The 55,814-nt window shown below is 72.7% G+C and carries 53 protein-coding genes (2 of these 53 running past the window's edge); 23 read left to right on the top strand and 30 right to left on the bottom strand.

Features of this window, described 5'->3' with window-relative positions:
- Nucleotides 1–1,232 carry the 5' portion of an ATP-binding protein gene (locus JQN84_RS13060; RefSeq protein ID WP_204958620.1) on the bottom strand. 250 nt of this gene lie to the left of the window's left edge, so the window shows 1,232 of its 1,482 coding nt (coding positions 1–1,232); its start codon is at nucleotides 1,230–1,232; the stop codon falls past the left edge of the window.
- Between the two features lie 106 nt (nucleotides 1,233–1,338).
- Here JQN84_RS13060 and JQN84_RS13055 point away from each other — a divergent pair, with 106 nt between their 5' ends.
- Nucleotides 1,339–1,560 (top strand): hypothetical protein, encoded by a 222-nt coding sequence (locus JQN84_RS13055; RefSeq protein WP_088642055.1) that lies wholly within the window; start codon nucleotides 1,339–1,341, stop codon nucleotides 1,558–1,560.
- Here JQN84_RS13055 and ccsB read toward each other — a convergent pair.
- From ccsB to hemL, 6 genes are read right to left on the bottom strand one after another with little or no spacing between them, the layout of a single operon-like run.
- Nucleotides 1,526–2,524 (bottom strand): c-type cytochrome biogenesis protein CcsB, encoded by a 999-nt coding sequence (gene ccsB / locus JQN84_RS13050; RefSeq protein WP_204958619.1) that lies wholly within the window; start codon nucleotides 2,522–2,524, stop codon nucleotides 1,526–1,528. The two genes, JQN84_RS13055 and ccsB, sit on opposite strands and share 35 nt — an antisense overlap.
- Nucleotides 2,524–4,146 (bottom strand): cytochrome c biogenesis protein ResB, encoded by a 1,623-nt coding sequence (gene resB / locus JQN84_RS13045; protein WP_204958618.1) that lies wholly within the window; start codon nucleotides 4,144–4,146, stop codon nucleotides 2,524–2,526. The genes ccsB and resB overlap by 1 nt, the downstream gene beginning before the upstream one ends.
- The gene (locus tag JQN84_RS13040) at nucleotides 4,146–5,054 is read right to left on the bottom strand and encodes a cytochrome c biogenesis CcdA family protein (RefSeq protein ID WP_204958617.1); all 909 of its coding nucleotides are present in this window, start codon (nucleotides 5,052–5,054) and stop codon (nucleotides 4,146–4,148) included. The genes resB and JQN84_RS13040 overlap by 1 nt, the downstream gene beginning before the upstream one ends.
- Nucleotides 5,054–5,629, bottom strand: coding sequence for a TlpA family protein disulfide reductase (locus JQN84_RS13035; protein ID WP_204958616.1), 576 nt, complete (start codon nucleotides 5,627–5,629; stop codon nucleotides 5,054–5,056). The genes JQN84_RS13040 and JQN84_RS13035 overlap by 1 nt, the downstream gene beginning before the upstream one ends.
- Nucleotide 5,630: 1 nt before the next feature.
- Entirely contained in the window at nucleotides 5,631–6,278 is a 648-nt protein-coding gene (locus JQN84_RS13030) for a histidine phosphatase family protein (RefSeq protein ID WP_204958615.1), read from the bottom strand.
- Nucleotides 6,279–6,284: 6 nt separating this feature from the next.
- The gene (gene hemL, locus JQN84_RS13025) at nucleotides 6,285–7,622 is read right to left on the bottom strand and encodes a glutamate-1-semialdehyde 2,1-aminomutase (protein ID WP_204925718.1); all 1,338 of its coding nucleotides are present in this window, start codon (nucleotides 7,620–7,622) and stop codon (nucleotides 6,285–6,287) included.
- 169 nt (nucleotides 7,623–7,791) lie between these two features.
- Between hemL and JQN84_RS13020 the strand changes: the two genes are divergently transcribed.
- Nucleotides 7,792–8,127: an STAS domain-containing protein gene (locus JQN84_RS13020; protein WP_088642049.1), complete on the top strand. Its 336-nt coding sequence runs from the start codon at nucleotides 7,792–7,794 to the stop codon at nucleotides 8,125–8,127.
- Between the two features lie 4 nt (nucleotides 8,128–8,131).
- Here the strand turns inward: JQN84_RS13020 and JQN84_RS13015 are convergent, their stop codons facing one another.
- Together JQN84_RS13015 and JQN84_RS13010 are read right to left on the bottom strand one after the other, a co-directional pair.
- The gene (locus tag JQN84_RS13015; RefSeq protein ID WP_204958614.1) at nucleotides 8,132–9,724 is read right to left on the bottom strand and encodes an ABC transporter permease; all 1,593 of its coding nucleotides are present in this window, start codon (nucleotides 9,722–9,724) and stop codon (nucleotides 8,132–8,134) included.
- A complete protein-coding gene (locus JQN84_RS13010; protein ID WP_204958613.1) occupies nucleotides 9,721–10,656 on the bottom strand; it encodes an ABC transporter ATP-binding protein in 936 nt (311 codons plus the stop codon). Before JQN84_RS13010 ends, JQN84_RS13015 begins: the two co-directional genes overlap by 4 nt.
- Before the next feature lie 95 nt (nucleotides 10,657–10,751).
- Here JQN84_RS13010 and JQN84_RS13005 point away from each other — a divergent pair, with 95 nt between their 5' ends.
- On the top strand, nucleotides 10,752–11,258 hold the full coding sequence (locus JQN84_RS13005) for a GbsR/MarR family transcriptional regulator (protein ID WP_204958612.1): 507 nt from the start codon (nucleotides 10,752–10,754) through the stop codon (nucleotides 11,256–11,258).
- 3 nt (nucleotides 11,259–11,261) lie between these two features.
- Here JQN84_RS13005 and JQN84_RS13000 read toward each other — a convergent pair whose 3' ends face one another.
- Together JQN84_RS13000 and JQN84_RS12995 are read right to left on the bottom strand one after the other, a co-directional pair.
- On the bottom strand, nucleotides 11,262–11,822 hold the full coding sequence (locus JQN84_RS13000; protein WP_204958611.1) for a response regulator: 561 nt from the start codon (nucleotides 11,820–11,822) through the stop codon (nucleotides 11,262–11,264).
- On the bottom strand, nucleotides 11,819–16,183 hold the full coding sequence (locus JQN84_RS12995) for a HAMP domain-containing protein (protein ID WP_204958610.1): 4,365 nt from the start codon (nucleotides 16,181–16,183) through the stop codon (nucleotides 11,819–11,821). The genes JQN84_RS13000 and JQN84_RS12995 overlap by 4 nt, the downstream gene beginning before the upstream one ends.
- Before the next feature lie 286 nt (nucleotides 16,184–16,469).
- On the opposite strand from JQN84_RS12995, the gene JQN84_RS12990 reads away from it, so the two are divergent.
- Complete coding sequence (locus JQN84_RS12990; RefSeq protein ID WP_204958609.1) at nucleotides 16,470–18,533, top strand: SpoIIE family protein phosphatase; 2,064 nt, start codon at nucleotides 16,470–16,472, stop codon at nucleotides 18,531–18,533.
- A gap of 66 nt (nucleotides 18,534–18,599) precedes the next feature.
- Here the strand turns inward: JQN84_RS12990 and JQN84_RS12985 are convergent, their stop codons facing one another.
- Nucleotides 18,600–20,036, bottom strand: a complete 1,437-nt coding sequence (locus JQN84_RS12985; RefSeq protein ID WP_239485280.1) for an FAD-binding oxidoreductase — start codon at nucleotides 20,034–20,036, stop codon at nucleotides 18,600–18,602.
- Between the two features lie 74 nt (nucleotides 20,037–20,110).
- On the opposite strand from JQN84_RS12985, the gene JQN84_RS12980 reads away from it, so the two are divergent.
- On the top strand, nucleotides 20,111–22,207 hold the full coding sequence (locus tag JQN84_RS12980) for a S9 family peptidase (protein WP_204958607.1): 2,097 nt from the start codon (nucleotides 20,111–20,113) through the stop codon (nucleotides 22,205–22,207).
- A 140-nt stretch (nucleotides 22,208–22,347) separates the two neighbouring features.
- Here the strand turns inward: JQN84_RS12980 and JQN84_RS12975 are convergent, their stop codons facing one another.
- Genes JQN84_RS12975 through JQN84_RS12960 form a run of 4 tightly spaced genes read right to left on the bottom strand, consistent with a single transcriptional unit; the run spans nucleotide 22,348 to nucleotide 25,720 of the window.
- Nucleotides 22,348–23,859, bottom strand: a complete 1,512-nt coding sequence (locus tag JQN84_RS12975) for an FtsX-like permease family protein (protein ID WP_204958606.1) — start codon at nucleotides 23,857–23,859, stop codon at nucleotides 22,348–22,350.
- Complete coding sequence (locus JQN84_RS12970; protein WP_204958605.1) at nucleotides 23,856–24,581, bottom strand: ABC transporter ATP-binding protein; 726 nt, start codon at nucleotides 24,579–24,581, stop codon at nucleotides 23,856–23,858. Before JQN84_RS12970 ends, JQN84_RS12975 begins: the two co-directional genes overlap by 4 nt.
- Nucleotides 24,578–25,114 (bottom strand): PadR family transcriptional regulator, encoded by a 537-nt coding sequence (locus JQN84_RS12965; RefSeq protein ID WP_204958604.1) that lies wholly within the window; start codon nucleotides 25,112–25,114, stop codon nucleotides 24,578–24,580. Before JQN84_RS12965 ends, JQN84_RS12970 begins: the two co-directional genes overlap by 4 nt.
- A 33-nt stretch (nucleotides 25,115–25,147) precedes the next feature.
- The gene (locus JQN84_RS12960) at nucleotides 25,148–25,720 is read right to left on the bottom strand and encodes a TIGR03086 family metal-binding protein (protein WP_204958603.1); all 573 of its coding nucleotides are present in this window, start codon (nucleotides 25,718–25,720) and stop codon (nucleotides 25,148–25,150) included.
- Between the two features lie 31 nt (nucleotides 25,721–25,751).
- Here JQN84_RS12960 and JQN84_RS12955 point away from each other — a divergent pair, with 31 nt between their 5' ends.
- Entirely contained in the window at nucleotides 25,752–26,555 is an 804-nt protein-coding gene (locus JQN84_RS12955) for a helix-turn-helix domain-containing protein (RefSeq protein WP_204958602.1), read from the top strand.
- Between the two features lie 604 nt (nucleotides 26,556–27,159).
- Here the strand turns inward: JQN84_RS12955 and JQN84_RS12950 are convergent.
- From JQN84_RS12950 to JQN84_RS12925, 6 genes are read right to left on the bottom strand one after another with little or no spacing between them, the layout of a single operon-like run.
- Nucleotides 27,160–28,698 carry a SpoIIE family protein phosphatase gene (locus JQN84_RS12950; RefSeq protein ID WP_204958601.1) on the bottom strand — a complete coding sequence of 513 codons (1,539 nt, stop codon included), beginning with the start codon at nucleotides 28,696–28,698 and terminating at the stop codon, nucleotides 27,160–27,162.
- A 1-nt stretch (nucleotide 28,699) separates the two neighbouring features.
- Nucleotides 28,700–30,025 carry an ATP-binding protein gene (locus JQN84_RS12945; protein ID WP_204958958.1) on the bottom strand — a complete coding sequence of 442 codons (1,326 nt, stop codon included), beginning with the start codon at nucleotides 30,023–30,025 and terminating at the stop codon, nucleotides 28,700–28,702.
- Between the two features lie 23 nt (nucleotides 30,026–30,048).
- Nucleotides 30,049–31,065, bottom strand: coding sequence for a SpoIIE family protein phosphatase (locus JQN84_RS12940; RefSeq protein WP_204958957.1), 1,017 nt, complete (start codon nucleotides 31,063–31,065; stop codon nucleotides 30,049–30,051).
- Nucleotides 31,062–31,478 (bottom strand): anti-sigma regulatory factor, encoded by a 417-nt coding sequence (locus JQN84_RS12935; RefSeq protein ID WP_204958600.1) that lies wholly within the window; start codon nucleotides 31,476–31,478, stop codon nucleotides 31,062–31,064. Before JQN84_RS12935 ends, JQN84_RS12940 begins: the two co-directional genes overlap by 4 nt.
- The gene (locus JQN84_RS12930; RefSeq protein WP_204958599.1) at nucleotides 31,475–31,894 is read right to left on the bottom strand and encodes an STAS domain-containing protein; all 420 of its coding nucleotides are present in this window, start codon (nucleotides 31,892–31,894) and stop codon (nucleotides 31,475–31,477) included. The genes JQN84_RS12935 and JQN84_RS12930 overlap by 4 nt, the downstream gene beginning before the upstream one ends.
- The gene (locus JQN84_RS12925) at nucleotides 31,894–32,754 is read right to left on the bottom strand and encodes an STAS domain-containing protein (RefSeq protein WP_204958598.1); all 861 of its coding nucleotides are present in this window, start codon (nucleotides 32,752–32,754) and stop codon (nucleotides 31,894–31,896) included. The genes JQN84_RS12930 and JQN84_RS12925 overlap by 1 nt, the downstream gene beginning before the upstream one ends.
- Before the next feature lie 158 nt (nucleotides 32,755–32,912).
- Here JQN84_RS12925 and JQN84_RS12920 point away from each other — a divergent pair, with 158 nt between their 5' ends.
- Nucleotides 32,913–33,269 (top strand): STAS domain-containing protein, encoded by a 357-nt coding sequence (locus tag JQN84_RS12920; protein WP_067310147.1) that lies wholly within the window; start codon nucleotides 32,913–32,915, stop codon nucleotides 33,267–33,269.
- 9 nt (nucleotides 33,270–33,278) lie between these two features.
- Here the strand turns inward: JQN84_RS12920 and JQN84_RS12915 are convergent, their stop codons facing one another.
- Entirely contained in the window at nucleotides 33,279–34,433 is a 1,155-nt protein-coding gene (locus JQN84_RS12915) for an MFS transporter (protein ID WP_239485408.1), read from the bottom strand.
- Nucleotides 34,434–34,590: 157 nt separating this feature from the next.
- Between JQN84_RS12915 and JQN84_RS12910 the strand changes: the two genes are divergently transcribed.
- The 4 genes from JQN84_RS12910 to JQN84_RS12895 all read left to right on the top strand — a co-directional run bounded on the left by JQN84_RS12910 (nucleotide 34,591) and on the right by JQN84_RS12895 (nucleotide 36,516).
- On the top strand, nucleotides 34,591–35,274 hold the full coding sequence (locus JQN84_RS12910; protein WP_204958596.1) for a FadR/GntR family transcriptional regulator: 684 nt from the start codon (nucleotides 34,591–34,593) through the stop codon (nucleotides 35,272–35,274).
- Nucleotides 35,275–35,313: 39 nt separating this feature from the next.
- Entirely contained in the window at nucleotides 35,314–35,784 is a 471-nt protein-coding gene (mscL, locus tag JQN84_RS12905) for a large conductance mechanosensitive channel protein MscL (RefSeq protein ID WP_204958595.1), read from the top strand.
- Between the two features lie 79 nt (nucleotides 35,785–35,863).
- Complete coding sequence (locus tag JQN84_RS12900; protein WP_204958594.1) at nucleotides 35,864–36,112, top strand: hypothetical protein; 249 nt, start codon at nucleotides 35,864–35,866, stop codon at nucleotides 36,110–36,112.
- Nucleotides 36,113–36,156: 44 nt separating this feature from the next.
- Nucleotides 36,157–36,516 (top strand): hypothetical protein, encoded by a 360-nt coding sequence (locus JQN84_RS12895; RefSeq protein ID WP_204958593.1) that lies wholly within the window; start codon nucleotides 36,157–36,159, stop codon nucleotides 36,514–36,516.
- A gap of 541 nt (nucleotides 36,517–37,057) precedes the next feature.
- Here JQN84_RS12895 and JQN84_RS12890 read toward each other — a convergent pair.
- Nucleotides 37,058–38,269 carry a benzoate/H(+) symporter BenE family transporter gene (locus JQN84_RS12890; RefSeq protein WP_204958592.1) on the bottom strand — a complete coding sequence of 404 codons (1,212 nt, stop codon included), beginning with the start codon at nucleotides 38,267–38,269 and terminating at the stop codon, nucleotides 37,058–37,060.
- Between the two features lie 70 nt (nucleotides 38,270–38,339).
- On the opposite strand from JQN84_RS12890, the gene JQN84_RS12885 reads away from it, so the two are divergent.
- Nucleotides 38,340–38,900, top strand: a complete 561-nt coding sequence (locus JQN84_RS12885; protein WP_204958591.1) for a helix-turn-helix domain-containing protein — start codon at nucleotides 38,340–38,342, stop codon at nucleotides 38,898–38,900.
- On the opposite strand, the gene JQN84_RS12880 is transcribed toward JQN84_RS12885, so the two are convergent.
- Complete coding sequence (locus JQN84_RS12880) at nucleotides 38,885–39,919, bottom strand: response regulator transcription factor (RefSeq protein ID WP_204958590.1); 1,035 nt, start codon at nucleotides 39,917–39,919, stop codon at nucleotides 38,885–38,887. The genes JQN84_RS12885 and JQN84_RS12880 overlap by 16 nt on opposite strands.
- A gap of 63 nt (nucleotides 39,920–39,982) precedes the next feature.
- Here JQN84_RS12880 and JQN84_RS12875 point away from each other — a divergent pair, with 63 nt between their 5' ends.
- The 3 genes from JQN84_RS12875 to JQN84_RS12865 all read left to right on the top strand — a co-directional run bounded on the left by JQN84_RS12875 (nucleotide 39,983) and on the right by JQN84_RS12865 (nucleotide 42,777).
- Nucleotides 39,983–40,702, top strand: coding sequence for a PP2C family protein-serine/threonine phosphatase (locus JQN84_RS12875; RefSeq protein WP_204958589.1), 720 nt, complete (start codon nucleotides 39,983–39,985; stop codon nucleotides 40,700–40,702).
- A 50-nt stretch (nucleotides 40,703–40,752) separates the two neighbouring features.
- On the top strand, nucleotides 40,753–41,961 hold the full coding sequence (locus JQN84_RS12870) for a GNAT family N-acetyltransferase (protein WP_204958588.1): 1,209 nt from the start codon (nucleotides 40,753–40,755) through the stop codon (nucleotides 41,959–41,961).
- 66 nt (nucleotides 41,962–42,027) lie between these two features.
- Nucleotides 42,028–42,777 carry a ZIP family metal transporter gene (locus tag JQN84_RS12865; protein ID WP_204958587.1) on the top strand — a complete coding sequence of 250 codons (750 nt, stop codon included), beginning with the start codon at nucleotides 42,028–42,030 and terminating at the stop codon, nucleotides 42,775–42,777.
- Nucleotides 42,778–42,817: 40 nt separating this feature from the next.
- On the opposite strand, the gene JQN84_RS12860 is transcribed toward JQN84_RS12865, so the two are convergent.
- Together JQN84_RS12860 and JQN84_RS12855 are read right to left on the bottom strand one after the other, a co-directional pair.
- Nucleotides 42,818–43,894 carry an NAD-dependent epimerase/dehydratase family protein gene (locus tag JQN84_RS12860; protein ID WP_204958586.1) on the bottom strand — a complete coding sequence of 359 codons (1,077 nt, stop codon included), beginning with the start codon at nucleotides 43,892–43,894 and terminating at the stop codon, nucleotides 42,818–42,820.
- A gap of 55 nt (nucleotides 43,895–43,949) precedes the next feature.
- Nucleotides 43,950–44,642: a hypothetical protein gene (locus JQN84_RS12855; protein WP_204958585.1), complete on the bottom strand. Its 693-nt coding sequence runs from the start codon at nucleotides 44,640–44,642 to the stop codon at nucleotides 43,950–43,952.
- A 381-nt stretch (nucleotides 44,643–45,023) separates the two neighbouring features.
- Between JQN84_RS12855 and JQN84_RS12850 the strand changes: the two genes are divergently transcribed.
- The 7 genes from JQN84_RS12850 (at nucleotide 45,024) to JQN84_RS12820 (ending at nucleotide 51,944) form a co-directional block, all read left to right on the top strand.
- Nucleotides 45,024–45,317, top strand: a complete 294-nt coding sequence (locus tag JQN84_RS12850; RefSeq protein ID WP_204958584.1) for a hypothetical protein — start codon at nucleotides 45,024–45,026, stop codon at nucleotides 45,315–45,317.
- Nucleotides 45,314–45,937 (top strand): RNA polymerase sigma factor, encoded by a 624-nt coding sequence (locus JQN84_RS12845; protein WP_204958583.1) that lies wholly within the window; start codon nucleotides 45,314–45,316, stop codon nucleotides 45,935–45,937. Before JQN84_RS12850 ends, JQN84_RS12845 begins: the two co-directional genes overlap by 4 nt.
- On the top strand, nucleotides 45,924–47,837 hold the full coding sequence (locus JQN84_RS12840) for an EAL domain-containing protein (RefSeq protein ID WP_204958582.1): 1,914 nt from the start codon (nucleotides 45,924–45,926) through the stop codon (nucleotides 47,835–47,837). The genes JQN84_RS12845 and JQN84_RS12840 overlap by 14 nt, the downstream gene beginning before the upstream one ends.
- A 336-nt stretch (nucleotides 47,838–48,173) precedes the next feature.
- Complete coding sequence (locus tag JQN84_RS12835) at nucleotides 48,174–50,582, top strand: sensor histidine kinase (RefSeq protein WP_307821190.1); 2,409 nt, start codon at nucleotides 48,174–48,176, stop codon at nucleotides 50,580–50,582.
- Nucleotides 50,579–51,010, top strand: a complete 432-nt coding sequence (locus JQN84_RS12830) for a roadblock/LC7 domain-containing protein (protein WP_204958581.1) — start codon at nucleotides 50,579–50,581, stop codon at nucleotides 51,008–51,010. Before JQN84_RS12835 ends, JQN84_RS12830 begins: the two co-directional genes overlap by 4 nt.
- Complete coding sequence (locus JQN84_RS12825) at nucleotides 51,007–51,372, top strand: DUF742 domain-containing protein (protein WP_088642016.1); 366 nt, start codon at nucleotides 51,007–51,009, stop codon at nucleotides 51,370–51,372. Before JQN84_RS12830 ends, JQN84_RS12825 begins: the two co-directional genes overlap by 4 nt.
- Before the next feature lie 17 nt (nucleotides 51,373–51,389).
- A complete protein-coding gene (locus JQN84_RS12820) occupies nucleotides 51,390–51,944 on the top strand; it encodes a GTP-binding protein (RefSeq protein WP_204958580.1) in 555 nt (184 codons plus the stop codon).
- A 59-nt stretch (nucleotides 51,945–52,003) separates the two neighbouring features.
- On the opposite strand, the gene JQN84_RS12815 is transcribed toward JQN84_RS12820, so the two are convergent.
- Both JQN84_RS12815 and JQN84_RS12810 read right to left on the bottom strand, forming a co-directional pair.
- Nucleotides 52,004–53,413, bottom strand: a complete 1,410-nt coding sequence (locus JQN84_RS12815) for a tryptophanase (RefSeq protein ID WP_307821188.1) — start codon at nucleotides 53,411–53,413, stop codon at nucleotides 52,004–52,006.
- A gap of 21 nt (nucleotides 53,414–53,434) precedes the next feature.
- Entirely contained in the window at nucleotides 53,435–54,574 is a 1,140-nt protein-coding gene (locus JQN84_RS12810; RefSeq protein WP_204958579.1) for a tryptophan dimethylallyltransferase family protein, read from the bottom strand.
- A 344-nt stretch (nucleotides 54,575–54,918) separates the two neighbouring features.
- On the opposite strand from JQN84_RS12810, the gene JQN84_RS12805 reads away from it, so the two are divergent.
- Nucleotides 54,919–55,584, top strand: coding sequence for a hypothetical protein (locus JQN84_RS12805; RefSeq protein WP_204958578.1), 666 nt, complete (start codon nucleotides 54,919–54,921; stop codon nucleotides 55,582–55,584).
- Here the strand turns inward: JQN84_RS12805 and JQN84_RS32085 are convergent.
- Nucleotides 55,574–55,814, bottom strand: partial view of a protein kinase gene (locus JQN84_RS32085; protein WP_204958577.1) — the final stretch only. 3,335 nt of this gene lie beyond the right edge of the window; the window shows 241 of its 3,576 coding nt (coding positions 3,336–3,576); the start codon falls outside the window, past its right edge — the gene reads right to left on this strand; the stop codon is at nucleotides 55,574–55,576. The two genes, JQN84_RS12805 and JQN84_RS32085, sit on opposite strands and share 11 nt — an antisense overlap.

Here is a 55,814-nt window from a genome sequence, read left to right as displayed (position 1 = left end):
GGCTCGCCGAGCGCCACCAGGTCGAGTTCGTGACTGGTCCGGCTCGCCGCGTCGGTGAGGGTGGCCGTACCGACCTCGGCCACCGGCCCACCCAGCACTTCCGGATCGGCGAACCCCACCGCCCACTGCCGGACGATCTCCTCGAACCTCGGGCCCAGGACGGCGCTCGCGTACCGGCGTTGCGAACGTCGCCAGACCTCCAGTCCACGCCGTTGCTCCAGGGCGGTCCATGCCGGCCGCATCACCGCCTGGTAGAAGGAGATCAACGGCTCGGTGATCCGGTAGTTGCTGCGGCTGGTGCGCAACAGATCCGGCTCCCGGAGCAACAGGCCGGCGTCCTCAAGGACGGTGAGTGGGTGCTGCAGGTCGGTGGCCTTGCGTCCGATGTAGCCCGCGATCCCGCCCCGGCTGGCATTCCCCTCCGCCACGGCGGCGAGCACGGAGTGGTACAACGCCGCGTCCCGCAGGTCGGGGTCCTCCGCGAGCAGATACCGCGCCTCCCGGAACAGAGGTCGCGCCGGATTCAGCACCGCACGGACCACCCACGGGTCGAAGTCCGCCGGACCGGAGGGCGCGTCATCCTGCACGTATTCGCGCCGGTAGGCGGGAGTACCACCGACGATGGCGAAGACCCGCACCGCCAGCAGCGGATCGTCGAGGCCCCAGAAGGCTGCCGCCGCCCGGTAGTCCAGGGGCCGGACCGGCAGCTCCAGCCCGGCCCGGCCGCGCAGCGGTGCCGACCCGGCGAGCAGGCCACCCATGAACGACAGGGCCGAGCCACACAGCAACAGGCGGGCGCGGGATTCGCTGCGCTCCGGCCGCCCCGGAGTCAGTGCGTGTTGGATGATCGACGGCAGATCCCGTGCCGCCCGCACCAGGTAGGGAAACTCGTCGATCACCACCGGCACCGGGCGGTCCCGGCCGAGGGCGAGCAGCGCGTCCACCGCCGCCGCCCAGTCCGGAAGCTGCACCGGGCCGGGGGCACCCACGAACGCGCCGAGCGCCTCCCCGAGCCGCCGGAGCGACTCGGTCGACGTCGCCTCCGTGGCACCGAAGTAGAAGCCGCCGCTGCTTCGGGCGAGTTCGTAGAGGAGCAACGTCTTGCCCTGACGGCGGCGTCCGCTCACCACGCCGAGCGTCGCGCCGGGGCGCTCGTCCGCCGCGAAGCGGGCAAGCTCCGTCCACTCGATGTCCCGGTCGAAGATCCCGGCAGGCTTGGCAAGCTCACGCATCACGGTCTCCGCACTTCTTATAACTACACTTCTTAGAAGTGTAGTTATACATTTTGCAGACGGAGGGGCGTCGACACAGCCCGCTTCTCCGGCGGAGGATGGGCGCATGGATGACGCGTACACGGTGGGTGATCCGGACGGCCTCTCCCCGCTCCAACGGGAGATCCGCGACGCGGTGGCCCGGGAGCTGCACGCCCAGCTCGCCCTGCGGGCCGAGCGCCTCGACCTGGCCGACGTGCCGGAGGTCGCCTACCAGGTGACCCTGGGCGTCGACCGGGTGCTCACCGGCCGGCTCACTCCACCCCGGCGTACGAGTGCAGGCCGGTGAAGAAGAAGTTCACCCCGAACAGGTTCATCAGCACGGTCAGGAAGCCCAGCACCGCGATCCAGGTCGCCACGTTGCGCCGGACGCTGGGCGTGGCGCGGGCGTGCAGGTAACCGGCATAGACCACCCAGGAGATGAACGCCCAGGTCTCCTTCGGGTCCCAGCCCCAGGCCCGGCCCCACGCCGCCTCGGCCCAGATCGCGCCCGCGATCACCGCGAACGTGAAGATCGGGAACGAGAAGGCGTGCAGCGCGAAGGTCAGCCGCTCCAGGTCGGCCGCTCCGGGCAGCCGCCGGGCCAGCGTGTACGGGAAGCTGCGCCGCCCCTGCTCGTAGCCGTTGCGCAGCAGGAACGACACGGCCGGCACCACGCCCAGCAGGAAGATGCCTGAGGAGAAGACGATCGTCGACACGTGGATGATGAACCAGTACGACTGGAGCGCCGGCATCAGCGGCACCACCGGGACGTAGAGCTTCAGCTCGGCGAACGCCAGCAGCAGCACCATGACCAGGGTGAGGAACAACCCGAGCCGGCGCAGTGACGGCCGCTTCCCGAGCACCACGAGCCAGGCGGCGGTCCCGATCCAGGTGACCGTCAGCACGAACTCGTACATGTTGCCCCAGGGCATCCGGTCGGCGGCGATCCCCCGGGTGACCAGCGCGCCGAGGTGCAGCGCGGCGGCGAGCACGGTCAGCCCGGCGGCGATCCGCCCGGCGAGCCGGGCCCGCCCCGCCGAACGGCTCGGCCGGACCGACGGCGGCGTGGTCCCGGGGGCGTCGGCCACCGGCCCGTCGACCTTGTCGACTCCCGCGCCACCCACGCCCGCGCCGACCAGTTCCCGCGCCGGGGTGACCCGGGCGGCGACGGCACGGACGTTGCCCAGGGCGTACTCGACGGCGTGGCTGATCATCGCGATCAGGTACACCAGGATCGCGAACGTCACCAACTGGTCGGAGACTGCGGACATCACTCGACTCCCTCTCGCGCCGGCCGGTCGGGCCGCCCGTCGTCGCGTACCGCCGCGACGAGAGACGCGAACTCCTCGGCGAACCCCGGATGATCGGTGCGCGGCAGCCCACCGGCCGACACCAAGCTACTACCGCCCGTCGGAGATCCACTGTCGGGGGGCGTCACCCGGAACCAGACCCGCCGCCGACGGCCGAACAGCGACCCCATCAGCCCGACCAGCAGCACCACGCAGGCACCCAGCATCAGCTCCTCGCCCGGGTCGTGCCGGACGGAGAGGGTGACGTACCGCTTGGTGCCGAGGAACTCCAGCTTGCTGCCGTCGTCCAGGGTCCACGTCTCGCCCGGGGCCAGCTTCCTGTCGCCCACCTGCTTGAGCTTGCCGTTGGTCACCTGGCGCTGGTCGAGCTGGTAGACCGAGCCGGGGATGCCGGCGTCCAGCCCCAGGTTGCCCCGGTAGGCGGCCAGCACCACGGCAGGGTTGCGTTCCTCGGGGAACCGCGACGACGCGAACGGCCCGGTGTCCGGGGCGGTCGGCAGATACAGCCCTTCGAAGGCGACCTGCTGGTTGGCATCCCGCCGGCCGGTCGCCGGGTCGACGTTGGCGTCCGGGAAGGCGGCCACCCCCTCGCTGGTGAGGTTGGCGTCGCCGCTGGTCAGGAACGGCACCGTGCTGGTCTGGCTACGGCCGTACCGGTCGGTGTACCTGAGGATCGGGGCGTAGCCGTGACCCAGCAGGTAGACGTTGGCGGAGCCCAGCCGTAGCGGCGAGTTGACCGAGAAGGTGGCGGTCCGCCGGTCCGAGCCGTCGGGGCGGTCGACGGTCACCGTGGCGCGGTAGCTCTCCGGCTGCCCGGACGGCAGGAACCGGGCGTCGAACCGGTCGAGGGTCAGGCAGAACGGCGGCAGGTCGGCGCTGTCGACGCGCGGGCCGAGCTTTGCCTCGGCGTACTGCTGGCGGGTGTTGCAGAACGCGTTGTCCGCGCCGGCCACCAGCAGCTTGTTGCCGTGCCAGCCGTACCACGAGCCGAGCGCGACCCCGAGCAGCACGGCGACCAGCGAGGTGTGGAACAGCAGGTTGCCGGTCTCCTTGAGGTAGCCCTTCTCGGCGGAGACCTCGTTGCCGCGCACCTGCACCCGCCACCGGCGGCGACGCAGCACCGCGGCGATGGCCTGCGGGTCGGCGGCGCCCGGCGACTCCAGCACGGTGTGCTGCGGCAGCCGCTCCATCCGCTTGGGCGCGGCCGGCGGCCGGGCCCGCAACGCCCGCACGTGCTCACGCATCCGGGGCAGGATGCAGCCCACCAGCGAGGTGAACAGCAACAGGTAGATGGCGGAGAACCAGACCGAGCCGAACACCTCGAACGCGCCGATCCGGTCCAGCTGCGGAGCCAGCTCCGGATGCTCGACGAAGTACCTGTCGACGTTCTCCGGGTTGACCCCGCGCTGCGGCAGTACCGAGCCGGGAATGGCCGCGACCGCGAGCAGGAACAGCAGGATCAACGCGGTACGCATGCTGGTGAGCTGCCGCCACGAGTTGCGCAGCAGGGCCAGCAGCGGATTCGGCCGGCGGCGGGGAGCCTCGGCGGGTGGGCTGGCCGGGCGGTCGTCGACGGTCGTCATCAGATGCTCACCTCGCCGGGGCCCACCGTCGTCTGCAACCAGATCACGAAGTTCTGCCAACCGCCGGTGACCAGCGCCAGACCGATCAGGATCAGCAGCACCCCGCCGATCCGGGTCACCCAGCGGCTGTTGCGCCGGACCGCGCGGAACACCCCGAGCAGCCGGTGGAAGCCCAACCCGAAGACCACGAACGGCAACCCCAACCCGAGGCAGTACGCCACCGCCAGCACCACGGCACGGTCGGTCTGCCCACCGGTGGCGGCCATCCCGAGCACCGCGCCCAGCGTCGGCCCGGTGCACGGCATCCAGCTCAGCGCGAACACCGCGCCGAGCACCGGCGCACCGAGCAGCCCGGCGGCGGGCAGCCGACGGATGCGCAGTTCCCGCTGCATCCCGGGGAGCACCCCCAGGTAGCTCAGCCCGAGCAGGACGATCAGCGCGCCGATGACGACCTGGAAGGTGCGCTCGTAGTCGAAGAAGATCCGGCCGAACCCGGCGAAGAGGATCGCGGTGGCGGTGAAGACGACGGTGAAGCCAGCGATGAACAGCAACGTCCCGGCCAGCACCCGGCCCTTGACCGCCGCCACCGGACGGGCCGCCGCCCGGGTCGCCACCGCCACCGTGCCGCCGGATGCCGAACCGCCGCCGCGTGCCGAGCCGCCCTCGGTGGCCGGGTCGCCACCGGGTGCCGGGCCGCCGCCCGGGGTGGGGTCCGCGTCGGGCGGGGTGGTCGGCCGGGCGCGGCCCTCCAGGTCGGTGCCGGCCAGGCCGGTCACGTACGACAGGTAGCCGGGCATCAGCGGCAGTACGCACGGGGACAGGAAGCTGACCAGCCCGGCGAGCGCCGCCGCGCCGATGGCCAGCAGCAGCGGGCCGGACTGGGCGAGTTCGCGGAACGTCTCGCCCATCAGCGGGAACCGGTCGACGCCGGCTCTTCGGCGGCGATCCGCTCGACGATCGGGCGCAGCCCGTCGGTGGTGACGGCGGCCCGGATCACGGTGGCGATCCGGCCCTGCCGGTCGAGCACGACGGTGGCCGGGATGGTGTTCGGCGGGATGTCCAGCGCCAGCGCCAGCCGACTGGCCGGGTCGAACAGGCTCGGATAGGTGACCCGACCCTCCTCGAAGGCGATCGCCTTGTCCCGGCTGTCCTGCACGTTGATGCCGAGGAAGGTCACCCCGGACGCCCTGGTGGCCTGGTAGGTGGCCTCCAGGTCGTCGGCCTCGGCCCGGCAGGGCGCGCACCAGGAACCCCAGAAGTTGACCACCACCACCTGCCCCCGGGCCTGGGAGGTGTCGTACCGGCCACCGGTGAGCAGGTCACCGGCGATCGTCGGGGCGGCGGAGCGTTGGTCGGGGGCGCACTCGACGATGCCGCCGTTGTTGGCGCACCGGCTCTCCTCGGTGCCGGAGGAGCAGCCGGCCAGCGCCGCCCCGGCGGTGACGGCGGCGAGCAGGACGGCCAGCGGCCTCCGGGAACGCATCTCAGGCCCCCTTGGCCGTCCGGGCTGTCGCGGACATCGCGATCAGGTGCGCAGCCGGCTCGGAGTACCCGATCCCGACCACCTTCGCCCCGTCGAAGTGGAAGGAGGTGAGGCTGGCCAGCCCGCACTGCCGGCGGCGCGGATCGTGCCAGAGCCGCTTGCGTTCGACGTAGCGGCGCAGCGTCCAGATGGGCAGTTGGTGGGAGACGATGACCGCCTCGCGCCCCTCGGCGGCCACCCGGGCGGCGTGCAGCCCGGCGAACATCCGCTCGGCGATGGCCCGGTACGCCTCACCCCAGCTCGGGGTCACCGGGTCGCGCAGCACCCACCAGTTGCGCGGGTCGCGGAACGAGCCGTCGCCGGGCGAGACCTTCTTGCCCTCGAACCAGTTGGCGCTCTCGATCAGCCGTTCGTCCACCCCGACCGGGAGCCCGAACTGGCCGGCGATCGGCTCGGCGGTCTGCTGGGCGCGTTCCAGCGGGCTGGCCACCACGTGCACGATCTCCCGTTCGGCGACGGCCTGGGCGGCGGCCTTGGCCATCTGCACGCCCAGTTCCGACAGCCGGAAGCCGGGCAGCCGGCCGTAGAGGATCTGGTCCGGGTTGTGCACCTCGCCGTGCCGCAGCACGTGGACGACGGTCTTGGTCATTGGTGTTTACCCCCCGCTGCCTGCCGCTGCCGCTGCTGTCGCCGCGCCGGGCAGGGCGGCGGCGATGTGCTCCAGGGCGGCGTCGTCGAGCGCCGCCGACACGAACCACGACTCGAACGCGCTCGGCGGCAGGTAGACGCCGGCGGCGAGCATCGCGTGGAAGAACGCCTTGAACGCGGGCACCTGCTGGGTGCGGGCGCTGTCGTAGTCGACCACGTCGGCGTCGGTGAAGAAGATCGAGAACATGCTGCCCGCGTACGACAGGCGGTGCGGGACCCCGGCGGCGGCCAGCGCGTCGGCGGCGAGCTTGCCCACGACGGCGGCCGTGTCGTCGAGCCGGCGGTAGAGCGCGTCGTCGGCGAGCCGCAGGGTGGCCAGGCCGGCGGCGCAGGCCAGCGGGTTACCGGAGAGCGTTCCGGCCTGGTAGACCGGGCCGGCCGGGGCGAGCCGGGACATGATCTCCGTGCGCCCGCCGAAGGCCGCGGCGGGCAGCCCGCCCCCCATCACCTTCCCGTACGTCCACAGGTCGGCATCCGACGGGTCGAGGCCGTGCCAGCCGGCGCGGGAGACCCGGAACCCGGTCATCACCTCGTCGACGATGAGCAGCGCGCCGTGCGCGTGGGCGATCGCGGCGAGCCGGGAGTTGAAGCCGTCGCGGGGGGCGACCACGCCCATGTTGCCGGCGGCGGCCTCGGTGATGACCGCCGCGATGTGCGGACCCTGCGCGGCGAACGCCGCCTCGACGGCGGTGAGGTCGTTGTAGGGCAGCACGATGGTGTCACCGGCCGCCGCGCCGGTGACCCCGGGCGAGTCGGGCAGGCCGAGGGTGGCGACGCCGGAGCCGGCGGCGGCGAGCAGCCCGTCGGAGTGACCGTGGTAGCAGCCGGCGAACTTGATGATCTTGGAGCGACCGGTGAAGCCGCGGGCCAGCCGGATCGCCGACATGGTCGCCTCGGTGCCCGAGTTGACCAGCCGGACCTGCTCGACCGGGGTGCGCTCGACGATCTCGGCGGCCAGCTCCACCTCACCCGGGGTGGGGGTGCCGAAGCTGGTGCCGAGGGTGGCCGCCTCCCGCACCGCCTCGACCACCTCGGGGTGGGCGTGGCCCAGGATCAGCGGCCCCCACGAGCAGACCAGGTCGACGTAGCGTCGCCCGTCGGCGTCGTACAGCCAGGGACCCTCCCCCCGGACCATGAAGCGCGGGGTGCCGCCGACGGCACGGAACGCGCGCACGGGGGAGTTGACCCCGCCCGGCACGATGGCGCGGGCGCGGTCGAACAGGGCCTCGGAGGCCGGCGCGTCGGCGGGATAACGGCCGGTGCCGGCGGAAAAGGTATCGGTCACGATGCGGCCCATTGTGTCAGCGCCGGCCGGAGAATCCGCAGCCACCCCGGGGCCGGGTTACCCGGCTCACCCCACCCGGAGCCGGTGGCGGCGCTGCCGCCCGCGCGGTGGTCGGCACGGCGGATCGTCTCACCGGGCCGGGTTGGCGGGATCGCGATAGGCTGACGGCGTGGATCGTGCCGAGCTGTCCATCACGGTACACCGGACGGGCGACGAAGTGGTGCTGCGCCTGGCCGGTGAGATCGACATGCTCACCGCCGCCCAGCTGTCGACGGTCGTGAACGAGGTGCTCGCCGATCCTCCGCCGCGCATCGTGCTCGACCTGGCCGGGGTGACCTTCTGCGACTCGCAGGGGCTGGGCACGCTGGTGGTGCTCAGCCGCAAGGCCAGCCACTCCCAGTGCCTGCTGATGCTGAGCAACGTGGGCGACTTCCTGCTCCGCGTCCTCGACATCACCGGCCTCCGTTCCGCCCTGATGATCCGTAACGAGACCCCCTCCGGCTGACCGGTCAGCCGACCGGGGTGTCGCGGCGGCGGAAGGCGACGACCCCGGCCGCGCAGAGCACCCCGGCCAGCCCGGTCAGGACCAGCAGCGGGGTCACGCTCCAGCCCGCCCGCAGCACCTGCGGGGTGTGCGTGAACGGCGACAGGTCCAGCAGCCACTGGCTCAGCTCCAGCACCGCGCCGAGCTGACCGAGCAGCACCACCACCGCGAGCACCGCCCAGGCCGCCGGGGCGAGCCGGGGCAGCAGCCCGGACAGCAGCACCGCCAGACCGGCCAGCACCCAGGCCGCCGGCACCTGCGCCAGGCCGACACCCAGCATCCGGGGCAGCTGGCCCGGCACGTCACCGATGCTCAGCCCGTAGGTCAGGCCGGCCGCCAGCCCCGCCAATGCCAGCACCAGCACCGGCCCGGCCAGGGCGAACACCAGGTGTGAGGCGAGCCAGGTCGACCGGTGCACCCCGGTAGCCAGCACCGGCTCGGCCCGCCCGGCGGCCTCCTCCGACCGCATCCGCAACGCCACCTGGACGCCGTAGCCGGCGGCGGCCAACCCGGCCACCCCCAACGACACCCCCAGGTACGCCTCGGCCAGCCCCGACGCGCCACCCAACCGGGCCATCACCTGCTCCAACGCGGCGTTGCCGGCGACCGACCGGCCGGCCGCCTCGGCGGCGCCACCGACCACCGACCCGAGCAGGAAGAACCCCACCGACCAGCCCAGCAGCGGCCCCCGGTGCAGCCGCCAGGCCAGCCCGAACGGCCCGGACAACCCCCGCCCGGCCCGCGCCGGGCCCGGTCGCGACGGCAGCACGCCGGCCCCAAGGTCCCGGCGCACCGACACCGGGTACGCCACCACCGCCAGCAGCACGGTCAACGCGACCGGCAGCGCCAGCACCCACCAGCGCTCCCCCGCGTACGCGCGGACGCGCGCGGCCCAGCCCAGCGGGGAGAGCCAGCTCGGCCACCCCTGGTCGGAGGTGTCGCCGACCAGCCGGAGCGCGAACGCCACCCCGAGCACCCCGGCGGCGATCCCGCGTGCCCCACCGGCGCTCTGGGCGAGTTGGGCGGCCACCCCGCCCACCGTGGCGAACACCGTCCCCACCAGCGCCACCGACAGCCCGTACGCCAGCGAGCCGGTCGCCGGCAGGCCGGTGGCGGCCAGCCCGGCGGCGGTGAGCAGGCCGAGCACCAGGCTGGCCGCGTACGTCACCAGCAGCGCGGCGGTGAGCCCGGCGTGCCGGCCGAGGACGGTCGCGCCGAGTAGTTCCCGCCGGCCGGCCTCCTCCTCGGTGCGGGTGTGCCGGATGACGGTGAGCAGGGCGGCCAGTGCGACGATCACCTGGAGGAAGCCGCCCCGCTGGGCGGTCAACGCGCCGACGCTGTCGCCGTAGACCGGGCCGAGCAGGGCCACCACCGACGGGTTGCTGGCGGTGCCGGTGACGTACGCAGCCCGCTCGGCGGCGGTGGGGAACAGCGCGAGGAAGCTGCCCGCGTACGACACCGGCAGGACGGCCAGCGGCAGCACCCACAGCGGCAGGACGATCCGGTCCCGGCGCAGGATCAGCCGGGCCAGGTGACCGGTGCCGGTGAGGGAGCTCATCGCCGTACCCCGGTCGGCTGGTCGCCGCCCGACGCGGCGGCGGGGGCCGGGGGCGTCTCGTAGTGGCGCAGGAACAGCTCCTCCAGCGTCGGCGGCTGGCTGACCAGGCTGCGGACGCCGATCTCGGTGAGCCGGCGCAGCGCGGTGTCCAGCGCGACGGTGTCGACGGCGAAGCGGACCCGGTCGCCGTCGACCCGCAGGTCGTGCACGCCGGGCAGGTCGGCCAGGCCGGCGACCGGGCCGGCCAGTTCGGCGTCGATCGCGGTGCGGTGCAGGTGGCGCAGCTCGGTCAGGGTGCCGGTCTCGACGTGGCGACCGTTGCGGATGATCGTCACCCGGTCGCAGAGCGCCTCCACCTCGGCGAGGATGTGGCTGGACAGCAGCACCGTGCGGCCGTCGCGCCGGGCCCGGTCGATCCAGTGCTGGAACACCTCCTCCATCAGCGGGTCCAGCCCGGAGGTGGGCTCGTCGAGGATGAGCAGTTCGACGTCGGAGGCGAGCGCGGCGACCAGGCCGACCTTCTGCCGGTTGCCCTTGGAGTAGGTGCGCCCCTTCTTGCGGGGGTCCAGCTCGAACGATTCCAGCAGCTCGGCGCGGCGCTTCGGGTCGAGCCCGCCGCGCATCCGCCCGAGCAGGTCGATCACCTCGCCGCCGGAGAGCTGCGGCCAGAGGGTGACGTCACCCGGCACGTACGCCAGGCGGCGGTGCAGCGTGACGGCGTCGCGCCACGGGTCGCCGTCGAGCAGTCGGACGGCCCCCGCGTCGGCCCGCAGCAGCCCGAGCAGGACCCGGATGGCTGTCGACTTGCCGGCACCGTTCGGGCCGAGGAAGCCGTGCACCTCGCCGGCCCGCACGGTCAGGTCGAGCCCGTCGAGGGCCCGGGTGCGGCCGAAGGTCTTCACCAGGCCGGTCACCGCTATCGGGGTTTCCACAATTCGGAAGCTACACTCGTTTCACAAAGTTGTGAAGACTCTGTTCGGTGCGGCACCATCGCCTGAACCGTCCCGAGCCCGAGGAGCAGCGTCCGATGCCTGACGACCGTCGACCCGGCCACGACGACGAGGTCCACCTCTTCGTCGAACGGATGGCGATGGCCTTCGCGGACGTCGGCTTCCCCCGGATGTCCGCCCGGGTCCTGTTCGCCGTGATGAGCGCCGACGGCCCGCTGACCGCCGCCCAGATCGGCGAACGGCTCGGCGTCAGCGCGGCAGCCGTCTCCGGCGCGGTACGCCACCTGACCCAGGTCAGCATGCTGGTCCGCGAACCGGTCCCGCGCTCGCGCCGGGACCACTACCGGCTGCCCGACAACCCCTGGTACGAGGGGACCATCACCAAGACCGGCCTCTACAAGAACTTCATCGACATCGCCGACGCGGGCGTCACGGCACTGGGCGGCACCGCCACCCCGGGCGGCGAACGGGTGGCCGAGATGCGGGACTTCTTCTATTTCATCCAGGAGGAACTGGACTCGCTCGGCGAACGCTGGCGGGCCCGCCGGGCCGCCACCGGCCACGCCGAGCCACCCGCCGCCTGACCGTCAGGCGGTGTTGCTGCCCCAGCGGGCCTGCTCCAGGACGTCCAGGGCGCGCTGCCGGGCCTCCGGATCGTCCTCGACCCGCAGCAGGGCGCTCGCCTCGTCCACCGCGTCGGTGAGCACCCGCCACTGGGCGTCGCGCTCCCGCACCACGTCGGACTGCGCCGCCAACTGCCGGGTCTTCACCCACAGCTCCACGAAGACCGACACCTTGGCCCGCAGCACCCATGGGTCGAACGGCTTGGTCAGGTAGTCCACCGCCCCGACCGCGTAGCCGCGCAGCGCCAACTGGGCGTCCCGGTCGGCGGCGGTGAGGAAGATGATCGGCACGTGCCGGGTCCGTTCCCGACGCTTGATGTGACTGGCCGTCTCGAAACCGTCCATGTCGGGCATCTGGGCGTCCAGCAGGATCACCGCGAAGTCGTCCACCAGCAGTTGCTTCAGCGCCGCCTCACCGCTCTCCACGGCCACCGACTGGACCGGGAGCCCCTGGAGGATCGCCTCCAGAGCCATCAGGTTCTCCCGGCGGTCGTCGACCAGCAGCGCCTTGGCCGTCTGCGTCACGAATTCTCCCTGTCTCGGCGGCCACTGATCCAGGACGCCATCCGCTCGATCAGCCCGTCCAGGTCCACCGGCTTGGTGATGTAGTCGCTACCCCCGGCGGCCAACGCCGACTCCCGGTCACCGGGCATCGCCTTCGCGGTGAGGAAGACGATCGGCAGGTCGGCGAAGCGGTGGTTGCGGCGGATCTGCCGGGTCGTCTCGTAACCGTCCTGGTCAGGCATCATGGCGTCCATCAGCACGATGTCCACCTCCGGATGCTCGGCCAGCACGCGAACCCCGTCCGCGCCGTTGTCCGAGTACAACACGGTCATCCCGTGCAGTTCCAACGCGCTGGTCAACGCGAACACGTTGCGTACGTCGTCGTCGACGATGAGTACGGTGGCGCCGTCCAACTGCCTGGTGGCCGGGGCCTCCGGCGCGGCCAGCAACTCCACCGGCGGCATCAGCAGCGACGACGGCAGGCCCGCCCGCTCCGGCGACGGCGTCTGCGGGGCCACCACCGCGTCCGGTGCCAGCACGTCCGGGACGAAGAGGGTGAACGTCGAACCCTGCCCCGGCGCGGAGGTCACCGTGATCGTGCCGCCGATCAACCGAGCCAGGTCCCGGCTGATCGACAGGCCCAGCCCGGTGCCGCCGTACCGCCGGCTGGTGGTGCCGTCGGCCTGCTGGAACGCCTCGAAGATGATGCTCAGCTTGTCGTCGGAGATGCCGATGCCGGTGTCGATCACGGTGAAGGCGATCACCTGCCGGGCGTTGGTCAACGCCGGCACGTCGAAGACCGCGTTCTCCGCCGCCGGCGCGATCCGCAGGGTGACCGCGCCGTTGTCGGTGAACTTCACCGCGTTGGAGAGCATGTTGCGCAGGATCTGCTGCAACCGTTGGGCGTCGGTCACCAGGGCAGGCGGCAACTCCTTGGCCACCCGCACCTGGAAGTCAAGGTTCTTCTCCTCCGCCTGCGGGGCGAACGCCTGCTCCACGTAGTTGCGGATCTCGGCGAACCGGATCTCCGTCGGCTCGACGTCCATCCGCCCTGCCTCGATCTTGGACAGGTCCAGGATGTCGTCGATCAGGCGCAGCAGGTCCGAGCCGGAGCCGTGGATCGTCCGGGCGAACTCGATCTGCTTCGGGGTGAGGTTACGCTCCGAGTTCTCCACCAGCAGCCGGGCCAGCAGCAGCAGCGAGTTCAGCGGCGTCCGCAGCTCGTGGCTCATGTTCGCCAGGAACTCCGACTTGTACGCCGACGCCCGGGTGAGCTGCTGCGCCTTCTCCTCCAGCCCCAGCCGGGCCAGCTCGATCTCCCGGTTCTTGGTCTCGATGTTGCCCTTCTGCTCGCTGAGCAGCTTCGCCTTGTCCTCCAGCTCGGCGTTGGTGCGCTGCAACTCCGCCGACTGGTCCTGCAACTCCAGCGCCAGCCGCTGCGACTGGGCCAGCAGTTCCTCCGTACGCCGGTTGGCCTGGATGGTGTTGACCGCGATGCCGATGGTGAGCACCAGCCGCTCCAGGAACCCCAGGTGCAGCTCCGAGAAGCGGGCCACGCTGGCGAACTCGATCACCCCGAGCAGCTCGCCCTCGAACAGGATCGGCAGCACCACCAGGTCGGACGGGAGCGTGTCGGCCAGCCCGGAGCGCAGGGTGATCCGCCCGTCGGGCAGCGCGTTGAGCCGGATCGTCCGGCGGGAGAGCGCCGCCTGGCCGACCAGCCCCTCGCCGGGCCCGAAGGTCACGTCGTGCCCCCGCGCCACGTAGCCGTACGACGCGGTCAGCCGCAGCCGCATCACCCCCTCGGAGGTGTCCGCCAGGAAGAACGCGCCGAGCTGCGCGTCGACCAGCGGGGTCACCTCCATCATGATCATGCGACAGACCTCGCCCAGGTCCCGCTGACCCTGGAGCAGGCCACCGATGCGGGCCAGGTTGGAGTCGAGCCAGCCCTGCTCGGCGTTCTTCTTGGTCGTCTCCCGCAGGGTGACGATCATCTGGTTGATGTTGTCCTTCAGCTCGGCGACCTCACCCTGCGCCTTGACCGCGATCCGCTGGGTCAGGTCGCCCCGGGTCACCGACGTGGAGACCTGGGAGATCGCCCGGAGCTGGGTGGTCAGGGTGGAGGCGAGCTGGTTGACGTTCTCGGTGAGGTCCCGCCAGGTGCCGCTCACGCCCTTCACCTGGGCCTGACCGCCGAGCTTGCCCTCGATGCCGACCTCGCGGCCGACCCGGGTCACCTCGTCGGCGAACGAGGAGAGCTGGTCCACCATCGTGTTCACGGTGTTCTTCAGTTCCAGGATCTCGCCCTGCGCGTCGACGGTGATCTTCTGGCCGAGGTCGCCCTTGGCCACCGCCGTGGTCACCGAGGCGATGTTGCGCACCTGGGAGGTCAGGTTCGACGCCATCGAGTTCACGTTGTCGGTGAGGTCCCGCCAGGTGCCGGACACGCCCTTCACCTGGGCCTGACCGCCGAGCTTGCCCTCGGTGCCCACCTCGCGGGCCACCCGGGTCACCTCGTCGGCGAACGAACTCAACTGGTCGACCATCGTGTTCACGGTGTTCTTCAGCTCCAGGATCTCGCCCTGCGCGTCCACCGTGATCTTCTGCGACAGGTCGCCCTTCGCCACCGCCGTCGAGACCTGCGCGATGTTGCGCACCTGACTGGTCAGGTTCGACGCCATCGAGTTCACGTTGTCGGTCAGATCCCGCCAGGTGCCGGCGACCCCGCGTACCTGGGCCTGCCCGCCGAGCTTGCCCTCGGTGCCCACCTCACGGGCCACCCGGGTCACCTCGTCGGCGAACGACGACAACTGGTCCACCATCGTGTTGACGGTCGACTTCAGCTCCAGGATCTCGCCCCGGGCGTCGACGGTGATCTTCTGGCTGAGATCGCCCTTCGCCACCGCCGTAGTCACCGAGGCGATGTTGCGCACCTGGGAGGTCAGGTTCGACGCCATCGAGTTCACGTTGTCGGTGAGGTCCCGCCAGGTGCCGCTCACGCCCTTGACCTGCGCCTGACCGCCCAGCTTGCCCTCGGTGCCCACCTCACGGGCCACCCGGGTCACCTCGTCGGCGAACGACGAGAGCTGGTCCACCATCGTGTTGACCGTGTTCTTCAGCTCCAGGATCTCGCCCTGCGCGTCGACCGTGATCTTCTGCGACAGGTCACCCTTCGCCACCGCCGTGGAGACCTGGGAGATGTTGCGGACCTGACTGGTCAGGTTGCCGGCGAGTTGGTTGACGTTCTCCGTCAGGTCCCGCCAGGTGCCGGAGACGCCGCGTACCTGGGCCTGGCCGCCGAGTTTGCCCTCGATGCCGACCTCACGGGCCACCCGGGTCACCTCGTCGGCGAACGAGCTGAGCTGGTCCACCATCGTGTTCACGGTGTCCTTCAGCTCCAGGATCTCACCCTGCGCCGCCACGGTGATCTTCTGGCTCAGGTCACCCCGGGCCACCGCCGTGGAGACCTGCGCGATGTTACGCACCTGGGAGGTCAGGTTCGACGCCATCGAGTTGACGCTGTCGGTGAGGTCCTTCCAGGTGCCCGCGACGTTCGGCACGTCGGCCTGCCCACCGAGCTTGCCCTCGGTGCCCACCTCGCGCGCCACCCGGGTCACCTGCTCGGCGAACAGGCGCAGCGTGTCGGTGAGCGAGTTCATCGTGTCGGCCAGCTCGGCGACCTCGCCCCGCGCCCCGACCGTGATCTTCTGCGACAGGTCGCCCCGGGCCACCGCCGTCGCCACCTGGGAGATCGACCGCACCTGGCCGGTCAGGTTCGACGCCATGGTGTTCACCGAGTCGGTGAGGTCCTTCCAGGTGCCGGCGACGCCCCGCACGTCCGCCTGGCCACCCAACTTGCCCTCGGTGCCCACCTCCCGGGCCACCCGGGTCACCTCGTTGGAGAACGACGAGAGCTGCCCGACCATCGTGTTGACGGTCCGGCCGATCCGCAGGTACTCACCGCGCAGCGGGCGACCGTCGATCTCCAGCTCCATGTGCTGGGAGAGGTCACCGTCGGCCACCGCCATGATCACCCGGGCGATCTCGGTGGTCGGCCGGCCCAGGTCGTCGATCAGCGAGTTGACCGCCCGCTGGCCCTCCGCCCAGGAGCCGTCCAGGCCCTCCTCGTCGAGGCGTTCGGTCAGCCGGCCGTCGCGGCCCACCACCCGGCTGATCCGGCGCAGGTCCAGGTGCTGCCGCTCCTGCAGCGACACCACCTCGTTGAAGGCGTCCGCCACCTCGCCGGCCGCACCCGCCCGCCGGGGCAGCCGTACCTTGAAGTCACCCCGGCCGACCCGTCGCAGCGCCTCCGACAGCTCACCGAGGAGCGCGTCATGCTCGGAGGCGGACCCGTCCGCCGTCACCGACTGTTTCGCGGTCATCTTTCCTCGCTCGACTCGGAGGGCTCCCGACGTGCCGACACGCCGACTTCCCCTCATTGTGCCCGGGTCGCCGCCGGGCCCTGGATACGACGTGCCCCGGATACGGCCGCGCCGAGCGACGACGCGGCGTCCGCCCCACCGCGCGCCGACGTGGTCCGGCCCGCCAGCCCACAGGCCGGACCGGCCAGGTGGCGGAGGGTGACCACCACCGACCTGGTCGGCGCGGCGGGTGTGACGGTACGTGGTGCGGCTTGGCACCCGGCCGGTGGCGGTAGAGGATACGGGGGTGTCAGCGGAGCCGGGGGCCGGGACAGACGCGGGACGGGACGAGCACGTCCGGCGCGTCCGGCTGCCCGCCGACAACCGCACCCCGGCCGCCGCCCGCGCCGTGGTCCGCTCCGTGCTCGCCGAAGCCGACCTCGACGAACTACTCAACGAGGCGCTGCTGCTGACCACCGAACTCTCCACCAACGCCGTCGAACACGCCCGCACCGAACTGGACATCGAGGTCGTCGCCGACCAGATCGGCCTGACCGTCACGGTTTCCGACTTCGCCGCCGGGCCGGTCGACGAACTGGTCGTCGGCATCCGCAACGACACCGACCAGATCGGCGAGGTCTCCGCGCGGGGGCGGGGACTGCTCCTGGTCGACCACTTCGCCAGCCGCTGGGGCACCACCTACCTGCCCACCGGCAAGGGGGTGTGGTTCCGGCTCGACCGGCACGGCGACCACGGCGACGCAGCCCCCTCCCCGCACCCGCCACCCGGGCGGACCGACAGCGAACCGGGGACCAGCGCACCGAGCGCCGCCGCGATGAGCGAACTCACCCAGACCCGCCCCGACCCGTACGCCGACGAGCCGCTCACCGACTTCGCCACCGACCTGCTCACCCGGGTCGCCGAGATGGTGGGCGCGGCCGGCGGGGTGATCCGGCTGGACCGGGGCGAGGGGGAGGGCCCGCAGGTGCTGGCCCGCTACGGCCGGCACCCCCGCCCCGGCAACGAGCTGCTCCGGGTGCCGCTGGCCGTGCACCGGCCGTACGTCGGGGAGCTGGAGCTGGACGCGGCACCGTCGGCGTACGCCAGGCCGTTGGCCGTCCTCGCCGCCGAACGGCTCGCCCTGCACCTGGAGAACGACCGGCTGCGCCGGGCCGACGTCCGCCGCTCGGCCTGGCTGACCTTCCTCGCCGAGGCCAGCGAACTGCTCGCCCAGTCACTCGACGTCGACCTGACCATGGCGCTGATCCCGCAGCTGGTGGTGCCCCGGCTCGGCCAGTGGTGCGCGGTGCACACCACCGACGAGTGGGGCCGGCTCAGGCTCGCCGCGTCCAGTCACGCCGACGAGTCCGTCCTGCCCCAACTGCACAAGGTGCTTGAGGAGTCCGGGCCGGATTCGGTCCAGGCCCGGCTGCGGGAGGCGTCGCGGACCGGCTCCCAGGTGCCGCTCGGTGGGCCGATGGAGGGTTTCGCCGTACCGCTGGTCGCCCGCAGCCAGCGCCTCGGCACCCTGGCCGTGGGACGGCACCAGCGGCACCGGCACGACCCGGACGAGGTCGCGGTGTTGGAGGACGTGGCCCGGCGGGCCGGCCTCGCCATCGAGAACGCCCGCATCCACGCCGAACGGCGTCGGGTGGCGCAGACCCTCCAGCAGTCGCTGCTGCCGCCGGTGCTTCCGGTCGTCGAGCGCATCGGCTTCGCCGCCGAGTACGTCCCGACCGGTGACGAGGCCGAGGTCGGCGGCGACTTCTACGACGTGGTGCCGCTGCCGGACGGCCGCTGGCTGGTGGTGGTCGGCGACGTGTCCGGCAAGGGCGTGCAGGCAGCGGCGGTGACCGGGCTGGTCCGGGACGTGATCCGGGTGCTGGTCGGGGACGGCAAGCCGTTGCCCGAGGCGCTGGCCCGGCTCAACGACACGCTCGTCGAGCGGGGTGGCGGGCGGTACTGCACGTTGGCGCTGGCGGCGGTCGGGCCGGGCGACGGCGACCGGCTCGACGTCTCGCTGCACCTGGCCGGGCACGACCGACCGGTCCTGCTGCACGGGGCCGGTGGGGCCAACTTCGTCGGCATCGGTGGCACGGCGCTCGGTCTGCTCGACGCGATCACCTCCCCGGCGGCGGAGATCGTGCTCGCGCCGGGCGATGCGCTGATCTTCTATACCGACGGGGTGACCGAGCGGCGGCGCGGCCGGGAGCTCTTCGGCACCGAACGGCTCCGGGAGGCCGCCGCCCCGCTGGCCGGCTACTCCGCCGACGTGGTCGCGGCCCGGCTGCGGTCCGCCGCGATCAACTTCTCGGTCGAGTCGCCCCGCGATGACATCGCCATCCTGGTGCTGCGCAACGACGCCCTCTGAGTACGCCCCCGGCCCGTTCCCCCTCGCCCCCGCTCCCCCGGCCAACCCGGGGGCGCGGGAGGCCGGTCAGAGGCCGCCGGGCAGGCGGCCGGGGGCGAGCCGGCCGTGCGGGTCGAGGTGTTCCTTCGCCTCGCGTAGCCGGGGGATCACCGCCGCCTCGCCCCACACGTCGATCTCACGACGCACCGCCGGGGGCGCGGCGACCACCACGCACCGGCCCCGGCGGGTGAACAGCACCCCCCGGACGGCGGCGAGGATGCCGGCCACCCGGTCGACCGGGAGCGACCCGGGCAGCGCGGCGTGCACCATGCCCAGCCCGGCGGAGCCGCGCACCGACAGCGGGGTACCGGCGGCGTCCCGCAGCGCGTAGACGGCGGCGTGCAGGTCGGCGGCCGGCGCCTCGACCCGTAGCGCGGTGTCGCCCGGAGCGAACGGGTAGCGCCGCCACCAGACCGGGGCGTCCGGGGCGAGACTTGCCGTGCCGCCGAGCAGGGCCAGCAGGCGGTCGGCCCGCCCGGCCACCTCGGACCGGCCGCCCTCCAGCAGAACGGCCAGCTCACCGGCGCTGCCCCGGGGAGGTGGCACAGCGGCCCGGCGGCCGGCCATCGCGGGATGGTTGGCGCGGGCCGACGCCTCGGCCGCCGACATCGGGCGGCCACCCGGCCCCGAGGTCGCGCCCGCCGCCGGCGCGGCGGCCGGACGTGGCGGTGACCCGGCGGCCGGCAGGTCCAACTCGACGGCCGCCGGATCGAGGTCGGCCGCGAGCACCGCCCGGACCAGGTCGTGCACCTCCAACGGGCTCCACACCGGCCGGGTCACCCACACCCGGGCCGGCGGCAGGGTGTGCGCGCGCAGCGTCGCGGAGACGAGCACGCCCAGCCCGCCCTGCGAGCCGCAGAGCAGCCGGCCCAGGTCGAGGCCGACCGGGGCGGCCACCCCGGCCAGCTCGGCCGCACTGCGCCCGGCGCTGACCAGCTCACCGTCGGCGTCCAGCCAGCGCAGGCCGACGAGCTGCTCGCAGGCGGTGCCGTGCCGGTGCCGCAGCGGACCGGACTCGTCGGCGGCGAGCACCCCGCCGAGGGTGGCCCCGGGTGACGGCGGGTCGAGGGCCAGCCGGCGGCCGGAGCGTGCCAGGGTGGCCTGCACGGCCCGCAGCGGGGTGCCGGCACCCACCTCGACCACCGGGGAGGACGCCGGCCGGTGGCCGACCCCGGCGAGCCGGCCGGTGTCGAGCATGATGTCGACCCGGGCCGGTGCGGCACCCCAGTCGATCTTCGTGCCGGCGCCCCGGGGCACCACCGACAGATCGTGCCGGGCGGCGAGCCGCAGCACCTCGGCCGCCGCCCGCGGCCCACCCGGGACGGCCACCCACCGGGCGAGCCGGCCGGCGACCTCGTCGGCCGCGCCCGCGAACCGGGCGAAGGAGGGACCGCAGATCCCGGCCAACCGCCGGGTGATCTCCGTTGCACCGACCGAACCCGCTGGCGTCGACATGGCAGTCATCGTACACATGTTCTAATGCGGCGGGTGGCGGTTCGTCCGCGCCGCGCCGCGCGACGGGCCGGTAACGTGGCGGCGTGACCACCGAGACCACCCCGCCCGTCGCCCGACAGGTCCCCGCGGAGCGCACCCACCACGGCGACACCATCGTCGACGAGTACGCCTGGCTGGCCGCCAAGGACGACCCGGCGACCATCGCCCACCTCACCGCCGAGAACGCCTGGACCGAGCAGCGCACCGCGCACCTGGAAGCGCTGCGCGGCACCCTGTTCGCCGAGACGAAGCAGCGCACCCAGGAGACCGACCTGTCGGTGCCCACCCGCAAGGGCGGCCACTGGTACTACACCCGCACCGTCGAGGGCCAGCAGTACGGCGTGCACTGCCGCCGCCCCGTGCGCGACGGCGAGACCGATCCGCCGGTCAGCGCGGACGGCGCCCCGCTCGACGGCGAGGAGGTGCTGCTCGACGGCAACCAGCTCGCCGAAGGACACGACTTCTTCTCCCTCGGCGCGTTCGACGTCAGCCCCGACGGGCGGTGGCTGGCCTACTCGACGGACTTCTCCGGCGACGAACGGTTCACCCTGCGGATCAAGGACCTGAGCACCGGCGAGTTGCTCGGCGACGAGGTGCCCGACACGTTCTACGGCACCGCCTGGTCGGCAGATGCCAGCGTGCTGTTCTACATCACCGTCGACGAGGCGTGGCGGCCCAACCGGGTGTGGCGGCACACCGTCGGCACCCCGTCGGGCGAGGACGTGGTGGTGCACCTGGAGGAGGACGAGCGGTTCTGGGTGGGTGTCGAGCTGACCCGCTCCGAGCGGTTCGTGCTGATCGACAGCACCAGCAAGGTCACCAGCGAGGTGCGGGTCATCCCGGCCGACAACCCGACAGGTGAGCCGGCGGTGATCGCCCCGCGCCGGCAGGGCGTCGAATACAGCGTCGAGCACCACGGGCACCGGTTCCTGATCCTGCACAACGACGGCGCGGAGGACTTCGCGCTGGCGTACACCTCGGCGGACGCCCCCGGCGACTGGGTTCCGCTGATCCCGCACAGCCCCGGCACCCGGCTGGAGTCGGTCGACGCGTTCGCCGACCACCTGGTCGTCTCGCTGCGCAGCAACGGCCTGACCGGGCTACGGGTGCTCCCCGTCGGCGGCGGCGACGGGCACGACATCGAGTTTCCCGAGCCGATCCACAGTGTCGGGCTGGACGCCAACCCGGAATACCGCACCCGGCAGCTCCGCTTCCGCTACACCTCGCTGGTCACCCCCGACTCGGTCTACGACTACGACCTGGTCACCCGCGAGCTGACGCTGCGCCGCCGCAAGCCGGTGCTCCCCGGGCCGGACGGCCGCGAATACGACCCGGCCGACTACGAGCAGCACCGCGAGTGGGCACTCGCCGACGACGGCACCCGGGTGCCGATCTCGCTGGTCTGCCGCCGGGACACCCCGCGCGACGGCTCCGCACCCGCCGTGATCTACGGGTACGGCTCGTACGAGGCCAGCATGGACCCGTGGTTCTCGATCGCCCGGCTCAGCCTGCTCGACCGGGGCGTGGTGTTCGCCGTGGCGCACATCCGGGGCGGCGGTGAACTGGGCCGCCGGTGGTACGACGAGGGCAAGCTGCTGGCCAAGAAGAACACCTTCACCGACTTCGTCGCCTGCGCCCGGCACCTGGTCAAGTCCGGCTGGACGGCGGCCGACCGGCTGGTCGCCCGGGGTGCCTCGGCCGGCGGACTGCTGATGGGCGCGGTGGCCAACATCGCCCCGGACGCGTTCACCGGGATCGTCGCGCAGGTGCCCTTCGTGGACGCGCTCACCTCGATCCTCGACCCGTCGCTGCCGTTGACCGTCACCGAGTGGGAGGAGTGGGGCAACCCGCTCGCCGACCCGGAGGTGTACGCGTACATGAAGTCGTACACCCCGTACGAGAACGTCGCGCCCGTCGACTACCCGGCGATCCTGGCGGTGACCAGCCTCAACGACACCCGGGTGCTCTATCACGAGCCGGCCAAGTGGATCGCCAGGCTGCGGGCGGTGGCCCCGCAGGGCGACTACCTGCTCAAGACCGAGATGGGTGCCGGCCACGGCGGCCCCAGCGGCCGGTACGACGCCTGGCGCGAGGAGGCGTTCGTCAACGCCTGGATCCTCGACCGGCTCGGTCGGGCCTGACCGCCGCCGCGGGTCCCCGCCGGGCCGGGGCGGGTCCCCGGGCCGGGTCCCCGGGCCGGCCGGGACCGGCGGGCCAGCAACGCTCGGCGGGCGGGCCCGGGAGCGGCGGGCGGTTGCCGCTGCGCACCGGCTGATCGCGGTCAGCCGGTACGGAGTTCCTCGACGGCGGTACTCATCCGCAGGAAGAGCAGACCGACACCGACCGTGACCAGCACGGCGACCAGGGCACCCGCGCCGACCCAGGCGAGTTGCGCCCACGGCAGCTCGGGTGTCACCACGACCTCGGGCACCCACACGGTGCGCAGGGCCGACGGGTCGGCGCACCGCACGGCGTCGCCCGTGCACACCTGGAAGGAGTGTGCCCCGTAGGTGCGTGGGCGGCCCGCGACGCCCCAGATGAGCAGCAGGCCGCCGGCGAGCGCCACTACGATGGCCGGCACCGCCGGGGCCAGCGCCTGCCACCCGACGGACCGGCCGATCACGCTGCGGGGGACCCCGGAGGCGACCAGCGCCGCGTACGTCCGGCGGCGGGCGACGATCCCCTCGACCAGGGCGACGACCAGGCCACCGGCGGCCAGCGCCACGGCCAGCTGGGCGGCCCGGTCGACCAGGTCCATCGTGTTCAGGTAGAAGTCGTCACTGCCGGCCAGGCCCTGGCCGGTGGCCCGGTTCGCCGCCATGTCGGCGATCATCGAGGCCCGGAGCCCGGCCGCACCCGCCCCCACGATCACCGCCGCCAGCAGGGCGGCCAGGGTCCGGCTGCCGGCCCACGGGTCGGCGGTCAACCGACGGGCGGCCAGCAGCACGGCCGCCCCGCGACCCCACCGGTGCAGCAGCCGCCCGGCCGTGTACGACAGCCAGCCGGTGCCGACCACCACCCCGACCAGCGCGGCCAGCGCACCGCCGGCCAGCAGCGCCGGCTCCAGCAGCGCCGGTGGGTCCTGAGCACGGTCGGCGTACCACCTGTTGATCGGGGCGAGTAGGCCGAACGTGGCCGGCCCGGCCACGATCAGCAGCCCGGCCCACGGCCTCGGGGCACGTTCCCGGCGGGTCCGCCGGACCACGCCGAGCGGGGTCGCGGTGACCCGGCGCAACAGGACGACACCGACCAGCCCGGCCAGCACCGGCAGGCCGAGCACCACCGCCGCGATCACCGGCGGCGACGGCAGCACGTCGGTGGGCAGCGGCAGCAGCCCCCGGGCGTCGGGCCGGTGCAGCAGCACCCGGCCCACCAGGTACGTCCCCAGCCCGACCAGGGTGCCGAGCAGGCTGGCCAGCCCGGCCTCCACCGCGACCAGCCCGGTCACCTGCCCGGGGGTGGCCCCGGCCAGCCGGAACGCGGCGAGTCGCCGGTCCCGGGCCGGGGCACCGAGCCGCACGCACTGCCCGGCCAGGGCGAGCACCGGCACGGCGAGCAGCAGCAACGCGACCGCCGTCCCGCCGCGCAGGCCCGGCTCGCGCAGCAGCGCGTTGGTGTACTGCTCGGAGTTGTTGCTGCCCCGTCCGCCGGGTGGGGTCGGGATGGCCAGCACGGTGAGGGCAGCCAGCCCGGCGAGGCTGGCCAGGGCGGCGCTGAGCGCGGTGAGCACGACTCGGGCGGTGTCGGTGCGGTTGCCGGCCAGGGCGAGCCGCAGCGCGGCGCCCGGCCTCACCGGGGGTCCGTGCCGGGGCCGGCCGCCGGGAGCGGGACGAGGGTTTCGTCCAGGCCGAGGCCCGTCGGGTCGACCACGCCGTCGCGGAGCATCACCTCGCGGTCGGCGTACGCGGCGATCCGGGGTTCGTGGGTGACCAGGACGATGGTGGTGCCCTGTTCCCGGGCGAGCTGGACGAGCTGGGTGAGGACCTCCTCGCCGCTGAGCGTGTCGAGGGCACCGGTCGGCTCGTCGGCGAAGATCACCCGGGGCCCGGTGACCAGGGCGCGGGCGGTGGCGCAGCGCTGCTGCTGCCCGCCGGACATCGCGCCGGGGCGCACGTCGGCGAGGTGCCCGACGCCGAAGCGGTCCAGCCATTCGCCCGCCGCCCGCCCTGCTTCCCGCCGCCCCGTGCCGGCGAGGAGCAGGGGCAGGGCGACGTTCTCCGCCGCGGTCAACTCGGGGACGAGCTGACCGAACTGGAACAACACCCCGAACTCGGTACGGCGCAGCCGGGACCGCGCCGCCTCGGGCCAGGTGTCGATCCGCTCGCCGTTCCAGCGCACCGCCCCCTCGTCGGGGCGCAGGATGCCGGCGAGGCAGTGCAGCAGGGTGGACTTGCCGCAGCCACTGGGTCCAGTCACGGCGACGATCTCGCCGTCGGCGACATCGAGGCTGACGCCGCGCAGGGCCGGTGTCGGGCCGTACGACCGGACCACGTCGCGGGCCTGGAGTCGGCTCACGGGTGCACCTCCCGGTGCCAGTCGGCGACGCGGGCCAGGGTGGTGCGCAGCCACCTCAGGTCGGCGTCGAGGTGAGCGACGGCGTAGTCGACGGCGACGACGTCATCGAGGGTGGTCGAGGGTGCCGTCTTGACGGCGGTAAGTTCGCGCAGCCGGTCGGTGTGCGCCCGCGCCTGGGCGATCAGGTAGGACCGGGCCGCGTTGAGGTCGGCGACCAGCAACGCCACCGCGACCTTGGTGAACAGCGCGCTGGTCACGTACGGCATGGGTGGCTCGACGGCGGCGAGCCAGCCGGCGAGCGCGGCCCGGCCCTGGTCGGTGAGCGCGTAGGCGGTCCGGTCGGGGCCGGCCTCGCGTTCCTGACCGGCGGTGACCACCAGGCCGTCCCGTTGCAGGCGCCCCAGGGTGGCGTAGACCTGGCCGAAGGCGAGCGGCTTGGCCCGGGGCAGCCGGGTGTCGTGGGCGCGCTTCAGCTCGTAGCCGTGCCGGTTGCCGGCGGCCAGCAACCCGAGCAGCACGTGCGACGTGGACACCCGGCCAACTATTCATCCAGTGAATAGTTGATGTCAAGCAGCCCTCCAGGCCGGATCGCGACCGGTACGGCCGAGCAGCCGGTCCAGTTCGGTCCCGTCCGCCCCGACCGGCACCTCCGCGCCGAAGGCGCCCATCTGCCGGCCCATCGGGCCCATCTCGTCCATGAAGCCGTGCAGCGCCGCGATGCTCTCCCGCGCCGGCTGGTACGGCTGGCCGGTGGCCCGCGCCAGGTCCCAGCCGTGCACCACCAGGTCCACCACCCCCATCAGGCCGATCGTCGACCGGAGCAGCCCCATCGCCGGCGCGACGCCCTCCTCGCTGGCCGGGTCGTCCCAGGCCACGACGAGCTGCTTCACCTCAGTGGCGAACCGGTCCCGCCAGCCCGGCTCGGCCACGTGATCGGTCTTGACCGACCAGTCCGTCTCCTGCCCGGCGGCGAGGCGTTGGAAGTTGACGGCCACGTCGTACACGTGGTTGATCAGTCCGCGGACGTCGTACTCCGCGCACGGGGTCGGCAGGTCGAGTTGGTCGTCGCCGACCGCCCGGACCAACGCCACGGTCCGCGGGACGGCGGCGGCCAGCAGCTCACTAGTCTTCGTTGGCATACGGCCAGCGTATGAAGGTGGTCTTGAACGAATGCGACAGCCACGCGCGGATGCCCGGGGCATCCTCGATCCGGCCCGGCTCCGCCGGGAGTTGCGGTTCCGGCGGCACCTGCCGGACCCCGCGCTGCGCCCGTGGGTGGAGCACTACTGGCTGGTCGACTGGGCGCTGACCACGCCGTTCACGCAGCAGGTCGTGCCGCACCCGGCCGTCAACGTGGTGTTCCGCCGCGACGCCGCCGACCCGGAGACCGCCGAGGTGGCCGGGGTCGGCCGCACCCTGTTCACCGTCACCCTGGCGGGCACCGGAGCGGTCAGCGGCATCCAGTTCCGGCCCGGGGGTTTCCGCCCGTTCTGGCGTCGCCCGGTCTCCGGTCTCACCGACCGGCACGTCCCGCTCGACACCGACCCGGCCGCCGCCCGGACCGCCGGGGCCGCACCCCGCTGCGAGGGTACGGACGACGAGCGTCACCGCGCGTTGGACGCGTTCCTGCTCGGCTTCGCGCCGCAGCCCGACCCGGCGACGGCCGAGGCGATCGCCCTCGCCGAGGCGATCCGCACCGACCGCAGCGTGCTGCGGGTCGACGACCTCGCCCGTCGGCACGGCCTGTCCGTACGGCGTTTGCAGCGGCTCTTCCTGGACCACGTCGGCGTCGGCCCCAAGTGGGTGATCCGTCGCTACCGCCTGCTGGAGGCGATCGAGCAGGCCGCCGCCGGGAGGCCCGACTGGGCCGCCCTCGCCGCCGACCTCGGCTACAGCGACCAGGCCCACCTGGCCCGCGACTTCGCCGCCGTCACCGGCCGCACCCCCACCGGCTACGCCCGCTCCCTGCGCTGAACTCCCGCCCACCCGGGACCGACGGCTCGCACTCCGAGCGACGTCGGCCCGGGAAGCGCGGAGGATCGGCGGCCGGCACCGCCGCCGAGCGTGTGCCCGCGTGCGTGCGTGCGCTGCGCACCGGCACCGCACACGCCGCGCCGCCACCCCGACCGGTCCTGACGGCGGCCGGTCCGGCAGCGGCCCAAACCACCCGAACAGGCAACGTCGAGTAACCACTACCCTTCCCTGCCCATATCCCGCCCGCATCCTTTGCTCTGCCGCCATCGAAGCGACAGCTACTCACCGTGCCGGACGGAACGTCACGGCACACTTCAGGCAGTTTTCGACGTCGCAGCTCAGCGCACTGTTGCGGATAGAGCAGCAGAGCAAAGGATGAAGGAGGGAGTTGGTAGGGGTCGGTCTGCGACTACGGTGCGCAACATCGAGCGCGGGCACGATTTGACCACTGAAAGTAATCACGGCAGTGGTCGGGGTGGCCCGGGCTCGGTGGCACGGTGGAGGTCACCGGACTACCCGCCCAGGGCCCGCATCGGGGAGAGAAGCCTGGGGCAACGGGCCGGGAGTCGAGGCACAGCGACGAGCCCGGCGCACGAGGGCACCATCAGCGGCGGCGGACCGCCACCACCGCGACGTCGTCGTGGATCTCCGGCGGGGCCAGCTCGACCAGGAGCCGCTGGCAGAAGCCGTCCAGGTCGGCGTCCACCACCGTCGCGCAGGCCGCCAGCGCGGCCAAGCCGTCGTCGATGGTGGTGTCCCGCCGCTCGATCAACCCGTCGGTGTAGAGCACCAGCGTCGCCCCCGCCGGCAGGATGAACTCCAGGTCCTCGGGGCGGTCCGCGCGTACCCCGAGCAGCGGGGCCGACTGCTGGACGAACTCCACCCGGCCGTCCACCGTCACCAACGCCGGCAGGTGCCCGGCACTGGCCAGCCTGATCCGACCCGTCGACGGGTGCAGCAGCAGGATGCACAGGGTCGCCAGCTCGTTGCGCAGCAGCGTACGCATCAGCACGTTGAGCCGGTCCACGATCACCCCCGGCTGGTGCCCCTCCACCGCGTACGCCCGCATCGCGTGCCGCAGCTCGGCCATCACCGTCGCCGCGTGCAGCGAGTGGCCCGCGACGTCGCCGATCGCCACCAGCAGGTGCCCGTCGAGCATCACCAGCTCGTAGAAGTCCCCGCCCACCTCGGTCTGCGCGCTGGCCGGCTCGTAGCGGACCGCCAGATCGAGGCCCGCCACGTCGGGCAGCCGGCGGGGCAGCAGGCTCCGCTGGAGGGTGACCGCGATCCGGTGCTCCTCGTCGTGCGAGCGCTGCGCCTCCACCGCCGAGGCGACCGCCTGGGCGAGCTGCACCAGCACCGGCGTCCGGGCGGTCTGGGTGGCGGTGGGCACCACCACGTACAGCGGGGCGCGGTCCTCCCGCAGCTTGGCCGCGGCCACGGTCACCGTGTCGTCGGCCGGCCACCGCACCAGCCCCCACCCGTCGGGGGCGTCCACCCGGACGGTCGCGCCGGTCGGCACGCCGGTGTCGTCGACCACCCACGGCACGATCTGCGCCGCCGCCCCCGGACCGGCGGCGATCCCGGCCAGGCACTCCCCGTCGAAGGTCTCCGCGACCACCGCCGCCGGACTGCGGAAGATCTGCGCCGCACCCGCCGCCGCCTCCTGCAACAGGCGGGCGAAGGTGGACGCGGCGTGCACCGCCACGGTGGTGTCGGCCAGCCCGGTGAGCCGCTCGGCGAGCAGCTCGGCCCGTTGCCGCGCCTGGTAGTAGCGCAGCACCGCGTGCGCGGTGGCGACCAGTTCCTCCGGCTCGATCGGCTCGGCCAGGTAGGCGTCCGCGCCCCGGGTCAACCCCTGGGTCCGGTCCACCACGTCGACCGCGTGCGCGGACACGTGGATCACCGGGATCGCCGGATGGTCCGCCTTGATCCGCTCGCAGACCTCGAAACCGCTCAGATCAGGCAGCCGGACGTCGAGCACCACCAGGTCGATCGGGTCCACCCCGACCCGGGCCAGCGCCTCGGTGCCGTTCTCCGCCTCCCGCACGGTGAAACCCGCCCGGGTCAGCCAACTCACCAGCAGGTAGCGCTTGGTGGGACTGTCGTCGACCACCAGGATCGTCGCCGGGGCGCCGGCCACCTCACACTCCCGCCACAGGTAGGTCCACCGTGAAGCTGCTGCCCCGGCCCGGCTCGCTGGCCAGCTCCAGGGTGCCGCCGAGCAGCGTGACCAACCGCCGCGCGTACGGCAGGCCGAGGCCGGTGCCGCTGCGCCGGCTGGTCCCGGGCACCTGGTAGAACTCCTCGAAGACCCGTTCGTGCAGCTCGGCGGGGATACCCGGCCCGGTGTCCGAGACGCGGACGCGGACCCGGTCGCCGGCACGTTCGGCACGCATCCGAACCTCACCCCGCTCGGTGAACTTCACCGCGTTGTGCAGCAGGTTGCGCAGCACCTGGGCCAGCAGCACCTCGTCCGAGCGGAGCACCGTGCCCGGGGGCGGCTCCTCCACCACCAGCTCCACCTCGGAACGCAGGGTGAGCGCCCGCAGTGTCCCGCGCAGCTGCCCGAAGACCGCCCGCAGGTCGACCTGTGCCCACTCCGGCTCGATCCGGCCCGCCTCCGCCTTGGCCAGGTCGAGCAGGTCGTTGACCAGGGAGAGCAGGTCGGCGGCCGAGGACCGGATCAGCTCGACCTGCTGGGCCTGCTCGGCGGTGAGCGGGTCCGACGCCGAGTCGGTCAGCAGCCGCCCCAGCCCGATGATCGCGGTCACCGGGGCCCGCAGCTCGTGGCTGACGTTGGCCAGAAACCGGCTCTTCGACTCGCTCGCCGCGCGCAGCTGGGCCGACTTCTCGTCCAACTCGGCGTAGAGCGCCACCACGCCCCGGTTGGTCTCCTCCAGCTCCTCGGAGAGCTGGGTGTAGAGCGCCATCACACCCCGGTTGGTCTCCTCCAGCTCGGCATTCAGCACGGCCAGCTCGTCCCGCTGGCGGCGTACCTCGTCGAGCGCGGCGATGAGCTGCCCGTTCTGGGTGGCCAACTCGTCCAGGGCGCTGGCCGGCGCGCTGACGCCCAGTTCGGCCCGCAGCTCCGCCAGGCGCTGCGGAGTCAGCGCCGCGGCTGCGGTCGGGACACGTCGGGACATCCTCACGACGGTATCCCCCTGCACGTCCGCCAGTCCCAGGGTGTCCACCAACCGCGCCACCGCACCGGACTGCGGCTCGTACCGGTTGCCCGGCAACGGGCGCAGCGGGGCGAGGTCGACGCTGAGCAGCCGCCGGCCGTCCGGCTCCGTCACGCAGGAGAAGGTGACGTCCGCCCCGTCCACCGCGCGCAGCAGGTCCCGGGCCACCTCGCTGAGCGCGGTGGCGAACCGGACCTGGTCCTGGTGCTCCAGCCCGACCGCGGCGGCGACCTCCCGACCCCGCTGGCGTACGCCGAAGATGTCCTGTTCCACCCGCAACGCCATCCGCAGCAGGGGTTCACCGGCGGTCACGACGGAATTCTCGCGACCAGCACGCAGGCGTCGTCGCGGCGTACCCCGGCGTCACGCAGCAGGGTCGCCGCGACGACGACCGGCGCCCGCCCGAACAGGCCCGGATAGTCCTCGGCGCGCCACCGGTCCACCACCCCGTCGCTCTGCATCACCAGCGTCGCGCCGGGCGGGAACGGGTAGTCGTACCCGCGTACCGTCGGGCGCTGGTGACCGGCGATGCCGGGCAGCGAGACCAGCCCCCGCCGGGTGCCGTCCGGGGCCAGTACGGTCCCGGTGATGTTGCCCAGGCCGGCGTAGCGCAGCAGGCCCGCCGCCGGGTCCAGCTCCGCCACCGCCAACGCGGCCCCCCGGGTGTGCGACATCGCCCGGTGCAGGTGCGTCACCACCGCGGCGGGCGGCCCGTCCGGCGCGGACCGGAAGGCGGCCACGGCCGCCTCGGCGGCGACGTTGGCCAGCGGCCCGTGCCCCAGCCCGTCGCAGACGAGCACCTGGTGCCGGCCGTCCCCGGTACGCACCGCGTGGCTGTCGCCGCTGACCTGCTCGCCGGTGATCGGGCGGGTCAACCCCGCCGCCCAGGCCGGGGTGGCCGCGACCTCCTTCGCCCACACCTGCACCGCGAACACGGTGCCGTGTCCCGGCCGGGACCAGGCGTCGTACCAGCTGGCCTGCCGGGTGATGGCACCCAGCCCGATGCCCAGCGTGCCGGTGGTGGAGTGGCCGTCGCGGGAGGACACGGTCAGGTCGGCCATGCCGGGGCCGGAGTCGACGGCGACCAGTTCCACCCCGGCGGCGTCGGCGGTGCGCACCGGTCGCAGCAGCAGGACGCCCTCCTGGGCGTGCTTGACCAGGTTGCTGGTCAGCTCGGCGGCGACGATGGCCAGTTCGGCGACCCGGTTCTCGCCGAGGCCGAGCTGCCCGCCGAGGCGTTCCGCCGCGCGGCGTACGGTGCTGGCGGCGCTGCCGCTCTCCACCCGGTACCAGTGACCCGCGTCCGGCACCACGTCGTGGGTCATCGGGACCACTTGGTGACGGTGATCCGGGTGCCCTCGCCGGGGGCGGTCCGGATGTCGAAGTCGTCGACCAGCCGGCGGGAGCCGCTCAGACCGAGGCCGAGGCCGCCACCGGTGGTGTAACCGTCGGTGAGGGCGAGGTCCAGGTCGGCGATGCCCGGTCCGGAGTCGGCGAAGACGATCCGCACCCCGCGTCGCCGGCCGTCCTCGACGACCGTCACCTCGGCCGTGCCGCCGCCACCGTAGATGAGGGTGTTGCGGGCCAGCTCACTCGCGGCGGTGACCAGCTTCGTCTGGTCGACGAGGGAGAGCTTCGCCGCCACCGCCACGGTACGCACCAACTGGCGGACCCGGACGACGTCCTCGTCGCTGCCGATCGCCTGGGTCTTCGGGCCCAGGTCGACTCCCGCGGTCATGGCGATGTCGCCGCCGTCCCGGACTCCACGTCCTCGGGGTCGTCGTCGTACCCGAGGTCGTCGTCGCGGGTCGCCGCGATCAGCTCCATGCCCCGCTCCACGTTCAGCGCGGTACGGATGCCGTTGAGCGACAGGCCCAGCTCGACGAGGGTGATGGCGACCGCGGGACGCATCCCGACGACCACCGTCTCGGCGTCGAGCACCTTGGAGATCGAGGCGATGGTGGAGAGCATCCGGCCGACGAACGAGTCGACGATGTCCAGCGCGGTGATGTCGATGATGACGCCGTGGCAGCCGGTCGCCACGATCCGCTCGGCCAGGTCCTCCTGGAGGGTGACCGCGGTCTGGTCGGACATGTCGATCTGGATGGAGACCAGCAGGATGTCGCCGATCTTCAGGATCGGCACCCGTTCCATCACACCTCCCGGCGGGGGTGGCGGCGGGACGTCTCGACCCCGGTGAGGCGCAGCACGTGCCGCAGGGCGTCGGCCAGGCTCGCCTTGGTGGCGATGTCGCCGAACTCGATGCCGAGCGCGACGATGGTCTGCGCGATCTGCGGGCGGATGCCGGAGATGATGCAGTCGGCACCCATCAGCCGGGCAGCGACCACCGTCTTGAGGATGTGCTGGGCGACCTGGGTGTCGACCGCCGGCACCCCGGTGATGTCGATGATCGCGTACGGCGAGCCGGTGTCGACCAGGGTCTGGAGCAGCCGTTCCATCACCACCTGGGCGCGCGCCGAGTCGAGGGTGCCGACCAGCGGCACGGCGACCACGCCGTCCCAGATCTTCACCACCGGGGTGGAGAGTTCGAGCAACTGCTCGGCCTGGTCGGCGATCAGCCCCTCGCGGGTCTGCACGTAGGTCTCGAAGGTGAGCAGCCCCATCCGGTCGACCAGGCCGGTGAAGTCCAGGATGTCCCGCAGCGAGAGTTCCACGCCGTCGGTCTCGGCCAGCTCGACCAGGACGTCCTTGAGGGCGTAGATGCTGATCGCGGTCTCGGTGGCGGTGAAGCTCTGCCGGGCCCGGCTGCGGGACAGGTCGGCGAGCACCGCCCGCAGCTCGCCCGCCTCGGGCGTCTGGAGGTCGGCCAGGCCCGCACCGCCGGCGTTGACAATGCTAGCGTGCAGTTCCTGCACCTGGAGGCGCAGCTCGGCCTGGCTCAGCCGACCGCGCAGCGAGGCGGTGACGAGTTCGGTCCACCGCTGCACGACCCGCTCACCGTGCTCACTCAGCAGCCCGACGAGCCGGTCGCCCCCGTCTGCGGTCAACGCCATGGTTACCTCCTGTGAGCTGGGCCGGCCGGACTCTATCACCGGAGGCAGACCCGGTAGTTGCCGCGCGGCAAAGGAATGATCGCTCCCACCGGAACCGCTCCCGTTCTGCGTGTCCCCCCGTTCGTGGGATACCGTTCCACCGATAACAGGAGGTCTGAATGTCCCTGACGGTGCACACGGAACAGCGCGGCGACGTGGTCGTCGTGTCGGTCGCGGGCGAACTCGACATGGCGACCGCACCGCAGCTCCAGGACCAGATCACCGACCTGCTCGACAAGGGTCGCAGCCGGTTGGTGTTCGACCTGGCCGAGGTGTCGTTCTGCGACTCGACCGGGTTGTCGGTCTTCGTCCGGGCCAAGAACAGCTGCGACGAGGCCGGCGGCGTGGTCCGGTTGGCCGCCCCGCAGCGTGGCGTGCTGCGCATCCTGGAGGTCAGCGGCCTGGTCGAGGTGCTGCACACCTATCCGACGGTCGACGAGGCCGTCGCGGGTGACCCCACCCCTGCCTCGTCCTGACCGGTTTCCTCAGCGCTCGTCCTCGATGAATCGGGGACGGGCGATCACCATGCCCGCGGTCGTCTGCACCGCCAGCGCGCCGAGCAGGAAACCCATCGGCGCGGTCCAGCCGCCGGTCGCCTCGTAGAGCACCCCGACGAGCAGCGGGCCGAGCGCGGCGATCACGTAACCGGTGCTCTGCGCGAAGGCGGACAGCGCCACCGTGCCGTCGGCCGTACGGGCCCGCAGCCCGATGGTGGTCAGGATCAGCGGGAACGCGCCCTGGCCGAAGGCGAGCAGCAGCACCCAGAGCAGCGCCCCGCCCCGTGGCGCGAACGCCAACCCCAGGTAGGCCGCCGCGGAGAAGGCGGTCAGTCCGAACACCAGCGGGCGCAGCGTCCGGAGCCGGCCGGCCAGCGTCGGCATCAGCAGGGCCACCGGCACCCCGAGCGCGGTGACCCCGGCGAGCAGCAGGCCGGCGCTCTCCGGCCGGAAGCCGGCGTCCCGGAAGAGCTGCGCCAGCCAGCCCATCACCGCGTACCCGCTCAGTGACTGCGCGCCGAAGTAGACGGCCATCGCCCAGCCGAGCCGGGTGCGGGCCGGCCGGACCCGGGCGCGGGCGGCCGGGACCGCCGTCGGGGTGGCGGCCCGTCGGGCGGCGCGGGCCCGCAGCGCCAGCGGCACCCACGGGAGTACGGCCACCGCCGCCAACGCCGCCCACACGCCGAGCCCGGCCCGCCAGGAGCCGAAGGCGTGCGCCACCGGCACGGCGGAGGCGGCGGCCACCGTCGTGCCGGTGGTCAGCGCCATCGTGTACGCCCCGGTGACCAGCCCGGTCCGGTGCGGGAAGTGCTGCTTGACCAGCATCGGCAGCAGGATGTTCGCCACCGCGATGCCGGCCAGGGCGAGCGCGCTGGTGAGCACGAAGACCGTCGTCGAGTCGGTGAGCACCCGCAGCAGTTGACCGACGGTGAGCGCGAGCATCGCCACCACCAGCACCCGGGCGGCCGGCCAGCGCCGGATCAACCACGGGGTGAGCGCGCCGAGGCCGGCGAACGCGATGGTGGGCAGGGTGGTGACGAACCCGGCCATCGCGCCGGAGAGCCCGAGTCCGGTGCGCACCTCGTCGAGCAGGGCACCGAGGCTGGTCACCGCGGCCCGCAGGTTGAGCGCGACCAGCAGCATCCCGACCAGCACCAGCGCGCCACCGGTGACCGGCGACGGGGTGCGGTGGGCCGGCCGGTGGGCGAGCGGCTCGGGTGCCTCGACGGCGGGAGCGGTTGGCGGGGTCATGACCTCGAACCTACAATCATGGGATGAATTTCGGCAGCTGGTGTAACCGGTGACACCGTCGGTCGATTCCCCACCCGTGCCCCCGCGCGGTCAGCGGGTGCAGCAGACCATCGAGCAGCTCCGGGGGCGGATCCTCGGCGGCGAGTGGCCGGTCGGCGGGCGCATCCCCACCGAGCCGCAACTGGTGACGGCGCTCGGGGTGGGGCGCAACACCGTCCGCGAGGCGGTCCGGGCGCTGGTGCACGCCGGGGTGCTGGAGTGCCGGCAGGGCTCCGGGACGTACGTGGTGTCGACCGACGAGCTGGCCCCGGTGGTGGCCCGTCGGCTCACCGACGACCGGATGGCCGAGGTGGTCGAGGTCCGCCGGGCGTTCGAGGTCGAGGCGGCCCGGTTGGCCGCGCTGCGGCGTACCCCGGAGGACCTGGCGGCGCTCGACGACGCGCTCGCCGCCCGGGAGGCCGCCTGGCGGTCGGGCCGGGTCGCCGAGTTCGTGGAGGCCGACGTCGCGCTGCACACGGCGGTGGTCGCCGCCGCCCACAACGCCATGCTGGCCGAGTTGTACGCCTCGGTCGGCGCGGCGCTGCGCAGCACCGTCGCCTACGTGACGGGTGACTCCCTGCAACCCCAGCGGTACGTCGACCACAGCCGGCTGGTGGCGGCGATCCGGGACGGCGATCCGGAGCGGGCGGCGATCGAGGCCGGTGCTTTTCTGGAGCCCCTGTCCGGGGCATAGGTTGTCCCCGACGGAGAATCGGACGGCACAGGAGTAGGGATGCTCAAGGGCTTCAAAGACTTCATCATGCGCGGCAACGTCGTCGACCTGGCGGTCGGTGTCGTCATCGGCGCCGCGTTCACGGGCGTGGTCACCCAGCTGACCAAGTCGTTCCTCGAACCGCTGGTCCGGGTCGTCATCGTGCTGATCACCGGCCAGAAGGACGGCCTCAAGGGCTCGACTCCCGAGTTCCGGGGCATCCCGTTCGACTGGATCGCCTTCGTCAACGCGGCGATCACCTTCATGCTGACGGCGGCCGCGCTGTATTTCCTGGTGGTCTACCCGATGAACCGGCTCGCCGAGCGGCGCAAGCGGGGCGAGGAGCCGCCGCCCGCCGCGCCGAGCGAGGAGGTCAAGCTGCTCACCGAGATCCGCGACGCGCTGCTCGCCGGCGGGCACGCCACCCCGGGGCAGCGCGGCGCGCTGGACGACGTGCTCGGCCGGCGTCCGGAGCCGCCCGCCCCGCGCTGACCCGACCGGCGCACATCGGCCCCTGCGGATTCCCGCAGGGGCCGCTTTTTGTCGTACACATGTTCGATAGAGTCCGGCCATGGAGCAGCGTAGGCACTGGTGGAACGGCAAATGGGGACGACTGGCGCGGCGGGACATCTTCCTCCGCGTCGACGCCGACCGGTGGCACGTCGAGCAGCGGGCCGGCGGCGCGGAGGGCGTCTCCCAGTTCTACGAGTACGGCAGCGCCGACGAGGCCGAGGAGACCGTCCGGGCCCTGCTGGAGGGGACTGATGCCTGGCGGGAGTTGTCCCCGCGTCCGCCCGGTGCCTGGGGCCCGGCGGTTTAGCGGCGGGTGGGGCAGGGAACCGCCCGGGGATGGAGCAGCAGGGCATGGCAGAGCAGGCGGTCATCTCCCAGATCACCACCGGCATGCGGGTGGTGGACACGGTCGGGGTCGAGATCGGCACCGTCGACCTCGTCCAGCGGGGCGATCCCAACGCGGTGACCGTGCAGGCGTCCACCGCCGACCCGGGTGGCAGCCTGGACGAGCTGATCGAGTCGGTGGCCGTCGAGGAGCCGGACGTCCCGGCCGACCTCGCCGCCCGCCTGCTGCGCACCGGCTACCTCAAGGTCTCCACCGGACTGGCCCGCACCGGCGCGGTGTACGTGCTGGCCGACCAGATCGCCACGGTCACCGACAACCAGGTACGCCTGCACGTCCCCGTCGGCGACCTGCCCCCGGAGGAGTGACCCACCCGTTCCCCACCCGCCGTGGCACCGACGCACCGGCGGCATCCGCTGTGGGCGCGGAGCCCACACCTCGGCAGCGGTGCCACCAGGGCACCAGTACCTGTTGCGCTCCCTTTCGAGCTGACGGCGTCAACGAATCACCGGCCTGAGGCACGGCCCGGCAGCGAAGCCGCGACCGGTAGCCCGGGCGACCGGGTGAACGCACGGCCAGGAGACGAGCCGGCGAACGGATAAACGGACAGCCGGGAGACGAGCCGGCGAACGGATAAACGCACGGCCAGGAGACGAGCCGACGAACGGGTGAGCGGACAGGCGGGAGGTGAGCCGGCAGCCAGCATGGATGCGAACGAGTCGTTGACGCCGTCAGGTCGAAAGGACGCGCAGAGGTAGTTCCCCCTGGCTGAACGGTGGCCGAGGAGGTTCGGTGCGATGCCCTCCTGACGCGGGAGCGGGTGCCGGAAAGGCGGGCGGAACCGCGTCGCGTCCCGCCATCCCGGGTGGAGGCGTGGCGGTGGGGCGGTCGGACCGGTCGACCGGACCGTCAGGCGGCGGGAACGGGCCTGCGGCGGTGGAAGAGCAGCAGCATCAGGCAGCCGGCGAGCAGTCCCCAGAACGCCCCGCCCACGCCGAGCAGGCTCACCCCTGAGGCGGTGACCACGAAGGTGACCACGGCGGCCTCCCGGCTGCGGGGATCCGGAACGACCGACGCCCCCGGGGTCACCGACTTCCCGGTGCTGGTCAGGGCTGCGGAGAGGGCGCCGGCCAATGCGCCGAGCAGCGCGAGCCCGGCGACCGCCTCGATGAGCACCGGCGGGGAGAGCAGCACCAGCGTGGTCGCCGCGCCCGCGCCGAGCCCGAGCAGCGCCAGGCCGATGCCGGCGGTCACCGAGGCGATCCAGCGCCGGTCCGGATCGGGGTGGGCGTCGGGGCCGGCGGCGAGGGCGGCGGTGATCGCGGCGAGGTTGACCGCGTGCCCGCCGGTGGCGGCACCGAGCGCACTGGCCAGCCCGGTGGCGCGCAGCGCCGGGGCGAGCGGCGGCCGGTAGCCGAAGCCGCGCAGCACCGCCGTGCCTGGCACGTTCTGCGCGGCCATGGTGACCAGGAACAGGGGCAGCGCCAGGCCGACCACGGCGGGCAGGGTGAACGTCGGCACGGTCGGCGACACCACCGGGCGCAGGTCACCGGGGCTGACCCCCACGCCGGTCGTGGTCAGGGCGATCACCACCGCCGCCGCCACCAGCGCGGCGGGGACCGCCCACCGGGGGGCGAACCGGTGCAGCACCAGCCAGGTCAGGATCACCGGGGCGGCCAGGACCGGCACCTCGACCAACGCGCGTACCGGGGCGGTGCACAGCGGCAGCAGCACCCCGGCCAGCATCGCCGCCGCCACCGGGGCGGGGATGGCGGCCACCGCCCGGCCCAGCGCGGGGAAGAGGCCGGCGGTGACGATGAGCAGCCCGCACAGCGCGAAAGCGCCCACTGCGGCGGGCCACCCGCCGGGGACCGGCCCGGTGGCGACCAGCAGCGCCGCGCCCGGCGTGGACCAGGCTATCGCGATCGGCATCCGGTGCCGCAGGCCGAGCCAGGTCGCGCAGATCCCGGCGGCGACGCTCACCGTGAGCAGCCCGGAGGCGGCCTGCGCCTCGCTGGCGCCGACCGCCCGCAGCCCGGCGAGCACGACGGTGAACGAGCTGGCGAAGCCGACCACGGCGGTCACCACGCCGGCCAGCACCGGTTGCAACCGATCCCCCACCACACTCCCCCTCGCACCCGGCCACCCATCGTTCCGTTTACGGAACAGCGGCGTGTAGCACCATAGCCGGATGACCCCGTCCCGCCCAGCCCGCCGGCCCGCGCCCGACACCGACGCCGGGGCGGTCGGCCACCGGCTGCGCGCGCTGCGGATCGAACGCGGTGTCTCCCTCTCCACGCTGGCCCGTAGCGCCGGGGTCGGGAAGGCCACCCTCTCGGCGCTGGAGAACGGCACCCGCAACCCCACCCTGGAGACGCTCTACGCGATCACCGCCCAGCTCGGCGTACCGCTGGCGGCCGTACTCGCCGGGCCCGCCGCCACCCCGACCGTGCGGGGCACCACGGTCGTCGCCACCCTGCTGGAGTCGTTCACCGACACCGACGCCAGTTACGAGCTGTACCGGCTGCGGGTCCGCCCCGGCGGGGAACAGGTCTCCCCCGCCCACCAGCCCGGGGTCACCGAACACGTGACGGTCTTCGCCGGGGTGCTCCGCGCCGGCCCGCTCGACGCCCCGCTGACCGCCGCCGCCGGTGGCCACCTACGCTGGACCTCCGACGTACCGCACGGCTACGCCGCCCTCGGCGACGAGGAGGTCGCCGCCAGCCTGCTGCTGCGCTACCCCCGCACCTGACCCGCGCCGGGCACCCGGTGCTGCACCGCCCAGATCGCCGCCTCGGTACGCGACGCCGAACCGGTCTTGCGCAGCAGGTTCGACACGTGCACGGTCACCGTCCGCACCGAGATGCCCAGCGCCCGCGCGGCCTGCTTGTTGGACATCCCGGCGACCAGGCAGCCCAGCACCTCGACCTCCCGGCCGGTCAGCTCGGCCTCGGGTGGGGCGGTGGCCCGGGGCGACGGCATCCGCAGGTGCTCCGGCAACGGTTCCCGGACCAGCGCCTCCAGCCCCCGGCCGGCGTGCACCGCCAACAGCTCGGTGAGCGCGTACGGGTTGCCGCCGGTGCGTTGCCAGACGCCGGCACAGACCCGCGCCGGGAGTGGGCTGTCGCCGTACACCTGGGTGAGGATCTCGGCCACCTCGGCGACGCCGAGCGGGCCGAGGTGCTGGCGCACCGCGCTGCGTACCCCGCAGAGGCGGGCCAGGACGCGGCGGGTGAGGTCCGGTGCGACCGCGTCGGCCGGCGGCCGGCTCGCCACCACCAGCAGCGCCGGCAACTGCGGCGCGGTGGCCAGCTCGACGACCAGGTTGAGGCTGGCCGGGTCGAGGTCGTGCAGGTCCTCCACCACCAGCACGGCCGGGCCCGCACCCACCAACGATCTGACGGTACGCACGGCGAGCCGGAGCAGCGTGCCGGGGGCGTACCGCTCGCGCGGCGCGGCCGGGTGCTGGGCCAGCCAGGCGAGCGCATCGGACGGCAGGTCGAGCACGCCGACGTCGCGGACGCTGAGCACCGCCGCCAGCCAGTCGTAGGGGGCCGGATCGTGCACCCGTGCCGTCCCGGTGAGGATCACCGCCGGCCGCGGGGAGAGACCCTCGACGGCCGCCGCGACCAGCCGGCTCTTGCCCACCCCGGCAGCTCCGGTAATGACCGTGACGGCGGGTGCCGACCGGCCCGTACCGGCCACGGTGGACCACGCCCGGTCGAGCTCGGCGAGCTCTCCGACGCGACCCACCATGGACACCGGGATCATTTCTCCCACCCTACGTACTAGTGCGTAGAGACGGAGCGAGGGTGTATCCGGCAAGCTTGTCCCATGACGCTGATCCTCCGCTCGGCCATCCTCAACGACGTCGGCCTGGTCCGCACCAACAACGAGGACTCGGCCCTCGCCGGTGAACGCCTGGTCGCGGTGGCGGACGGCATGGGTGGGCTCCCCGCCGGCGAGGTGGCCAGCGAGATCGTCATCCGCATCCTGGACGAGCTGGTCCCACCCACCGGCACCGACGAGGCCGCCGAGGCGCTGCGGGCCGTGGTCTCCACCGCCAACCGGCGCATCCGGGCGGCGATCTCCGCCGACCCGGCCCGCGAGGGCATGGGTACGACGCTGACCGCCGCCCTGCTCGCCGGGGACACCCTGGTCCTCGCCCAGGTCGGTGACTCCCGGTGCTACCTGCTGCGCGACGGGGAGCTGACCCAGCTCACCCGGGACGACACCTTCGTCCAGGCGCTTGTCGACCAGGGGGCGCTCTCCCCCGACCAGGCCCGCCACCACCCGCAGCGTTCCCTGGTCACCCGGGCGGTGCAGGGGGCCGACGCGCCCCCGGCGATCGGCGTGCTGACCGTCTTCGCCGGGGACCGGGTGCTGCTGTGCAGCGACGGGCTCTCCGACTACGTGGCCGACGAGGCGATCCACGGGGCGCTGGTCAGCTACCAGGACCGCCGGCACTGCGGTGAGCAACTGGTGAAGCTGGCCCACCAGGCCGGCGCACCGGACAACGTCACCGTGGTCGTCTCCGACGTGACCGAGGGCTGAACCCGGCCAACCGGGTTGCGGCCGACCGCCGGCCGGGTTGGGATGGACGGATGCTCATCCGTCGCCTGGCCGCCGAGGAACGACTGACCACCAGCTTCCCGCTCCAGGCGTACGCCTTCGAGGCGACCCCGCTGAGCCGGGAGCGGGTCGAGGCGTTCCACCGCTACCTGCCGTACAACAAGGGCAACCGGACCCTGGTCGTCGAGGAGGGCGGCGAGGCGCAGGCCACCGCCAGCGCGGTGCCGATGCGGCAGAACCTGCGCGGCGCGGTGCTGCCGATGGCCGGGATCGCCGGGATCGCCACCCACCCGCTGGCCCGCCGGCAGGGGTACGTGCGCGCACTGCTCTGCCAGCTCCTCGACGAGATGCGCGACGGCGGGCACCCGGTGACCGCGCTGTATCCGTTCCGGGCCAGCTTCTACGAGCGGTTCGGCTACGTGGGGCTGCCCCGGGCGCGTACCGTCCGGTTCTCCCCGGCCGACCTGGCCCCGCTGCTGCGGGCCGAGCTGCCCGGCACGGTGGGCTGGGAACGGATCGGCGTCGGCTACCCGCACTACCGCTCGTTCACCGAGCGGTGCCTGCGGGAGCGGCACGGTTTCGCGATCTTCCCCGACTTCCGGGACGTGGGCCTGCGGGACCGGGACGACAGATGGCTGATCACCGCGACCGTCGACGGCAGCGTGGTCGGTGCGCTCACCTACCGGATCGACGACCACGGGGGCGAACTGGTCGGCGACGACCTGCTCGCCGCCGACCCGTACGCCCGCGCCCTGCTGTTGCAGTTCCTCGCCCGGCACGTCGACCAGGTGGAGCGGATCAGCCTCCGGGTCCCCGCCGACGACCTGCCCGAGTTGTGGCTGACCGACCTTGCCGTGCACGTCGAGGCCCGGGTGTCCCGGCCCGGCTCGCCGGCACCGATGGCCCGCCTGCTCAGCGTGGACGCCCTCGCCGGGCTGCCCGCCGGGCCGGGCCGGGTACGGGTGGACCTGGTCGACGACAGGTGGCTCGCCGGCACCCACCTGCTCGACGGCGTCGACGGCCGGTTGGCGTTGGCCCCCGGCGGCAGGTCGGCGGTGACCGGCGGCGGCCCGGTGCCCACGGCGACGCTCACCGCTGCCGGGGTGTCCGCGCTGGCGTACGGGGTGCTCGACCCGGCCGAGGTGCACATCCGGGGGCTGGGCGAGGTCGGCCCGGAGGCGGCGGACGAGTTGCGTCGGCTGTTTCCCCGCGCGCTGCCCTACCTGTTCGCCGACTTCTGAGCGGCCGGCCCCGGCGGGGCTGCCGGGTCTGGTTGACGCGGTGCGGGGGCGGGTACGGTCCCCGGAATGCCGCAGTGGTTGCAAGCCGGGGCGTGGGGCCTGTTGGCCGGGTCCGCTCTCCTGGTCGGGGCGGCCGTCGGGTTCTTCCTGCCGGTGCCCCGCAAGGTCGTCGCGTCGATCATGGCGTTCGGTGCGGGGGTGCTGCTCTCCGCCGTCTCGTTCGAGTTGATCGCCGAGGCGCACGAGCAGGGTGGGCTGCTGCCGACCGCGATCGGCGCTGCGGGTGGGGCGTTGGCGTATACCGGGGCCAACCTGCTCCTCGCCCGACGGGGTGCCCGGCACCGGAAACGCTCCGGCGGGGAGCAACCCTCCGAGCGGGAGCAGCCCGGTTCGGGCTCGGCGATCGCGGTGGGCGCGTTGCTCGACGGCGTACCCGAGTCGGTGGTGATCGGCGCGAGCCTGTTGACCGGCGGCCCGGTCAGCTTGGTCACCGTCGTCGCGGTCTTCCTCAGCAACGTGCCGGAGGGCCTGTCGAGCGCCGCCGGCATGCGCCGGGCCGGCCGTTCCCGCCGGTACGTCTTCGGGCTGTGGACGGCGATCACCCTGGTCAGCGGGGTCGCCGCGCTGTTCGGCAACACCCTGCTGGGTGGCGCGCCCCCGGAGCTGCTGGCCACCATCACCGCGCTGGCCGCCGGGGCGATCCTCGCGATGATCACCGACACCATGGTCCCGGAGGCGTTCGAGGACGCCCACCTGCTGGTCGGCCTGATCACCGTCCTGGGCTTCCTGACCGCGTTCGCCCTCTCCCACGCCTGACGGACCCCATGCCTGACGACCCGGCGGCCGGTGGTGCAGGTCAGTAGGGGTCGCCCTGGCCGGGGACGCGGCCCCGGAGCAGGCCGGCGGCCCGGCCGGGCAGGTCGGCGACACCGGACATCGGCGGGCCGGCGGTGTGCGCGCCGTCGGCCATCCCGGCGAACAGTTCCCGCAGCGCGGTCGCCGCGTCGACCTGCGGCTGCCAGCCGAGTTCGGTCTCGGCACGGGCGCTGGACATCAGCGGCGCGGCGAGCCCCAGCTCGACCCAGCCGGCGTCCACCGGTTGCAGCCGCAGCCGCCAGGTCAGCGCGGCGGCGGCACGTAGCACCGGGGCGGCCACCGGCACCGTCCAGCCCTTGAAGTGCCGGGCCACCAGTTCCGGGGTCAGCACCGGGTCCGCGGCGACGTTGAACGCGCCGCGCGCCTCACCGAGGACCGCGCGGGCGTACGCGTCGGCGACGTCGTCGGCGTGCACCGCCTGCATCCGCAGCCGCCGGTTGGCCGGTACGAGCGGGATCCGGCCGTGCCGCAGCAGCCGTACCGGGGCCAGTGGTCCGAGGAAGTACCTGGTGATCTCGGTGCCGGCGTCCCGTTGGAAGATCAGTCCGGGGCGCAGCCGGACCACCCGGAGCTGCGGCTGGGCGGCCTCGACGGTGTCCAGCATCGCCTCGACCTCGGCCTTGTCCCGGCTGTACGAGGAGCCGGGCACCCCGGTCGCCGGCCACCGTTCGCTGACCGGGTGGTCCTTCGGGCCGGGCGCGTAGGTGCCGACCGACGAGGCGTACACCAGGGCGGGAACCCCGGCCCGGACGGTCGCCGAGATCACCGCGCGGCTGCCGCCGACGTTGGTCCGGTGCAGGGTGCGCTGGTCGTGGCTGGGCTGGATCTGCCAGGCCAGGTGCACCACCGCGGCGGCCCCCGCGAAGATCGCGGTGAGCTGGTCGACCGCGCCCGGCGCGCCGATGTCGCAGGAGTGCCACCGCACCCCGGCGTAGGGCGCGTCGGGGCCGGGCAGCCGGCGGGCGACGCCGACCAGGTCGAGTCCCGGTTCCCGACCCAGCCGGCGCAGCACCGCCGTGCCCACGTTGCCGGTGGCCCCCACGATCACGATCCGCATGCCGGGTCCGGTACCCGCTGGGCCGACCGCCAACCCCGCCGGGACGGATCGTGGGTCAGCCGCCGGCCGGGGTACGGGCCGGACCGTTGTCGACCAGCTTGAACGTGCTGCGCAACGGCGCGTCGCCCAGCTCTTCGAGGATCAGGCCCCGGCTGGGCGAGTACTGGAGGAACGCCGAGTCGTTGCTGATCGCGTACGCGCCCTTGCCCTTGTTGACGATGCTGAACAGCTGCGTCGGCTTACGCGAGTCGCAGGCCGTCCCCTCGACGGTGAGCGGTTTGCCGTCGCCGGGGTTGAGCACCTGCCAGCAGGCCGGGTCGTCGTTGGCGGGGTGGCCGTCGCGCCGGCCGTACGCCTTGATCAGGTACTTGCCGCCGCCGGCCGGCGTCGGGACGAACAGTTGGCGTCCGCTGTCGTCGTCGACCTCGACGAGCGAGCCGCCGTCCAGGGCCACCCCGGACTCGGCGGCCTGCACCCGGACGATGGTGACCTCCCGCTTGCCGGACAGCACCCCGCCGGCACCGGCCGTGGCAGACGGCTTTCCGGCGGGCCGGGACGGGCTCGCCGGGGGCGCGGTCGGGTCGGGCACCGTCGTGGCGGTGGGCGTCGCGGCGTCGGAGGGCGTCGCCGGCCCCGACGGCGTGGCCGTGCCCGACCCGGCTGGTGTCCCGCCACCGTCCCCGCAGGCCATCAGCGCCCCGGAGCACGCCAGCACCGCGACCCCGGTGATCCACTTCAACTTCGACATGCTGTGCTCCTCGGCCGGCGTTCCCGCGGGTGTCCGCGGGTTGTCCGCTGAGCTTGCCACCGGCGGTGATCAAGCCCAACGCGGACTGGACGCCCACGACCACCCGCCGGTTTCGTCATGACCGAGGAAGTGGGGATGACCGTCGACAACCCGACATACAGGTGATCAGTGAGTCACCATAAGTGACTGTCGCTATCGGAGAGTAACCCCGACCGGCCGCCCGAATCTCGTCGCCCAGCGTGCCATCTGCATGACTTTTTGCTGTACGAGCTGCTCAAACGCTTGATCATCGATCTCTAGAAAGATTGTGGACAGTGCGGTATCTACATTCGCCAGCCGCCACGGATAGTAATTGACAGAGTGAGGCGACTGGGGAGAACGATGAACGAAGCGCTGGCGGAGATGTTCTCCGGCTCCGAGGCGATGGCGGCGGCCCTGGTCGTCGCCGGGACGGCGGCGGGGCTGATCCGGGCCTGTGTCACGCACCGGACGCGGTTGCAGGAGGAACGTGAGGCGTCGACACGCACCGCCGCCCGGATGAGCGGGCTGGTCAGGCTCGCGGCAACGGGGCACGACCTGGTACGGATCGTGGAACGTGATCGTGACGGGCACCGCGAGGTGGAGCTCGGCGCCTGCGGCGTGCAGCGGTGCGAGACCCCGGGGGAGACCGCATGATCGAGGTCGAGGGCACTGCCGCCCTGACGCCCGAGCCGGCCGACAGGAGGGCGCTGCGTCAGGCGGACGCCGCCCGCGTGAAGGCGGAGCACGACAGGGAGTTCGCCGCCTTCGCGGAGGACTCCTACCACACCGTGGAGCGTGTCCTCCGCGCGGAGTGCCGGGACCGTGAGGTGGTCGAGGACGCACTCAACGAGGCGTACCTGCACGGGCGCGTCCAGTGGCACAAGCTCCGCAGCTACACCAGGCCGACCGGCTGGGTGATCGCCACGGCCCGGAACAAGATCCGCAAGGATCGCCAGCGACGTCAACGTGAGGCTGCGGTCGCGCCGGAAGACCTGCCCCCCACGCCACATCCCGACATCGCCGATGTGTGGGAGGCCCAGGAGGCGCTGCGGACCTGGTTGCACCAGCTTCCCGCGCGGCACGCCGAGGTGTTCCAGCTGGCACGCGAGGGTTTCACCAATCCGGAGATCGCCCGCCTCCTCGGGCTGACCGAGAACAGCGTTCGCTCCTACAAGGTCGCCGCCCGGCGGAGGTTGCGTGAGCTGGCCGAGGAGGCCGGCTACCCGGGCCCGGACGGCAACCGGCGGCAGGGAGGAAGCCGTGGATCTCGATGACGTCCTGGCGCTGGCCGAGACGAGCCGACCCGGTCCTCTCGAACTCGCCCGCGCTCGCCGCGTCGCACGCGCGGCGCAGGAACGCTATGACGCCGCGGTCGCGGGCGGCTACCAGATATTCGTCGACAGCGACCTCTATGACCCGCTGAGCGAAGACGTCGACGAGGTGACCCGGGTCGCCCGCGCCGCACAGTTGGCCAAGCAGGGCACGGTCACCTGGACGGCCGACCGGGTCCGGGCACAGGGGGCCGGACGTCTCTGCTGGTCGGACGAGATGGCGATGATCTTCGGACAGGCCCCGGGGACGGTCCACCTGACCCCGGAAACCCTCCTGCGGCTCGTCCATCCCGCAGACGTGGAACGGGTCCGCCATGCCGTCCGGACGGCATGGGAGCGGAGCATGCCTGACGACATCGGCTTCCGGGTCGTCCACCCCGGTGGCAGCGTCCGCCACGTACGTTGTCACCTCGAAGTCTTCAGCACTGCCGACGGGCCGGCGGGGATCATCGCCACGGGAGAGGACGTCACCGCAGTGGAACTGGCCCGGCAGGAGCGCCGTCGGCTCGCCATCCGCAGCGCAATGCTCTGTGCCGACCTGGCCGTGCCGGACACCGTGACCGGGCTGCCGACGCGTGGCTATCTCATCGACGAGGTGGACCGCGCCCGTCGGATCGGCGGTGGAACACTCGTGGTCGTGGCGACCGAACCGGCCACCCGGCTGCCCGACGCCCTCACCGACGACGACCACGACGAACTGGCGGCGGCGATCGCTCAACTGCTGCGCACGACCGTCGGCGACGACGCGACACTGGGTCTGGTCGGCTCCGGCCTGTGGGGGGTGCTCCTCGGCTGCGTCGACGGTCTCCCGGAGGCCGCCGAGTCGCTCGCGGACCAACTCGTGGACACGTTCCGCAGCCACCTGTTCGTCGTCCGCCGGAAGACCCTGCGCCTCAACACCTGGGCGGGCCTGGTGCACTTCGGCAGTGGCATCCCCGACACCGGGTTCGACCTCCTCGTCGACGGTGAGCACGCGGCCCGGGACGCGCGCCGCAACGGCACCACGGTCACGGTCCTCGATCAGCCGGTCGCCGCCGACGACCGGACCGCCCGGTGTCGGTCCCGGGTAAGGCGCGCGGTGTCGGCCAACAGGTTCACCCTCTATGCCCAACCCATCGTCGACCTGCGCCTCAACCAGGTCACCCGCCACGAGATCCTGCTCCGGGTGCGTAACGACATCGGTGAGCCCACCGCGCCCTGGGCCTTCCTCGACATGGCCGAGCGCGTCGGTGAGATCCTCGCCGTGGACAAGTGGGTCATCGACCACGCCCTGGCACTGATCGGCCGGGGTGCTCAGACTTCCCATTACCAGATAAATGTTTCCGGAAAGTCAATCGCCGATCCGGGCCTGCTCAACTATGTGAAGGAGGCGATCCGTCGGCACCGGGTCAAGCCGGAGTGCCTGACCTTCGAGATCACCGAAACCGCCCTGATCGAGAACCGTAACGAAGCTCTGGCGTTCGCCAGCGGGATCAGGCAGGCCGGCTGCCGCCTGGCGCTCGACGACTTCGGTACCGGATACGGGGCCCTCGCCCATCTGAAATATCTTCCGGTGGACCTGGTGAAGATCGACGGAATGTTCGTCGTCAACCTCTGCCGGTCACCGGCCGATCAGGCGGTCGTGTCGAAACTGGCGGAGCTGTGCCACAGCCTCGGCATCCACGTCGCCGCCGAGTACGTGCAGGACGAGGGGACCCTCGAACTCCTACGGAGCTGGGAGGTCGACTTCGCCCAGGGCTACGGGACCGGGCGGCCCGAGCCCATCCCGGCGAGCCCCAAGCCGCAGGCTCAGTCGATCGAACTCGAACTCGTGCTACCACCGCAACACACCGCAATGGGCTGAGCCCGGGGCCGGCGGGAGACCACCCGACCGCCTCGGGCGTTGCGCCGGTGTGTCGACCATCTCCCTTCTCGATCGCTGACCTGCACGAGCATAGGGATCTGTCCACAGTCGTCGAATCGTGGTCGGGTACGGGGTCCGGATAGACGGTAGGGTTGGCACACATCGGCGTCGACCAGTGGCGTAGGACCGCTGCTGTCTATGGCTTGACCAGGATTGGATACGACGACTTTGGCGCACAAACAGGCCGACCGCGAAGAACCGCGCCGCGCCTCAGACGACCAGGCCGCACCGACGACACCGGGTCGCGCCGGTCGACCGCAGTCGATCAAACGACGCGTGATCAGGCTGGTGCTCATTCCCAGCGTCGTCGCCCTGGTCGTCTGGCTCGTCGCCTCCGGCTACCTCATCTTCCAGGGTTTCTACAACCGCCAGGTCGCCAACAGCGTCCGGCAGGTGTCGATCCCGGCGGTCTCCGCGTTGTCCTCGATCCAGCAGGAACGACGGCTGAGCGTCAGCTACCTCACCCAGCCGTCCCGGGATCTCAGCCGGCTCATCGAGCAGCGGCAGCAGACCGACCAGCGGGTGGCCGCCCTGCGTCCCGCCGCAGCCTCAGCGCTGGCCGGCGCCCCGGACTCGATCGTGACCCGGTGGGAGACGCTCGCCGGCATGCTCGACGAACTGCCCAGCGTGCGGAGCACCATCGATTCCCGGTCGGCCAACGGGGCGGGTGTCTACGATTTCTACAACCGCCTGCTCGACGCCGCGACCGACCTCTTCGACACCCAGGCGAGAATCGTCCCGGACGCCACCGCGGCCCAGGGCGGCATCGCGGCGACGGAGGCCTTCCGCGCCAGCGACCTGATGTCCCGGGCCGGTTCCACCATCGACGGCGCTTTCGGTGCCCGCACCCTCAGCCCGCAGGACCATCTCGACTTCACCAACCTGGTCGGGGCCTATCACGCCGACCTCACCAACGTGGCCCCGCACCTCGAACCGCAGGCCCGGGAACGCTTCGCCGCCATCACCGCGAGCGACTCCTGGAAGGAACTCGTCGCGGCGGAGAGTGCCCTGGTCAGTAATGGGCCGTGGCGTTCCGGCACCCCGCGTGCCCTGTCGTTCAACCGGGCCCGGTGGGAAGCGCTCACCCGGCAGGTGTCCGACGATCTGATCAACCTGACCGTGGTGCAGGCCGACACGGTCTCGGCGCGCACCCTGCGCACCGGCAACACGCAGCTGCTCACCGCCTCGCTGGGCAGTCTGGTCGCCCTGCTCGTCGTCATCGCCGCGATCATCTGGGCGATCCGGCAGTCGCAGATCCTGGTGGACCGGGCGTTGTCGGTACGCCTGGCCCAGCTCGGCCGGGACGCCGAGGCGGTGGTCGACAAGCAGCTGCCGGCGATGATGGACCGGCTGCGCCGACGGGAGAAGGTCGACCTCGCCTCCGAGCTGCCCCTGCCCGACTACGGCAGCGACGAGATCGGCCGGGTGGCCGAGGTGATCAACAGGTCGTTGCAGGCGGCGGCGGGGGCCGCGGTCGACGAGGCGAAGACCCGGGCGGCGGGTATCGCGATGCTGATGGGTGTGGCCCGCCGCCCGCAACGCCCCCTGCAACGCGGCCTGAAGGTCATCGAGGACCTGCAGAACCGGATCGGCGACGAGCAGCTGCTGGCCGAACTGTTCGACATCAACCACCAGCTCACCCAGACCCGCCGCTTCCTGGAGAACCTCGTCATCCTGGCCGGCGGTCAGATCGGCCGCCGCTTCCAGAATCCGGTGCCGGTACGCCGGGTGCTGCTGGCGGCCTTCGCGGAGGCCCAGCAGTACCAGCGGATCACCCTGCGCAGCGCGCCGGACGTGGCGGTCGCCGGGCCGGCGGTGGCCGGCACCGTCCACCTGATCGCCGAGTTGCTGGACAACGCGTTGGCGTTCTCACCGCCGGAGACCACGGTCTGGGTGACCTGCATCGAGGTCAAGCGCGGCATCGCGGTGGAGATCGAGGACGCCGGCGTGGGGATGCGGGCGGACGCGTTGGAGCGGGCGAACGACCTGCTCGCCACCGCGCCGACCCCGGACGTGACGGCGCTGAGGGACGGCGCACAGGTCGGCCTGCACGTGGTGGCGGAGCTGGCCAAGCGGGACGGCGTCCAGGTGAGCCTGCGCGCGTCGGCGTACGGCGGCCTGCTGGCGATCGTGCTGCTGCCCGACCGGGTGATCGTCACCGAGTCGTACGCCGCCGAACTGGACCGTACCGACCCCGGCATCCTTCCGCTCGGCTCCGTCGCCACCGCGATGTCGCGGCCCGGCGTCGGTGCGGTGCTGCCGGTCGGCGGCGGCCGGCAGGAGTTGCACCCCGCGGCCGGGGCCCGGCCCACCGCCGTGGCGACCGCGGCACCGGGCGGTGCCGGGCGGGTGCCGGCCGGTCCCACCGGGGAGCGACACTCCGACCGCAGCGGGGGCATCATGACCGAAGTTCCGGCGCAGCGTGGCGCGGTGCGCGGCGGTTCGTCCGGCCCGCAGGTCGCCGACCGGCCGCCGCTGCCGCACCGCCGGCCGCAGCAGCACCTCGCCCCCGAGTTGCGCGACGACGGTCCACCGGAGCAGAAGTCCGACGCCACGCCGGCTCCCGCCAGGTCACCCGAGGAGGCCCGGGACCGGTTCAGCAGGTACCAGAAGGCCTGGGCCGCCGGCCGGGCGGCGAAAAACGGGGACTCCGCCAGCAGAGACGACCAAGGCAGGAACGCATGACCCACTCCGCATCGCAGAACGATCTGACCTGGATCCTCGACGATCTGGTGGAGGTCCCTGACGTGGTCTACGCGGTTGTCCTGTCCACCGACGGGCTGATCGTGCAGAAATCCACCTCACTTCCGCAGGACGCCGGGGAGCTGTTGGCCGCCGGCGCGTCGTCCCTGCACAGCATCGCCGCGGGGATGGGCCGCCGGTTCGACAGCGGCCCGGTCCAACAGGTCATCATCGAGTACGAGGGGCGGACGTTGTTCGTGGCCGCCGCCGGGCAGAACGCGCGGCTGGCGGTGCTCTGCGAACAGTCAGTCGACATGGGCACCGTCGCGTACGAGATGAGCCGCCTGGTGACCCGCATCGGCGACTATCTCGGCTCCGAGGTCCGCCTCGACGGCGCGCTGCTCGCCGACCGACCCGGGTCGAAACCATGAGTCACGACGTGTGGGACGGCGACGACGAGGCGGAGGCCGGCCGGCTGGTGCCGTTGTACATCCTCGTCAACGGGCGGACGAGTCCCCGCAACACCAGCCTCGACCTGGCCACCCAGGTCATCGCCCTACCGGCCGACCAGACCCGGCTGGAGCTGGAGTACCGGGAGATCCTGCACCAGTGCACGGGGTGGATCTCCATCGCCGAGATCGGCGCCTACCTGCACCGGCCGCTCGCCATCACCAAGGTGATGGTCGACGTGCTCCACGAGCAGGGGTTTCTGGACATCGGCTCACCGGCACAGGAGAAGATCGCCGACCGGTGGCTGCTGGAAACGGTTCTCGCCGGCCTTCAGCGGATATAGAAGAGGGACTGATACACGTGGATCGGAAATCGGTGAAGGTCGTCGTGGCGGGCGGCTTCGGCACCGGCAAGACCACCCTGGTCGGGTCGGTCAGCGAGATTCCGCCACTGGTCACCGAGGAGGTCCTCACCCAGGCCAGCATCGGGGTGGACGACCTCACCGGCGTGGAGGGCAAGTCCAGCACGACCGTCGCCCTGGACTTCGGGCGGATCACCATCAGCAACGACGTGGTGCTCTACCTGTTCGGCACCCCGGGGCAGGACCGGTTCTGGTTCATCTGGGACGAGTTGGCCCAGGGCGCGGTGGGGGCGATCGTGCTCGTCGACACCCGCCGGCTCGGCACCAGTTTCCCGGCGGTCGACTACTTCGAGCGGCGGGGCATCCCGTTCGTCGCCGCCGTCAACCGGTTCTTCGGTGAGTGCCCCTACACCGAGGAGGAGATCCGCGCCGCGCTGGAGCTGGACGAGACCGTTCCGCTGCTGTGGTGCGACGCCCGGGACCGGGCCTCCAGCAAGCAGGCGCTGATCGAACTGGTGCGGCACGCCCTGTCCCGGCTGCCCGCCACCGCCTGAGCGACCCGGCGGCGTGCCGGCCGGCTCCGGCCGGGCGGACCGGAGCCGGACGTACCGGTTCAGTCGGTGCCGCCGCCTCCCGTCGGGAGCTGCGCCAACCGCACCTTGAAGTGGCGGAGCAGGGGCGGCGACGAGACCACCCGGTAGCCGGGGACCCGGCCGGGTTCCTTGGCGATGTCGGCGAGCACGGCGGCCACGTACTCGAAGTGGGTGTCGGTGTAGACGCGACGCGGGATGGCCAGGCGCACCAGTTCGAAGGGGGCCGGGGTGACCAGTCGGTGCCGGTCGTCCATCCCGCCGAGATAGAGCGAGCCCAGCTCGGCGCAGCGGATGCCCCCGTCGAGGTAGAGCTGGCAGCCGAGGGCGTGCCCGGGGAACTGCGCCGGGGACAGGTGGGGCAGCAACCGGCCGGCGTTGAGGTAGAGGGCGTGGATGCCGGCGGGTTGCACGGTGTCCACCCCGGCCTCGTTGATCAGCCGGGCCAGTCGGTCGGTGGAGGCGGCCCGCGCCCGCAGGTACGCGGGGTCGACCACCTCGCGCAGCCCCTGGGCGAGCCGTTCCAGGTCGTGGCCGGCCAGCCCGCCGTAGGTGGAGAACCCTTCGGTGGCGATCAGGTTGGCCTCGCACCTGGCGAACAGGTCGTCGTCGCGCAGCCCGATGAGCCCGCCGATGGCCGACAGGCCGTCCTTCTTGAGGCTCACCACGCAGCCGTCGGCGAGCCCGAAGGCGTGGCTGGCGATCTGCCGGGGCGTCCAGTCCCGGTAGCCGGACTCGCGCTGCCCGACCAGCCAGGCGTTCTCGGCGAACCGCGCCGCGTCCAGGAAGAACGGCACCCGGTGCGCCCGGCACAGGTCGCGGACGGCGGTGAGGTTGGCCATCGACACCGGTTGCCCGCCGAGGCCGTTGTTGGTGATCGTGATGAGGACCAGCCCGACCCGGTCGCGTTCCGGCCCGGTGAGCGTGGCGGCCAACGCGTCGAGGTCGATGTCGCCCTTGAACGGCTCCGCGCTGTCGAGGTCGAACGCGGCCGGGCAGGGCAGGTCCCGGGCCTCCGCGCCGGCCAGCGTGACGTTGGCGCGGGTGGTGTCGAAGTGGGTGTTGCTGAGGCAGAGCTGGCCGGGTCGGAGCAGGCTGGTGAAGAGCACCCGTTCGCCGGCCCGCCCCTGGTGCACGGGGAGCAGGTGCGGATATCCGGTGAGGTCGCGTACCTCGTCGCGGAACCGGAACCAGGAGCGTGCCCCGGCGTAGGACTCGTCGCCGAGCGCGGCGGCGGCCTCCTGCGCGGCCGAGGTGGCCCCGGTGCCGGAGTCCGACAGCAGGTCAATGGTGATCTGGTCGGCGCGCAGCTCGAACGGGTTGTATCCGGCGTCCGCGAGGGCCGCCCGCCGTTCCTGCGGGTCGAGAAAGGGGATCGGTTCGACCACCTTGATCCGGTACGGGGGCAGCATCGCGTAGGCGTCGACGGGCACTGTTCGCTCCTCGATGGACGGTCAGGGGTGTCCCGCGCCGGCCCGGCCGGTCGGGGTCGCCAGCGCGGTGCGGTCGACGGTCACCGGGCGGCGTGCCGGCGGGGTCACCTGGTACGCCTCGGCGGACAGGTAGACGGTCACCCCCGGGCGGGGGGCGCCCAGCCGCAGCGACAGGTGCGGGATCAGCCCGACGCCGTCGCGCAGCGGCCGCCGGGCCACCGCGGCGAGTGCCCGGTCCAGCACCGAACGACCGAAGCCGTAGCGGTCCAGCACCGCCACCACCCGGTCGTACGCCTCCTCGTCGTCGTCGACGTAGCCGCGGATCGGCACGTAGAGGCTGTAGCCGACCGGTCGGCCCGCCCCCTCGACGAGGGTGTAGCTGCCCACCAGCGGGAGGCCGGCGAACCGGGTCCGACCGCCACCGGCCAGCCTGGCGAACTCGGCGAGCCGGGTGGTGTCGACACCGTCGACCACCCCGGCCGCCCGGACGACGTCGGCCACCCCGGCGTCGTGGTGGGTCAGGTAGACCTTGACCCGCGCCTGGACGCCGTCGTGCAGGTCGAGGGCGAAGAACGTCAGCCGGTCCCGGCGGCCCAGCTCGCCCGGCCGGATGCCGTGGTCGAGCATCGCCCGGTAGGACCGACCCAGGCCGAGCCGGTGCAGCGCCTCGGCGACGAGGCCCGACGCCCGGTCGACGCCCCGCAGTTCCGGATTGAGGTAGACCTTGAACTCGGGTCGCCTACCGTTGCGGAACACCAGCGAGCACCAGACGGCGAAGGCACCCTGCGGGTCGTACGTGGCGAACAGGTCGCGTACCGAGTCCAGCCGGGAGGTGGACAGGCCGGCGCGGTGCGCCTGCCGGTCGAGGAACCGCTGGGTGGCGAACATGTTGGTCAGGCGGCCGGGTGGCGTTCCCAACGTCTCGCCGAGAATCCGCACCGTCGGCGGTTCGGTGCCGCTGAAAGCGACGGAGAACTCCACCGGAGTGTGGTCGTCGGCAATGTTGGACGGCCAGCGTGGTGGGGCCGACAACGGCTGCGGGCCGGCCGGCCCGAGCAGGCTTTCCAGCAGTTCCAGCGGTTCTGCCGCACTGATTCCGCTGGCCTCGCACAATCGCCTCAGCTGGTCACTCAGACGATCGGAAAGGGAAACCTCGTCCATCAGTTCTCTCTCCTGATCATGCCGGCGACCAAAATAGACCTTAAGAAGCATTAATCAATAAGGTCAAGATTGATCACAACTTGCAATGACATAACAGGATCGAGACTGGCAAATCGCCCTGATTGATCACTCAGAGTCGCGTACAGGATACGTCACACCGAGTTGACGCCCGTCGGCGAGGTCACCGTTGCGGTCCGACCCCGGCCACCGGCACCCCATCGGACGGCAGGGGCCGACACATTCATGTGCGACACTGGCGGTCACTGTGCCCACACCTGACGGAAGGGCAGGCGATGGCCACCGCTGCGGCACCCTCAGTGCTGATCGGCGCGGTCGTCCGGGTCATGAGGGACCTGGCGGTCCACCCGCTCGCCCTGACGATCGACCGCGCCGGTGCACACGTGCTGGCCACCATGCACGCGGACGCGCTGCGGACCCGCAGCCGGGGCCCGTACCGGCAGGACGACCTGCCGCCCGAGGCCCTGGCGATGATCGACCGGCTCAGCCTGCGGCTGTCCCTCGACCCCCAGCGGGTGGACGTCACCATCGAGGGCGGCGGACCATGGCCCCGCCTGCTGCTGGAGTTGCCCGCCAAGCAGGTCTCCGTGCGGTTCGTGGTGCCCGAGGACGCCCCGCCCGGCTACCAGCCGGACGCGAACAACGTCGGGCTGTCGAGCGATGTGAGCATCGCCCTGGAGTTCCTCGCCGGGTCCCTGCGCGCCCTGAACGGGCGGCTGCGCGGCGAGCCACCCGTCACGCTGACCCTGACCTATCCGGACGATCCCCACTACGAACGCAACATCGCCGGGGTGCCGGCGGAGTTCCACGAGCTCATCCCGCCGGTCGTGGCCGACCTCGCGGTCGACCGCCGCCGGTTCTCCCGCAAGCAGCGGGCCGCCCACGACGACGCGCTGCGCGCGGCGGCGTACACCGACCAGGTGATCGAGCCGATGGCCGGCGGTGGGCTCAGCACCCGGCTCGGCTCGGCCCGGCTGCGGATCAGCCCGTGAAGTCGTAGTCCCAGTCCAGCTCCCACCGCCGGATCGCCGGTCGGTTGTCCGTCGACACCAGACTGCGGCCGTCCGCCGTGAAGGCCACCGACGACACCGGCTCCGGATGGCCGTCGCAGGTGTGCAGGCGTCGTCCCGTCCGGACGTCCCAGATGCGCAGCGTACGGTCCGCGTCGGCGGTCACCGCGTGCCGCCCGTCCGGGCTCACGTCGAACACGTCCGCCTCCGAG

The organism is Micromonospora humidisoli (assembly GCF_016900955.1).
GTDB classification, from domain to species: Bacteria; Actinomycetota; Actinomycetes; order Mycobacteriales; family Micromonosporaceae; genus Micromonospora; species Micromonospora wenchangensis.
This window is presented reverse-complemented; position numbering and strand designations above follow the sequence as displayed.

Coding starts and splice junctions, on each gene's coding strand:
- JQN84_RS12940 (WP_204958957.1), bottom strand. CDS start 31,065: ATGACCCACGACGTGGTGCCGGACGCGGGTCACTGGTACCGGGTGGAG.
- JQN84_RS12845 (WP_204958583.1), top strand. CDS start 45,314: ATGATCGAGGTCGAGGGCACTGCCGCCCTGACGCCCGAGCCGGCCGAC.
- JQN84_RS13035 (WP_204958616.1), bottom strand. CDS start 5,629: ATGCGTTCCCGGAGGCCGCTGGCCGTCCTGCTCGCCGCCGTCACCGCC.
- JQN84_RS12860 (WP_204958586.1), bottom strand. CDS start 43,894: ATGCGGATCGTGATCGTGGGGGCCACCGGCAACGTGGGCACGGCGGTG.
- JQN84_RS12930 (WP_204958599.1), bottom strand. CDS start 31,894: ATGGAACGGGTGCCGATCCTGAAGATCGGCGACATCCTGCTGGTCTCC.
- mscL (WP_204958595.1), top strand. CDS start 35,314: ATGCTCAAGGGCTTCAAAGACTTCATCATGCGCGGCAACGTCGTCGAC.
- JQN84_RS12925 (WP_204958598.1), bottom strand. CDS start 32,754: ATGGCGTTGACCGCAGACGGGGGCGACCGGCTCGTCGGGCTGCTGAGT.
- JQN84_RS12830 (WP_204958581.1), top strand. CDS start 50,579: ATGACCCACTCCGCATCGCAGAACGATCTGACCTGGATCCTCGACGAT.
- JQN84_RS12945 (WP_204958958.1), bottom strand. CDS start 30,025: ATGGCGTTGCGGGTGGAACAGGACATCTTCGGCGTACGCCAGCGGGGT.
- JQN84_RS12865 (WP_204958587.1), top strand. CDS start 42,028: ATGCCGCAGTGGTTGCAAGCCGGGGCGTGGGGCCTGTTGGCCGGGTCC.
- JQN84_RS13015 (WP_204958614.1), bottom strand. CDS start 9,724: ATGAGCTCCCTCACCGGCACCGGTCACCTGGCCCGGCTGATCCTGCGC.
- JQN84_RS12810 (WP_204958579.1), bottom strand. CDS start 54,574: ATGGACGAGGTTTCCCTTTCCGATCGTCTGAGTGACCAGCTGAGGCGA.
- JQN84_RS12900 (WP_204958594.1), top strand. CDS start 35,864: ATGGAGCAGCGTAGGCACTGGTGGAACGGCAAATGGGGACGACTGGCG.
- ccsB (WP_204958619.1), bottom strand. CDS start 2,524: ATGTCCGCAGTCTCCGACCAGTTGGTGACGTTCGCGATCCTGGTGTAC.
- JQN84_RS12955 (WP_204958602.1), top strand. CDS start 25,752: ATGCGACAGCCACGCGCGGATGCCCGGGGCATCCTCGATCCGGCCCGG.
- JQN84_RS12805 (WP_204958578.1), top strand. CDS start 54,919: ATGAGGGACCTGGCGGTCCACCCGCTCGCCCTGACGATCGACCGCGCC.
- JQN84_RS12885 (WP_204958591.1), top strand. CDS start 38,340: ATGACCCCGTCCCGCCCAGCCCGCCGGCCCGCGCCCGACACCGACGCC.
- JQN84_RS13030 (WP_204958615.1), bottom strand. CDS start 6,278: ATGACCAAGACCGTCGTCCACGTGCTGCGGCACGGCGAGGTGCACAAC.
- JQN84_RS12880 (WP_204958590.1), bottom strand. CDS start 39,919: ATGATCCCGGTGTCCATGGTGGGTCGCGTCGGAGAGCTCGCCGAGCTC.
- JQN84_RS13005 (WP_204958612.1), top strand. CDS start 10,752: ATGCCTGACGACCGTCGACCCGGCCACGACGACGAGGTCCACCTCTTC.
- JQN84_RS12995 (WP_204958610.1), bottom strand. CDS start 16,183: ATGACCGCGAAACAGTCGGTGACGGCGGACGGGTCCGCCTCCGAGCAT.
- JQN84_RS12870 (WP_204958588.1), top strand. CDS start 40,753: ATGCTCATCCGTCGCCTGGCCGCCGAGGAACGACTGACCACCAGCTTC.
- JQN84_RS13040 (WP_204958617.1), bottom strand. CDS start 5,054: ATGGGCGAGACGTTCCGCGAACTCGCCCAGTCCGGCCCGCTGCTGCTG.
- JQN84_RS12985 (WP_239485280.1), bottom strand. CDS start 20,036: ATGACTGCCATGTCGACGCCAGCGGGTTCGGTCGGTGCAACGGAGATC.
- JQN84_RS12855 (WP_204958585.1), bottom strand. CDS start 44,642: ATGTCGAAGTTGAAGTGGATCACCGGGGTCGCGGTGCTGGCGTGCTCC.
- JQN84_RS12960 (WP_204958603.1), bottom strand. CDS start 25,720: ATGCCAACGAAGACTAGTGAGCTGCTGGCCGCCGCCGTCCCGCGGACC.
- JQN84_RS12875 (WP_204958589.1), top strand. CDS start 39,983: ATGACGCTGATCCTCCGCTCGGCCATCCTCAACGACGTCGGCCTGGTC.
- JQN84_RS12935 (WP_204958600.1), bottom strand. CDS start 31,478: ATGACCGCGGGAGTCGACCTGGGCCCGAAGACCCAGGCGATCGGCAGC.
- JQN84_RS12915 (WP_239485408.1), bottom strand. CDS start 34,433: ATGCTGCTGGTCGCGCTCAACCTGCGGGCCGCGGTGACCAGCCTCGGT.
- JQN84_RS12825 (WP_088642016.1), top strand. CDS start 51,007: ATGAGTCACGACGTGTGGGACGGCGACGACGAGGCGGAGGCCGGCCGG.
- JQN84_RS12895 (WP_204958593.1), top strand. CDS start 36,157: ATGGCAGAGCAGGCGGTCATCTCCCAGATCACCACCGGCATGCGGGTG.
- JQN84_RS12920 (WP_067310147.1), top strand. CDS start 32,913: ATGTCCCTGACGGTGCACACGGAACAGCGCGGCGACGTGGTCGTCGTG.
- JQN84_RS12850 (WP_204958584.1), top strand. CDS start 45,024: ATGAACGAAGCGCTGGCGGAGATGTTCTCCGGCTCCGAGGCGATGGCG.
- resB (WP_204958618.1), bottom strand. CDS start 4,146: ATGACGACCGTCGACGACCGCCCGGCCAGCCCACCCGCCGAGGCTCCC.
- JQN84_RS13055 (WP_088642055.1), top strand. CDS start 1,339: ATGGATGACGCGTACACGGTGGGTGATCCGGACGGCCTCTCCCCGCTC.